The 57,671-nt window shown below is 60.7% G+C and carries 42 protein-coding genes and 4 tRNA genes (2 of these 46 only partly in view); 13 read left to right on the top strand and 33 right to left on the bottom strand.

Going from position 1 to position 57,671, the window contains the following annotated elements:
• On the bottom strand, nt 1-514 hold the 5' portion of the coding sequence (locus tag NVV93_RS07250) for an endonuclease NucS domain-containing protein (RefSeq protein ID WP_258253756.1). 290 nt of this gene lie to the left of the window's left edge; the window shows 514 of its 804 coding nt (coding positions 1-514); the start codon lies at nt 512-514; the stop codon falls past the left edge of the window.
• 746 nt (nt 515-1,260) lie between these two features.
• On the opposite strand from NVV93_RS07250, the gene NVV93_RS07245 reads away from it, so the two are divergent.
• Nucleotides 1,261-3,789, top strand: coding sequence for a S8 family serine peptidase (locus NVV93_RS07245; protein ID WP_258253755.1), 2,529 nt, complete (start codon nt 1,261-1,263; stop codon nt 3,787-3,789).
• A gap of 173 nt (nt 3,790-3,962) precedes the next feature.
• On the opposite strand, the gene NVV93_RS07240 is transcribed toward NVV93_RS07245, so the two are convergent.
• From NVV93_RS07240 to NVV93_RS07230, 3 genes are all read right to left on the bottom strand, one after another.
• Nucleotides 3,963-6,203, bottom strand: coding sequence for a restriction endonuclease (locus NVV93_RS07240; RefSeq protein ID WP_258253754.1), 2,241 nt, complete (start codon nt 6,201-6,203; stop codon nt 3,963-3,965).
• Between the two features lie 432 nt (nt 6,204-6,635).
• Entirely contained in the window at nt 6,636-7,913 is a 1,278-nt protein-coding gene (gene umuC / locus NVV93_RS07235; protein WP_258253753.1) for a translesion error-prone DNA polymerase V subunit UmuC, read from the bottom strand.
• Nucleotides 7,906-8,340: a LexA family transcriptional regulator gene (locus tag NVV93_RS07230; RefSeq protein WP_258253752.1), complete on the bottom strand. Its 435-nt coding sequence runs from the start codon at nt 8,338-8,340 to the stop codon at nt 7,906-7,908. The genes umuC and NVV93_RS07230 overlap by 8 nt, the downstream gene beginning before the upstream one ends.
• A gap of 91 nt (nt 8,341-8,431) precedes the next feature.
• Here NVV93_RS07230 and NVV93_RS07225 point away from each other — a divergent pair, with 91 nt between their 5' ends.
• Nucleotides 8,432-9,130, top strand: coding sequence for an SOS response-associated peptidase family protein (locus tag NVV93_RS07225; RefSeq protein ID WP_258253751.1), 699 nt, complete (start codon nt 8,432-8,434; stop codon nt 9,128-9,130).
• A gap of 331 nt (nt 9,131-9,461) precedes the next feature.
• Here NVV93_RS07225 and NVV93_RS07220 read toward each other — a convergent pair.
• A tRNA-Arg gene (locus NVV93_RS07220) sits at nt 9,462-9,538 on the bottom strand.
• Nucleotides 9,539-10,311: 773 nt separating this feature from the next.
• Here NVV93_RS07220 and NVV93_RS07215 point away from each other — a divergent pair.
• Entirely contained in the window at nt 10,312-10,638 is a 327-nt protein-coding gene (locus tag NVV93_RS07215) for an Arc family DNA-binding protein (protein WP_258253750.1), read from the top strand.
• A 42-nt stretch (nt 10,639-10,680) separates the two neighbouring features.
• Here the strand turns inward: NVV93_RS07215 and mgtE are convergent, their stop codons facing one another.
• Nucleotides 10,681-12,123: a magnesium transporter gene (mgtE, locus tag NVV93_RS07210; RefSeq protein ID WP_258253749.1), complete on the bottom strand. Its 1,443-nt coding sequence runs from the start codon at nt 12,121-12,123 to the stop codon at nt 10,681-10,683.
• Between the two features lie 320 nt (nt 12,124-12,443).
• Between mgtE and NVV93_RS07205 the strand changes: the two genes are divergently transcribed.
• On the top strand, nt 12,444-12,959 hold the full coding sequence (locus tag NVV93_RS07205; RefSeq protein WP_258253748.1) for a DUF4124 domain-containing protein: 516 nt from the start codon (nt 12,444-12,446) through the stop codon (nt 12,957-12,959).
• A 48-nt stretch (nt 12,960-13,007) separates the two neighbouring features.
• Here the strand turns inward: NVV93_RS07205 and NVV93_RS07200 are convergent.
• The 23 genes from NVV93_RS07200 to NVV93_RS07090 all read right to left on the bottom strand — a co-directional run bounded on the left by NVV93_RS07200 (nt 13,008) and on the right by NVV93_RS07090 (nt 44,170).
• Nucleotides 13,008-13,084: transfer RNA gene (locus NVV93_RS07200), tRNA-Arg, on the bottom strand.
• Nucleotides 13,085-13,158: 74 nt separating this feature from the next.
• A tRNA-Arg gene (locus NVV93_RS07195) sits at nt 13,159-13,235 on the bottom strand.
• A gap of 108 nt (nt 13,236-13,343) precedes the next feature.
• Nucleotides 13,344-13,434 (bottom strand) — tRNA-Ser (locus NVV93_RS07190).
• Between the two features lie 62 nt (nt 13,435-13,496).
• Nucleotides 13,497-13,682 carry a carbon storage regulator CsrA gene (gene csrA, locus NVV93_RS07185; RefSeq protein WP_003283978.1) on the bottom strand — a complete coding sequence of 62 codons (186 nt, stop codon included), beginning with the start codon at nt 13,680-13,682 and terminating at the stop codon, nt 13,497-13,499.
• 193 nt (nt 13,683-13,875) lie between these two features.
• Nucleotides 13,876-15,111 carry an aspartate kinase gene (locus NVV93_RS07180; RefSeq protein WP_258253747.1) on the bottom strand — a complete coding sequence of 412 codons (1,236 nt, stop codon included), beginning with the start codon at nt 15,109-15,111 and terminating at the stop codon, nt 13,876-13,878.
• A gap of 99 nt (nt 15,112-15,210) precedes the next feature.
• Nucleotides 15,211-17,850, bottom strand: coding sequence for an alanine--tRNA ligase (gene alaS / locus NVV93_RS07175; RefSeq protein ID WP_258253746.1), 2,640 nt, complete (start codon nt 17,848-17,850; stop codon nt 15,211-15,213).
• 201 nt (nt 17,851-18,051) lie between these two features.
• Nucleotides 18,052-25,449, bottom strand: coding sequence for an autotransporter-associated beta strand repeat-containing protein (locus NVV93_RS07170; RefSeq protein ID WP_258253745.1), 7,398 nt, complete (start codon nt 25,447-25,449; stop codon nt 18,052-18,054).
• A 322-nt stretch (nt 25,450-25,771) separates the two neighbouring features.
• On the bottom strand, nt 25,772-26,773 hold the full coding sequence (gene astE / locus NVV93_RS07165; RefSeq protein WP_258253744.1) for a succinylglutamate desuccinylase: 1,002 nt from the start codon (nt 26,771-26,773) through the stop codon (nt 25,772-25,774).
• 157 nt (nt 26,774-26,930) lie between these two features.
• Nucleotides 26,931-27,221 carry a topoisomerase II gene (locus NVV93_RS07160; RefSeq protein WP_258253743.1) on the bottom strand — a complete coding sequence of 97 codons (291 nt, stop codon included), beginning with the start codon at nt 27,219-27,221 and terminating at the stop codon, nt 26,931-26,933.
• 13 nt (nt 27,222-27,234) lie between these two features.
• On the bottom strand, nt 27,235-28,581 hold the full coding sequence (astB, locus tag NVV93_RS07155) for an N-succinylarginine dihydrolase (RefSeq protein WP_258253742.1): 1,347 nt from the start codon (nt 28,579-28,581) through the stop codon (nt 27,235-27,237).
• On the bottom strand, nt 28,578-30,044 hold the full coding sequence (gene astD / locus NVV93_RS07150) for a succinylglutamate-semialdehyde dehydrogenase (protein ID WP_258253741.1): 1,467 nt from the start codon (nt 30,042-30,044) through the stop codon (nt 28,578-28,580). The genes astB and astD overlap by 4 nt, the downstream gene beginning before the upstream one ends.
• Nucleotides 30,041-31,063 carry an arginine N-succinyltransferase gene (gene astA, locus NVV93_RS07145; RefSeq protein ID WP_258253740.1) on the bottom strand — a complete coding sequence of 341 codons (1,023 nt, stop codon included), beginning with the start codon at nt 31,061-31,063 and terminating at the stop codon, nt 30,041-30,043. Before astA ends, astD begins: the two co-directional genes overlap by 4 nt.
• A 108-nt stretch (nt 31,064-31,171) precedes the next feature.
• Entirely contained in the window at nt 31,172-32,188 is a 1,017-nt protein-coding gene (aruF, locus tag NVV93_RS07140; protein ID WP_258253739.1) for an arginine/ornithine succinyltransferase subunit alpha, read from the bottom strand.
• 121 nt (nt 32,189-32,309) lie between these two features.
• Complete coding sequence (locus NVV93_RS07135) at nt 32,310-33,530, bottom strand: aspartate aminotransferase family protein (RefSeq protein WP_258253738.1); 1,221 nt, start codon at nt 33,528-33,530, stop codon at nt 32,310-32,312.
• 361 nt (nt 33,531-33,891) lie between these two features.
• Nucleotides 33,892-34,872 carry a transcriptional regulator ArgR gene (gene argR, locus NVV93_RS07130; RefSeq protein ID WP_258253737.1) on the bottom strand — a complete coding sequence of 327 codons (981 nt, stop codon included), beginning with the start codon at nt 34,870-34,872 and terminating at the stop codon, nt 33,892-33,894.
• 23 nt (nt 34,873-34,895) lie between these two features.
• A complete protein-coding gene (locus tag NVV93_RS07125; protein WP_258253736.1) occupies nt 34,896-35,660 on the bottom strand; it encodes an ABC transporter ATP-binding protein in 765 nt (254 codons plus the stop codon).
• 15 nt (nt 35,661-35,675) lie between these two features.
• The gene (locus tag NVV93_RS07120; RefSeq protein WP_258253735.1) at nt 35,676-36,374 is read right to left on the bottom strand and encodes an ABC transporter permease; all 699 of its coding nucleotides are present in this window, start codon (nt 36,372-36,374) and stop codon (nt 35,676-35,678) included.
• Between the two features lie 13 nt (nt 36,375-36,387).
• Nucleotides 36,388-37,077, bottom strand: coding sequence for an ABC transporter permease (locus tag NVV93_RS07115; protein ID WP_258253734.1), 690 nt, complete (start codon nt 37,075-37,077; stop codon nt 36,388-36,390).
• A 284-nt stretch (nt 37,078-37,361) separates the two neighbouring features.
• Entirely contained in the window at nt 37,362-38,141 is a 780-nt protein-coding gene (locus tag NVV93_RS07110) for an ABC transporter substrate-binding protein (protein ID WP_258253733.1), read from the bottom strand.
• A gap of 688 nt (nt 38,142-38,829) precedes the next feature.
• Nucleotides 38,830-40,785: an acetate--CoA ligase gene (gene acs, locus NVV93_RS07105; RefSeq protein WP_258253732.1), complete on the bottom strand. Its 1,956-nt coding sequence runs from the start codon at nt 40,783-40,785 to the stop codon at nt 38,830-38,832.
• Between the two features lie 390 nt (nt 40,786-41,175).
• A complete protein-coding gene (locus tag NVV93_RS07100) occupies nt 41,176-42,030 on the bottom strand; it encodes a DUF4824 family protein (RefSeq protein ID WP_258253731.1) in 855 nt (284 codons plus the stop codon).
• Nucleotides 42,027-43,103, bottom strand: coding sequence for a DUF2157 domain-containing protein (locus NVV93_RS07095; RefSeq protein WP_258253730.1), 1,077 nt, complete (start codon nt 43,101-43,103; stop codon nt 42,027-42,029). The genes NVV93_RS07100 and NVV93_RS07095 overlap by 4 nt, the downstream gene beginning before the upstream one ends.
• Before the next feature lie 98 nt (nt 43,104-43,201).
• Complete coding sequence (locus NVV93_RS07090) at nt 43,202-44,170, bottom strand: LysR family transcriptional regulator (protein ID WP_258253729.1); 969 nt, start codon at nt 44,168-44,170, stop codon at nt 43,202-43,204.
• Nucleotides 44,171-44,371: 201 nt separating this feature from the next.
• On the opposite strand from NVV93_RS07090, the gene NVV93_RS07085 reads away from it, so the two are divergent.
• The gene (locus NVV93_RS07085) at nt 44,372-46,531 is read left to right on the top strand and encodes an FUSC family protein (protein WP_258253728.1); all 2,160 of its coding nucleotides are present in this window, start codon (nt 44,372-44,374) and stop codon (nt 46,529-46,531) included.
• Between the two features lie 252 nt (nt 46,532-46,783).
• Complete coding sequence (locus tag NVV93_RS07080; RefSeq protein ID WP_258253727.1) at nt 46,784-47,047, top strand: DUF2790 domain-containing protein; 264 nt, start codon at nt 46,784-46,786, stop codon at nt 47,045-47,047.
• 62 nt (nt 47,048-47,109) lie between these two features.
• Here NVV93_RS07080 and NVV93_RS07075 read toward each other — a convergent pair whose 3' ends face one another.
• A complete protein-coding gene (locus NVV93_RS07075; protein ID WP_258253726.1) occupies nt 47,110-48,672 on the bottom strand; it encodes a sigma-54-dependent transcriptional regulator in 1,563 nt (520 codons plus the stop codon).
• A gap of 362 nt (nt 48,673-49,034) precedes the next feature.
• Here NVV93_RS07075 and phhA point away from each other — a divergent pair, with 362 nt between their 5' ends.
• From phhA to NVV93_RS07060, 3 genes are all read left to right on the top strand, one after another.
• Complete coding sequence (gene phhA, locus NVV93_RS07070; RefSeq protein ID WP_258253725.1) at nt 49,035-49,820, top strand: phenylalanine 4-monooxygenase; 786 nt, start codon at nt 49,035-49,037, stop codon at nt 49,818-49,820.
• A gap of 113 nt (nt 49,821-49,933) precedes the next feature.
• Nucleotides 49,934-50,287 (top strand): 4a-hydroxytetrahydrobiopterin dehydratase, encoded by a 354-nt coding sequence (locus NVV93_RS07065; RefSeq protein ID WP_258253724.1) that lies wholly within the window; start codon nt 49,934-49,936, stop codon nt 50,285-50,287.
• Between the two features lie 127 nt (nt 50,288-50,414).
• Complete coding sequence (locus tag NVV93_RS07060; RefSeq protein WP_258253723.1) at nt 50,415-50,834, top strand: RcnB family protein; 420 nt, start codon at nt 50,415-50,417, stop codon at nt 50,832-50,834.
• Between the two features lie 270 nt (nt 50,835-51,104).
• Here the strand turns inward: NVV93_RS07060 and mnmH are convergent, their stop codons facing one another.
• On the bottom strand, nt 51,105-52,205 hold the full coding sequence (gene mnmH, locus NVV93_RS07055) for a tRNA 2-selenouridine(34) synthase MnmH (protein ID WP_258253722.1): 1,101 nt from the start codon (nt 52,203-52,205) through the stop codon (nt 51,105-51,107).
• Nucleotides 52,205-53,239, bottom strand: coding sequence for a selenide, water dikinase SelD (gene selD, locus NVV93_RS07050; protein ID WP_258253721.1), 1,035 nt, complete (start codon nt 53,237-53,239; stop codon nt 52,205-52,207). Before selD ends, mnmH begins: the two co-directional genes overlap by 1 nt.
• A 130-nt stretch (nt 53,240-53,369) precedes the next feature.
• Here selD and NVV93_RS07045 point away from each other — a divergent pair, with 130 nt between their 5' ends.
• Genes NVV93_RS07045 through phnE form a run of 4 tightly spaced genes read left to right on the top strand, consistent with a single transcriptional unit; the run spans nt 53,370 to nt 56,609 of the window.
• Nucleotides 53,370-54,221, top strand: coding sequence for a putative selenate ABC transporter substrate-binding protein (locus NVV93_RS07045; RefSeq protein WP_258253720.1), 852 nt, complete (start codon nt 53,370-53,372; stop codon nt 54,219-54,221).
• Nucleotides 54,218-55,024 carry a phosphonate ABC transporter ATP-binding protein gene (locus tag NVV93_RS07040; protein ID WP_258253719.1) on the top strand — a complete coding sequence of 269 codons (807 nt, stop codon included), beginning with the start codon at nt 54,218-54,220 and terminating at the stop codon, nt 55,022-55,024. The genes NVV93_RS07045 and NVV93_RS07040 overlap by 4 nt, the downstream gene beginning before the upstream one ends.
• The gene (locus NVV93_RS07035; protein ID WP_258253718.1) at nt 55,018-55,845 is read left to right on the top strand and encodes an ABC transporter permease; all 828 of its coding nucleotides are present in this window, start codon (nt 55,018-55,020) and stop codon (nt 55,843-55,845) included. Before NVV93_RS07040 ends, NVV93_RS07035 begins: the two co-directional genes overlap by 7 nt.
• Nucleotides 55,842-56,609, top strand: a complete 768-nt coding sequence (gene phnE / locus NVV93_RS07030; RefSeq protein WP_258253717.1) for a phosphonate ABC transporter, permease protein PhnE — start codon at nt 55,842-55,844, stop codon at nt 56,607-56,609. Before NVV93_RS07035 ends, phnE begins: the two co-directional genes overlap by 4 nt.
• A gap of 135 nt (nt 56,610-56,744) precedes the next feature.
• Here phnE and NVV93_RS07025 read toward each other — a convergent pair whose 3' ends face one another.
• A protein-coding gene (locus NVV93_RS07025) for an exo-alpha-sialidase (protein ID WP_258253716.1) crosses the window boundary here: on the bottom strand, nt 56,745-57,671 show its 3' portion. 192 nt of this gene lie beyond the right edge of the window; the window shows 927 of its 1,119 coding nt (coding positions 193-1,119); its start codon lies beyond the right edge, outside the window; its stop codon occupies nt 56,745-56,747.

The raw sequence follows: 57,671 nt of genomic DNA, 5'->3' as shown, positions 1-57,671 counted from the left end.
CACCATCACGATCGTCCGTGCGGTATAGGGTAAGCGGCGCATTGTGACCTGGCAGCTTGGGAAGCTTCTTGGCGAGGTAGTCGCGAAGGTGCGCCTCTAGAGCGAACATGTCGTACGCATCATCGGTTGCTTCTACGGCTTCGGCGATCTGCGCTGGATTGTCGCCCACACCGTCTGCGAGGCGGACGATCAATGCGCCGTCGGCAGAATGTGCTATCTCCCATACGCCGTGTTTCTCAGGCTGGTACCAAACAACCCGACCGCGCCCAGTGCTGAACAGGTAGTCGTAGGTTGTGTCGGTGAGCCGTGGTTTTTTGTTCTCGCTGTAATGGATACGCGATGGGTGATTCACCGCCCCCGAGATAATGCTGCATGTCATCGAACTGTCGTTGATCTCATCGCCATACATCGACCGCACTTTTGCTTTAATCGCTTGATACGTACATTCTCCATTCAACTGCTGGGCTGCTTCCCTAACCATTTGCCATACCGGCGGGCGGTTACCGTTGCTCACTATTTGTACCCCTTGTTCGTATTCTAGGTTCATCTAATGGACCGGGCCGTAAAGCGTATAGGATTCACGCATTTGCGGTAGCGCTTCGCTGGCCCCAGCGTAAACGCGCTTATAGATCCGGCCCTTAAACAGTTGCATTTCATCTACCTCCCGCCCCTGTTTGCAGAAGGAAAAGGGGGATAGATTTATTTATAAAGCAGACCGGCCGCTTCTGGCCGTTGGCTGCGGTCGCAGGCGTCCGCCTCCGGCCAAATGTGGACTATTCCGCAGTGGCTTAGCAGTCCTCCGTTGAGGCTTGGAGCCGTCTACGTGATCTGGGGCGATTCACTCACGGAAAACCAATCTTGGGCCTTCGATCGCTACCTAAAAGGCTACCCAGATTTACTCTGCTCAGATACGGCATTTCAAAACAAAACTTAGGACAAACTCAAAGACATGCCATACGAAGCAAAAGCGAGCACTAAATGCTCTTCACAGAGGACTCCTATCAAACACGTTGGCCAGTGCACGCTTACATTCGCTCCTATAGATTCTGACGTTCGAATGTAAATCTCCACTTGATCTAAGCACATAATCCAAACGCGCTAGAGTTATGTATTTAAGAACTATCCAGTTTTGAGGGGCTATTAAAGTTAATGCGAATGGAAGTGGCTTTAAATTTAGGCTGTGTTCCCACTCAAATTATCAAAGCATAAGATTGCGCTTTTTAATTTCCCTAAATCATCTAAGGCTTACGGACCACCAAAATGGAAAGTGGAGATTATTCACTAATCGTAAATGGGTCGCTGATACCTCTCATGCTAATTGAGAACATACGCCTGATCACACCAGTGCGAGGCGAGCACCCAGCCACAGTTGCAGCGCGCCTTGCACGATCAACGAGGTTGGCACTTGACAGGGCCTTTCCACCAGAGTTCCTCGTCGTATGGGGCGATAAGGAGAAGCTGAAGGAAGTCGGTAATTATCGAGATATCCAAAACACTCGATCCGCCTACCAAGACAGCCAAGGCAACCTACTCGTGTTAACAAACGAAATTCTGATCAGCTTCGACGACGAATCCAGCGACGGTGATAGAAAAAAGTTAATCAAGAAATTTGACGGAAAGGTTATTGAAAAGACTGCGACCTTCTGGAAAATCTATGTGACAGAGCCAAACGAGGATGCTCCGCTTGTACTCTCTCGCGAGATTTCAAACGAGAGGATTGTAAAATTTGCCGAACCAAATTTTCTTCAGGCAGCAAAATTTAATCAACTACCACAAGATGAGCCGCGATTTGGGGATCAATGGCACCTTCGAAACACCGGTCAACGATCCGGCACGCCAGGGGCAGACGTAAGTGCACTTGGCGCATGGACTTTAACAACTGGGTCACCCGACATTGGGATCGCTATTATTGATTCTGGCATCGATACTACTCATCCAGACCTTTTCCTCAATATCGCGGCTGGATGGAATTTCGATACCAATGACGACGATCCTTCTAATAAATTTGATGCACATGGAACAGCATGCGCTGGAATTATAGCCGCAGCCATAAATGGCCTGGGAGTGGTAGGGATTGCGCCAAACTGTCAAATTATCCCAATAAAATTAACAGACTTTCGATTAGTCGATACATGGGCATCTGCCTTCGATTGGGCCGCATTGCGCGGACGTATTATCAGTTGTTCTTTTACCATGATACCAAGCAACACTGTTACCGCAGCAATTACTCGAGCCGTCAGCAATGGAGTTTCAGTATTTTGCTCAACTGGCAACTTTCACACTCCATCAATAGGGTATCCTGCAAGCCTGCCAGAAACAATTGCCGTGGGCGCAAGTGACCACCGGGATACCGCTTCCTTTTTTAGTCGATATGGTAACGGACTTGATATTCTTGCGCCGGGCGGTGATCTTACAACTTCAATACTAACAACCGACATACAAGGCGTTAATGGTTTTAGCAAACAAAACTCACCTGAAGGCGACTATTGTAGCTTTAGTGGGACCTCGGCGGCGGCGCCGCTCGCTGCAGGAATAGCTGGACTGATGTTAAGTGTAAACCCCACGCTAACTCCGGAAAACATTCGGACGATTCTGAATGCAACCGCAGAAAAAATCGATCCAGCGAGCGCTCATTATGATGCGAATGGATGGAGTTTCTTTTTTGGGTTCGGGAGAGTCAATGCTAGTAAGGCTGTACATCGGGCAGTACGTTTCAGCTCCTTCCTGTCTGTCTTTCCGACCAATCCGAGTGGTAACAAAAAATCTATCTATACCCTCACGACAACAGGACGACTGATTCAGATTTGGGATACAAACCAATGGAATCTTGACTTTCCAGCGGAACTCGCCGGACACACTAATTTGAGGTTCCGAGGTGGTATTGCAGTATTTCCCACCGGGGCAGACGTACACAAAAAGTCTATCTTCGCCATCACTGTAGATAAAAGATTGGCTCAGATTTGGGACACCGATCAGTGGCACCTTCATTTCCCGGCGGAACTCGCTGGGAATCTCGACTTGAGATTCCAAGGCAGCATTGCGGTATTTCCTACCAACGCAAGCGGGAACAAGAAATCTATCTACGCCATCACATCCGATGGACGACTTGCTCAGATTTGGGACACGAACCAATGGAATCTTGACTTTCCGGCGGAACTCGCTGGGTTCGCCGATTTGAGATTTCAAGGTGGCATCGCTGTCTTTCCTTCCGATGTAAGGGCAAATAAAAAATCTATTTACGCCATCACGACTGATGGACGACTCGCTCAAATTTGGGACACTAACCAGTGGAACCTCGATTTTCCAGCGGAACGTTCCGGGTTCGCGGACTTGAAATTCCAAGGCAGCATTGCGGTTTTTCCTACCGACGCAGGCTCAAACAAGAAATCGATTTACGCCATCACCACAGATGGACAACTCGCTCAAATCTGGGATACCAACCAGTGGAATCTTGACTTTCCGGCGATTCTCGCTAGCCGCGCCGACTTGAGGTTCCAAGGCGGCATTGCTGTCTTCCCAATCATCGCAGGTGCGAACAAGAAATCGATCTTTGTTATCACGACCGATGGACGGCTGGCTCAGCTTTGGGACACGAACCAGTGGAACCTCGATTTTCCGGCGGAACGTTCCGGGTTCGCAGACTTGAAATTTCAAGGTGATGTCGCCGTCTTCCCCATCAACGCAAGCGCAAATGAAAAATCGATCTACGTCGTTACTACTGATGGGCGACTGACCCAGATAGCAGACACTAATCAATGGAGTCTGGACTTCCCGGTAGAGCTTGTCTGACTTGTGGAGTTCTATTTCTAGCATTTGGGCCAGAGCAGAACGGAGACAGATTTTTTGTACGAGAAAAGAAGGCTGATCTATTTTTCAATCTAAATGCCCGCTCCTGGCCGAAATCGGTCGGCTTTGACAGGCAGCTATCCACCGCCACTCAAACTGATATGCATTGGGCGGGCCTAGTGATCTCTCTGAAATAGGTCATCAATGCTGGCGATATCGATAATCTTCTGTGCAGGCCGAGACGGCGGGTAGTAGGAACTCTCCGGTTCAAAGAAATTTTTCATTCTGTCCGACAGTTCATAGGCATCCACCATTTCATCAATGAAGCTTGGCGTGGGAGAAACGTTCCAAGTCGTTAGCTTCTCCTCGATAAGTCGCTCTAACGCTTTTCTCGCTGTAGCAAGATTTTCGCCGTTATAGAAGATGTCCCCTTCGTCAAAAATATCATCCAGGGAGTCAGCCATATGAGCTTGTGCGAGGTCGACGAAAGCGGCGGTGGCCGTGTGGATGTCAGCGAGCTCAAGCGCTGCCACTAATTCTCCGAGCAAGGGAAGCTCGCTGTCATTGGCGCCTACTTCGATCGCGTCTTCGATAAAGGAAAGGATGTTCTGAGGCTCGACAAATCCGCGATGAAGGGCTGCTTGGAGAACTCTTAAGCAGTGCGAGTAATGGGTTGGGAAAGAACCGTTGAGCACGAAAGTTGCCGTTTTCCTGAGCCGCTCGAAGCCTTCGCTGTGTCGTGATAGCTTTGCGATAGCATGACAGAGCTTGGAAACGTATTCTGAATCACTGTCTTGGAAATTCGTTGACTCTTCGTGAGCAAACAAAGACTCCAAAATTTTGCGTGTGGTCGCTTTGTCGATGAATTTGTTCTGGGACATATCCAGCAGCACGTCAATAGCGCCTTGGCTGTGCAAGCACTTCAAAACAATTTCAAGGGCCGCCGGAAGCTTTGCGTACCGATGCAACAGAAAATCACCCAACGACGGATTGAAGAGCTGGTACCGGACGCTGTCCTGAATGATCACACGGGTAAGCAGGGAGTTTGTCAGGTGACGGGTTGCGACATTGAAATCGCGCTTGCCGTTGAAATTGGCGTGTTGCGGCATTGAAATCGCCCGGGCGTACGCTCTAGCCAGATCGCTTTCCTCAATGTTTTGCTTATTAAATGCCACAAGAAGAACGATAAAACGGCCAAAATCATCGAGTTGTGCATCAAATGGGTGCTCCCATATTTTGGACGGATTCTCCAGCAAATCGCTGATATGTTCCCAGTATTCATTAGCGTCGACATCGAGCAAGCGTTGCGAGTCAGTAATAAAATCGATTATGCGCGGGTTGAAATTTCTGTGTTCGATGACCTGCAGGTATCTCTTCTCCGAATACAACTCGTCGACGAAAGAAGGACCGAGATTGGAGTGCCATATGTGGTTGTAGAGAATATGCGCTTTGTCTAGGCTGGAGAGTGATGCCAGTTTGATCTCCATTTCATTGCGGCTGATATGGGCGTTATCGAACGCATCATTTAGGATCCGCCCCTGATTTAAAATGGTCGATCGGGATGTCAGCAAAAAGCGCTTGTGTGATTTTTCGCGAGCAATTCGTTTGATGAAATGTACGATCTGGCTGCCTTCATGACCTGATAATGCCTGGAGGTAGTTTTTGCCGAGGAAATCGTCGAAATAGAAAAGCTGGGGCCGCTCCGGGTCATAGGCTTGCTCTGCCTCCCGTAAGTCGTCGCTGATGCAAAGAAGCTCGAACCTTGCGCTGGCGTAGTGGAGGATGATCTGCTCAGCAAGCGTCGTTTTACCAATGCCGGCCTGGCCCGTAATGATTACCGTACCAAGCCTGTCCAAGGTTTCTAGAGCGGATGTAAAATTACTTGTTTGGACATAGATTTTCGATTTTTCGACAATGTCTCTCATCATCGCGTCACTGCGACCATTGATTGCGTTATTTAAGAGATTGCTCAACACCGAACTGCTGCTAATCCAAAGCTTAAAATGCCGCCGCTCAACGGTGGGATGTTGCGCGAGGAGATCGTTCAGATCTTCTCGGCCATAGATATCAACGCGGCACGACGCGTGAGCGCCAAGAATATCCGTGATTTCAGTCTTGTTGGCTCTGGACAGCTTGTGCGATAGCACCAAGATGTACCGTTCAGGATTAAGTTTCCCGACCTTTGCCGCCTCAGAATCTCTGATGTGGCGTACCAACTGCGAGAAAGAAGTGGAGACCCAGTGCTTGGCCTGAAGAATCCATTCAGCTTTGGTAGACGTGAAGTGTCGTCCATCGACACCTTTGTCCGGACCAGGCTTAAAGCGCTCAAAGGTTACCTTTTCCTTGGCGCCTATGAGGTCATTGCAGAGCACCTCAAATTCTTTGTCGTTCAGGCGTGAAAAATCGTAGTCGTTCACTGGCTTACCCGCTCCTTATGCAGCAGACAAGATAGCATTTTGCCCCACCATCCCAGTGAGTCGGGATATGGCGTGTGCCTGCGTTTAGCGGAGAAGCAGGGAAGCTGTCGCTGTCTTGGGAGACGCGCCCCATTGACGCGCCTGTCCAACTCGCACAATCGCTGCATCGGCTGTCAACAAGTTGAATGTCGGGCTCTGCACAGTCCGCTTTTGGTCGTTCTTTGCCGGTCCCGACAGGCAGCTTCGGGTCGTATGCAGCCGGTCGTCACTGCTGCGTGTATTGGTCAAGCTGCATGCAAACGGTGCTCAGCACGAATGCAATTGGGTGGTCAGTGGCAATGCAATTGGGTGGTCAAGTCAGTGCAATCAAGCAAGGGTCAAGTAGACGCGGAAAAACAGTCGCCATTCAGGCCCCAGTGCGGCATAACCAGATTACCGACACGACACGGTCCACAACTGATCCAACCGAGTCGTGTAGCTCGGACTCTTCATTTCCCGACGCATGCCCCAGTCCGGCGCCGCCGGCACGCTGGCTGGATGCAGGGTTCCCCTTCCCCATCTCGCATTGATTGCATCCAGAACCCTCATCACCTTCTCCGCAGCTTCTGGCTGAGTGGTGGCGAACAGGTCGTCAGTGAACTCGCCATGCTGGCGCAGATCAAGCAGCAGCAACTCGGCCTTACTGAACGCAAAACCCTCCCGGTAGATCAGCTCCAGCCCATCGGCGGCCGCCTTGCTTATCAGGCGGGTATCGTCGGTTGGGTATGGCAGCTCGACCACCACACCCTTGGCGAATTTCGGTTCGTCTGGATTGAACATGCCGGTACGGATGCTGACCCGCACCCGCTTGCACATCGATTGCTGCGCGCGGAGCTTCTCGCAGGCGCGCGCTGCATAGGTGGCCACTGCTTCCCGAATTGGCGGCAGCTCACGCAACCGCTTGCCGAACATCCGGCTACAACAGATCTCCTGCTTAGGCGGCGTTGCCTCTTCCAGTTCAAGACAAGGCGTGCCGCGTAGTTCGCGGGCGGTCTTCTCCACCACCACGCTGAACTTCTGCCGCAGGGTCCAGGCGTCAGCCTGGGCGAGATCCAATGCAGTGCGGATGTTCATCTCGGCCAGGTGCTCGGTCATACGCCGGCCAATGCCCCAGACCTCGCTGACATCGGTGACCTTCAGCACTTTGTCGCGCCGATCCGGATCGCGCAGATCCACCACCCCTCCGGTCTGTCGCTGCCAGCGTTTGGCAGAATGGTTCGCGAGCTTGGCCAAGGTCTTGGTTGTGGCGATGCCAACGCCGACCGGGATGCCCGTCCAGCGCAACACCCGCGCGCGCATTGCACGACCCAACGCCTCCATATCACCAGGCATGCCCGTCAGGTCGGCGAACGCTTCATCGATGCTGTACACCTCGATCGCAGGCACCATACCTTCGAGCGTTGTCATCACGCGCTGGCTCATGTCGCCATAGAGGGCGTAGTTGCTGGAGAACGCCAGAATGCCATGGCGCCGAAGTTTGTCGCGGATCTGGAAATATGGCTCGCCCATCTTGATGCCCAACACCTTGGCCTCGGCCGAACGGGCTATCACGCAGCCGTCGTTGTTCGACAGCACCACGATGGGGGTATGCGTCAGGTCTGGCCGGAACACTCGTTCGCAGCTCGCGTAGAACGAATTGCAGTCGACGAGCGCCAGTACCTGTTCAGCCATGGTGGCGATGGCGCCGGATGCTGTCGGTCACCACTCCCCAGATACGAAGTTCATCACCTTCCAGGATGTAGCGCGGCGGGTACGCGGGATTTTCGGCATGCAGGATGATCTGCTGGCCATGCCGATGGAACCGCTTCACCAGCGGATCGTTATTTAGAGCGGCAATGACGATGTCCCCCGAGACCACCTCAAGCGAACGATCGACCACCAGCCAGTCGCGGTCAAAAATACCGATACCGATCATGCTGTCGCCGACCGCCTGGGCGATGTACATGTGTGGCGCGCGCAGGTTGAGCAATTCATCCAGGGAGATTTCGGCCTCGATGTGGTCAGCCGCTGGCGAGGGAAACCCAGCGGAGACCAATGAGGAGTACAGCGGCAGAGCCTGACCGCCTAGCGCGAGCGGCCCGAGGATGGTGTAGGACATGAGTCACCCGGATTAAACTGTATATAAATACAGTATCCGATAAAATCCACAGCCTACAATAGAGCCAGACAGACGGAATGAGGCGTCAGGCATGTGCGGACGATTTGCCCAGTATCAGGGCATGGCCGACTACCTGCGGGAATTGGACAGCGAGCAGGACGTGATCAGCGGGTACGACAACGTGCCGATCGATCATTACAACGTGCCGCCGACTACGAAGGTTCAGTTGCTGCACGCCGAAGGCTGCGGGCTAACAATCGCCGCTGTGAAGTGGGGATGGGCGCCGCATTGGGCGCAGGGGAGGATGCCGCCACCGATCAACGCTCGGGTCGAAACGGTGGCCAGCGGAAAGTTTTTTAAGCAGATTTGGCCGCACCGCGCGTTGGTCGCTGCAGACGGCTGGTATGAGTGGGTCAAGGATGAGGCGGCCCCGAAGCGCAAACAGCCTTACTTTATTCGGCTGCGAGATGGCGGCGCGATGTTCTTCGCCGCGATCGGCCAGCTCCCGCACGAAGGTGAGCTGCGCGAGGGCGATGGATTCGTGATCATCACCGCCGACAGCCAGGGCGGCATGGTCGACATCCATGATCGACGCCCAGTGGTATTGGAGCCAAGCCTGGCGCGAGAGTGGATCGACCCGGATACCACTCTCGCCCGCGCCGAAGAAATCGTGCTGATCTGCGGCCGACCGACCGAAGACTTCGAATGGTATGCAGTCGATAAAGCGGTAGGAAATGTCCGCAATCAAGGTGACGCGTTGATTCATCCCTTGGGCGATAGCGAATCATAGCTACCTCAAGACATCTGCCGATTTGGCCTAAGCGGTAAAATGGGATGGCTGCAATTGGCCGTTCTCTGCCGATTACGATTGAGGGGCGGTGGTCAGGGCGAGCGCAAGCGCTGGTCAAGACCAACGCAACTGCGTGGTCAAGTCAGATGCAATTTCGCACTACTTTGTCTGGGCAATTGCACAGCAATTACCGCCAAGCCTGGTTATCGAGCCGGGCTTTTTCATATTCGGGTGGTGGGAAAGTAGGGGGGCGTTTTCCGCCTAACGCTAGCCCGGCGCTAGCCCAATGTGAATTTGGAAAGTTAGTGTCGCGCTAAGCAATTGATTTATATGGTGTCCCAGGGCAGGTTCGAACTGCCAACCTTCCCCTTAGGAGGGGGATGCTCTATCCAATTGAGCTACTGGGACATTCTGTTGCGAGGGTTGTTGTGACGACACAACGGGGCGGCATGTTAGCGAGCGCAGCAGCGTTTGTCATGCCGCCAACCGTCATGCCCGCCAACAGTAGACTCGACGGAGTAACGGAGCGTCGTCATGGCCGATTCGAAAGCCGGCGAAACACCTGACGCTGTATTCACTGACTGCAACGTGCGTACTGCAAACGTGCGTACTGCATGCTGCAGCAGCTTGAGCCTGGTGACCCGCTCCCGACATTACCCTGCTGACGTTGCGTTGGCTGCCCCCCCCAGGAATCGTGCTGGCGGCGGAGCGAGATGGCCAATTACTCGGCATCTGTACGCTCAATCTGATCGAACACTGGCCCAGCAAGAGCGTGTCGAAACTCATCGCTTTTATATGCGATGGGTTCCAGCCTCACGGGGTCAGCTCGATTGAGCGGATGACTTCAACATTCCGCTCATCGGAAGGCGCCGCAAGCATCTGCTGACAACCCTATCTCCGCTATCCTCCCAAACCTTATTTGCAATCACGATCAGCAGCCAATTCAGAGCGATCTATGCTGTTCGCAGCAGCATTTGATTGGCAATAGCCACTTTGGATAAATCTTGCTGGCAAAAAGCCTTCAACACGCCCAGAATACGACACGTATTTGACGTCAAATATTCAAACTTGAGACGACAATTGCAATGCTGGCTGAACGGTTAGCGCGACAGGCTGTCGAACCGGTGACAATCATGCAGCTCAGTGCCAGCATCGTTCCCTTGAACTAACCGGTTTAATGTATGCGCCCTATGAAACAGGCTATTTATTCCAGCCGTACAGCTGACAAATTCGTGGTCCGACTCCCTGATGGTATGCGCGAGCGCATTGCCGATGTAGCCCGCGGCCATCATCGCAGCATGAACTCTGAAATCATTGCGCGCCTTGAACAAAGCATGTTGCAGGAGGGCGCCCTGGACGACGATCTAAGCATGCGCCTGGATCGTCCAGAGCTATCTCTGCATGAACGCGAGCTACTGCAACGCTTCCGCCAACTTTCACGTCGCCAACAAAACGCCTTGGTCGCGCTGATTGCTCACGATGTGGAAATGAACGCCGAAGAGGCTTGATTCTTTGGAAATAAAAAAACCGCCTTTTGGCGGTTTTTTTGTTCAGAGCAGAAAGAGCGTGGCTAGACCCAGAAAGATAAAAAAGCCCCCACTATCCGTCATCGCAGTAATCATTACGCTCGAACCCATCGCCGGATCTTTACCCAGCCGAGTAAGACTCATCGGGATAAGAACCCCCATAAGCGCTGCCAGTAGCAGATTGAGGGTCATCGCACTGGTCATCACCACACCAAGCGACCAACTGCCATAGAGCCAATAGGCCACAGCACCGATCACCCCACCCCAAACCAAACCATTGATCAACGAAACGCCCAGCTCCTTGCGAAGCAATCTGGTCGTATTGCCCGTGCCCAGTTGATCCAACGCCATCGCACGGACGATCATCGTAATCGTCTGGTTGCCAGAGTTACCGCCGATGCCCGCCACGATTGGCATCAAGGCCGCCAACGCTACAAGCTTCTCGATCGAGCCCTCGAACAGGCCAATTACCCGCGAGGCAACAAAGGCGGTGATTAGATTCACTGCCAACCAGGCCCAACGGTTGCGCACGGACTTCCACACCGAGGCGAAGATATCTTCCTCCTCGCGTAGACCAGCCATGTTAAGTACTTCACTTTCGCTTTCCTCACGAATGAGGTCGACCATTTCGTCGATGGTCAAACGACCAATTAGCTTGCCGCTCTTGTCCACCACCGGAGCAGAAATAAGGTCATAACGCTCAAACGCTTGCGCTGCATCATAGCCATCCTCATCGGGATGAAAACTGACTGGATCGCTCGCCATCACCTCCGACACATCTTTGTCCGGGTCATTAACCAACAACCGCTTGATAGGCAAAACACCCTTAAGAATTCCGTCATAGTCGACTACGAATAACTTGTCGGTATGGCCCGGAAGCTCTTTCAAACGACGCAGGTAACGCAACACTACTTCGAGGCTGACATCCTCCCGGATGGTGACCATTTCGAAGTCCATCAGTGCTCCGACTTCATCCTCCTCGTAGGACAACGCAGAACGCACCCGCTCGCGCTGCTGCGCATCGAGCGTTTCCATCAACTCATGGACGACATCTCGCGGTAGCTCGGGCGCCAAATCGGCTAATTCGTCGGCATCCATATCCCTGGTTGCCGCCAGAATTTCGTGATCGTCCATGTCGGCGATCAGCGTCTCTCGTACCGAGTCGGAAACTTCGAGCAGGATATCGCCATCGCGCTCGGCTTTGACCATTTGCCATACGGTCAAACGATCATCGAGAGGCAATGCTTCGAGAATATGGGCGATGTCAGCGGAGTGCAGTTCGTCGAGCTTGCGCTGGAGTTCGGCGAGATTCTGACGGTGGACTAAATTTTCCACCCGCTGGTGGTTCTGGCCATCCTGACGATGAGTCAGGTCTTCGACCAGCTTATGCCGATGCAGCAGGTCAACAACCTGAGCCAGGCGTTCTTGCAGACTTTCTTGCGGCTTTTTGGCTTCAACTTCAGTCATGGCGCGCTCCACCCCACCGGCGGCGCACACCATAGGGGATCAATCAGTCAGTACGTGATTGGACAATCGGAAAATTGAGTAACTACTGGGTAAGTCCATGGTGGTGCCCAACAAGCCCCGACGGGGCTGACGGCCAAAATGATACCACCGCTAGCACTGCTGTATGTGACCAAATCTTGGCAAGAACAAGCATTTGCGCATCAAAATTAAACATCACGGAATGCTTACCTGCGACGGCGATCGCATTCCACAGGACACTAATAGCACTGAAAAAAGAGGAACAGCTAAGCTAGCCAACGATCGTCATGGAGGACGTCTTTATGCTTAAGAAAACCTGTGCATCTTTTTCTGCAGCACTGCTTTACACAGCGCTTTCCACCACCATCCAACCCACCCTGGCCGCAACAGTTTTTCGTTGTGAGGACGCCAGCGGCAAGGTGACCTTTACCTCGCAGGGCTGCATCGACACGCAAGCGCAAAGCCTGCAAGACGCCCACAACCCAACACCAGGCAGTGGCAAGCCCGTCGCCATGGCAGCCACCAAGAAAAGCCACTCAAAATCAGCGAAAACAAAAAAGAAGGAAAATGTTGCAGTAATCGCTGAGCGTCAGGATGGATGCGGAAACCAAGTCACCGGAAGTGCGCGACGCCAAGCGATTATCCGCAAAGAGGTTCGCGCAGGCATGACACGCTCGGACATCGAAAGCACACTCGGCAAGCCTGACAAAGTCAGCAGCCAGAACGGCCAAACGCGCTATCAGTACAACGACAAGCAAGGCCACAGCCGGCAGGTCAGCTTTGATGAAAATGGCTGCGTGCGTGGTATGCGAAAATAAAAAGCCGAAATAAAAAAAGGCCTGCATTTCTGCAGGCCTTTCTTTATATGGTGCACTCAGGAGGATTCGAACCTCCGACCGCTCGGTTCGTAGCCGAGTACTCTATCCAGCTGAGCTATGAGTGCAATTTGGTGACTTATATACCAGGTCGCCACTGGTTAAAACCGTTGATTTTCTATCGCTAGAGACCAACTTAAAATGGTGCACTCAGGAGGATTCGAACCTCCGACCGCTCGGTTCGTAGCCGAGTACTCTATCCAGCTGAGCTATGAGTGCACTGAGCGTGCGCATTATAGAGAGCTTTATATGATGTTCAAGCGTTAATCCGATTATTTTCAATAACTTATCGGCCTTACGAACATCACTCTCTGTAACGCTAAATAATGGCGGAGAAGGGGGGATTCGAACCCCCGACACCCTTGTGAGATGTACTCCCTTAGCAGGGGAGCGCCTTCGGCCACTCGGCCACCTCTCCGCAACACGGGGCGCATGATACCCATGTTTTCCCGGTTTGCAAAGTCAAAAATTTGAGAAAAATTAGTGGCTTGGTTCTTGGTCTTTCTCTTTTTGGATGCGTTGGTAAATCTCTTCGCGATGCACGGCCACCTCTTTCGGGGCATTAACTCCGATACGCACCTGATTACCTTTCACACCCAGTACAGTGACGGTGACATCGTCACCTACCATCAGGGTCTCTCCGACCCGGCGAGTCAGAATCAGCATTCCTTTCTCCTCACGGATAAACAGTTCAGGACAACAACAGTCTGCAAAAATAAGATGGTGACGACCGTCACGTTTCTCAAGTGCAACGACCCTCACCCCAGTATTGACTAGTGTGAGCAGAAAGAAAGTTCTGCTCCTACGGCCAAAAAGACGAAAGGCGCGGTCAAAACCGCGCCTTTCCGGGCTACCTGCCTTACTCGCCCTGACGGGCGGGGGCGTCGAGCTCAAAAGCCGTATGCAATGCGCGTACAGCCAACTCGAGATATTTCTCCTCAATCACCACGGATACCTTGATTTCCGAGGTAGAGATCATCTGGATATTGATGCCTTCCTTCGCCAATGCTTCAAACATCCGACTGGCGACGCCCGCGTGGGAGCGCATACCAACACCCACAATGGAAACCTTAGCAATATTGATATCACCGCTGACTTCGCGCGCCGAAATTTCGCGTGCGGTCTGCTCCAGCACCTGCAGCGCACTCTTGTAGTCATTGCGATGCACGGTGAAAGTGAAATCGGTGGTGTTATCGTGCGCGACATTCTGCACGATCATGTCGACTTCGATATTCGTGGCGCTGATCGGCCCGAGGATTTTGAAGGCCACGCCAGGAATATCCGGCACGCCACGGATTGTCAGCTTGGCCTCGTCTCGATTGAAGGCGATGCCGGAAATGATCGGCTGTTCCATGGATTCCTCTTCATCAATGGTAATGAGGGTGCCCGGCCCCTCTTGAAAGCTGTGCAGCACGCGCAGCGGAACGTTGTACTTACCGGCGAACTCGACAGATCGGATCTGCAATACCTTGGAGCCGAGGCTGGCCATTTCCAGCATCTCCTCGAAGGTAATCTTATCCAGTCGCTGAGCCTTGGCCACCACTCGCGGGTCTGTGGTGTAGACGCCATCGACATCGGTGTAGATCTGGCACTCATCAGCTTTCAAAGCCGCCGCAAGGGCTACACCGGTGGTGTCCGAACCACCACGACCAAGCGTGGTGATATTGCCGTGCTCGTCCACGCCCTGGAAACCGGCGACTACCACGACGCGACCTGCCTTGAGGTCGGCGCGCAGCTTCTGGTCATCGATTTGCAGGATTCGTGCTTTGTTGTGCGCGCTATCGGTAAGAATGCGCACCTGATTGCCCGTGTAGGACACCGCCGGTACACCACGCTTGATCAGCGCCATCGCCAATAACGCGATGGTCACCTGCTCACCAGTGGACACCAGCACGTCTAGCTCACGCGGCACTGGCTCATCACCGATTTGCTTAGCCAAGTCGATGAGCCGATTAGTCTCGCCACTCATGGCGGAGACGACGACAACGATATCGTCGCCGCTTTCACGGAATTTCTTCACCTTCTCAGCAACCTGCTCGATTCGCTCGACGGTGCCGACGGAGGTGCCTCCGAATTTCTGTACGATCAAAGCCATTTCAAAGCCGCCTCAGCCCGCGAAGGGCGCCCATTAAACAGTTAACACACCAGACTGCCAAGGGCCGCCGGACTTAGCCGCGACCCAGCTGCACTAGGTTTACAGACCTTGCTCGGCAAACGGTACGGCGAGTGCCAAAGCGGCGTCCACGGCAGCGGCATCGGTGCCGCCACCCTGGGCCATATCGGGGCGACCACCACCCTTTCCGCCGACCGCCGCAGCGGCCTGCTTCATCAATTCACCGGCTTTCAGCTGGCCGGTCAGATCCTGAGTGACGCCTGCGACCAACACGACTTTATCGTCCTGCACGCCGCCGAGCAGAATTACGGCGCTGCCGAGCTTGTTCTTCAATTGGTCGACCAGCGCCATCAGCGCCTTGCCATCCAGGCCATCGAGACGCGCGGCAAGCACCTTCGCACCCTTGACCTCCACCGCCGAACCAGCCAAATCGTTACCAGCAGCGCTGGCGGCCTTGGCCTTCATCTGCTCCAGTTCTTTCTCCAGCTGGCGGTTACGCTCAAGTACTGCGGAGAGCTTGTCCAACAGATTGTCGCGACTGCCCTTGACCAGCGCCGCCGCTTCTTTCAACTGCTCTTCGGCACCGTTCAGATAGGCCAATGCCGAAGCACCAGTGACCGCTTCGATACGCCGTACGCCGGCAGCCACACCGCCTTCGCTGGTGATCTTGAGCAGCGCGATATCGCCGGTACGCGCCACGTGAGTACCGCCGCACAGCTCGACGGAGAAGCTGCCGCCCATGCTCAGTACGCGCACTTCGTCGCCGTATTTCTCGCCGAACAGGGCCATCGCGCCTTTATTCTTGGCGCTCTCGATATCGGTCTCTTCCGTTTCGACGACGCTGTTCTTGCGAATTTCGGCGTTGACGATGTCTTCCAGTTCTTTCAGTTGCTCGGGCTTGATCGCCTCGAAGTGGCTGAAATCGAAACGCAGGCGCTGACTGTCGACCAACGAACCTTTTTGCTGCACGTGCTCGCCGAGTACCTGACGCAAGGCCGCATGTAGCAAGTGCGTGGCGGAATGGTTGAGAGCCGTGGCCTGGCGTACCGAAGCGTCGACCTCAGCTGCCAGCGAAGCGCCAACGCTCAAGCTGCCCTTAACGACTGCGCCATGGTGCAGATAGGCGCCGCCAGCCTTAGTGGTGTCACGCACATCGAAGCGAACGCCGGCGCCTGACCCCGCCTCATCACTAAGAAACCCACAGTCACCGATCTGCCCGCCAGACTCGGCGTAGAACGGCGTCTGATCGAGCACCACTACGCCCTCCTCGCCTTCGCCGAGCACGTCGACGGCTTTGCCATCCTTGAACAGTGCGATGATTTGTCCGGTGCCGCTGGTGCCTTCATAGCCCAGGAAACGGGTGTCGCTGTCGATCTTGACCAGGCTGTTGTAATCCATACCAAACGAGCTGGTGGAACGCGCGCGCTCGCGCTGGGCTTCCATCTCACGCTCGAAACCGGCCTCGTCGAGCGTCAGCTCGCGCTCGCGGGCGATATCACCAGTCAGGTCGACCGGGAAGCCGTAGGTGTCATACAGCTTGAACACCACGTCGCCAGGAATCACCGTACCTTGCAGCTCCGCCAAGTCCTGTTCGAGGATCTTCAGACCCTGCTCAAGGGTTTTGGCGAATTGCTCTTCCTCCATTTTCAGCACGCGTTCGATGTGCGCTTGCTGCTGCTTCAGTTCCGGGAAGGCTTCACCCATTTCGGCAACCAAAGCGGCAACGATCTTGTGGAAGAACGCGCCTTTGGCGCCCAGCTTGTTACCGTGACGGCAAGCGCGGCGGATGATGCGACGCAGAACGTAACCGCGACCTTCGTTGGACGGCGTGACGCCATCGGCGATCAAGAAGCCGCAGGAGCGGATGTGATCCGCCACCACTTTCAACGATGGCGCGCCGTCATTGGCACAACCGATGGCCTTGGCAGATGCCGCCAGCAGGCTTTGGAACAGATCGATCTCATAGTTCGAGTTGACGTGCTGGAGCACCGCACTGACTCGCTCGAGACCCATGCCAGTGTCCACGCTCGGCGCCGGCAGAGGATGCATCACGCCGTCAGCGGTGCGGTTGAACTGCATGAAGACGTTGTTCCAGATCTCGATGTAGCGATCGCCATCTTCTTCCGGCGAGCCAGGTGGGCCGCCCCAGATGTGATCGCCGTGGTCGAAGAAAATCTCGGTGCACGGACCACAGGGACCGGTATCGCCCATCGCCCAGAAGTTGTCGGATGCGTAAGCCGCGCCCTTGTTATCACCGATGCGAATCATCCGTTCGGCTGGGATACCGACTTCCTTGTTCCAGATCTCGTAGGCCTCGTCATCCGTGGCGTAGACGGTGACCCAGAGTTTTTCCTTGGGCAGATTCAGCCATTTGTCCGAGGTCAGAAATTCCCAGGCGAAGGTAATTGCATCGCGCTTGAAATAGTCGCCGAAGCTGAAATTACCCAGCATTTCAAAGAACGTGTGGTGACGTGCGGTGTAACCGACGTTCTCCAGGTCGTTGTGCTTGCCACCGGCTCGAACGCACTTCTGGCTGGTGGTGGCGCGGGTGTAGGCGCGCTTTTCCAGGCCGAGGAAACAGTCCTTGAACTGGTTCATCCCGGCGTTGGTGAACAGCAGAGTCGGGTCGTTCGCCGGGATCAGCGAGCTGGAGGCGACTCGGGTATGCCCCTTCTCTTCGAAGAAGCGGAGGAAGGCTTCACGGATTTCAGCGCTTTTCATAGTGTTTTCCACGGAACTGCGGCCACGAATCGCCGGCAAAGGGCCGCATTATATCGGCCTTGGAGCTCGGGTATAGGGGGTTTCTGCCAGATAACCTGGCGGCCAGCGCCTGTCATCAGCCGACCGGTCGCGGGGCCAAGTCGATTGCAGCGCCAAATTCAACCGGCACGCAGCTCGTCCGCGCTAGATGACCGGCGCGGATTACCAGCTCAGCTGCACACCGACTCGGCCTTCGGTGCTCTGATAATCGGCGCCGCTGAGCTCCTCGCTATGGCTGACCGACGCGAAAACGCCTAGCTGCTCGTTCAACTCCAGCAACATCCCAGCGGACAAGCTCAGCGCTCCGCCGAGATCCAGCCCATCGATACGCTGCTGGTCGTTGCCGGCGCTGAGCTGCACCGTGCCGCTCTCGCCGCTGAGCACGTAGCTCGCGCCGATTTTCGCCCATGGCCGTAGCGTCATGCCAGCAGAGGCGTCGAGCCGGTTGTCCACCCGCAGGCTGGTCTCCAGACGGCTGCGCAAATCGGTATCCAGTTCAACGCGCTTACCACTGGGATCGGTGCCGGAATCCCAATCCTGGTGACTGAGATCCAACTCGACTTGCGGCTCCAGCGACCAGCTGCCACGCATGGGGAAATGCCGACCAAGTTTCGCGCTGGCGCCCCAGGAACGGCCATGCAACGTCTGACTGAAGGCATCCGGCGTTTTAATCTGCGAATCCAGCCACGCCCTGCTCAGGCTCAGGTCCAGATACGTTTGGTTGGCCCACGACAAGCTGCCATAGACCACCGCAGTGGGCGCGGAAACGTCAATTTGCGCGCTGCTCGCCCCAGGAGATCGGGCATCAAAATCCGCATCCTGATAACCGAAGTAGGCGCCCAGCAGCACATCCACCTCGCCCGTCTGGCCCTGGTGCAACTGGTCATAACCGAGATAAGCGGTGCTCACATTGCCGTCCAGCACATCCCCTGAGCTGGCCAGATTCGCGTCGCTGTAGCTGACTTGTGACCAACTGCGGCCGCATGCCTGACTGGAGCGCCCTTCACGCACACCCTGCTGGCAGGCACGGACTTCGGCAAAGCGCTCGTCGGAGCTATGCAGCGCCTGCTCGGCCAACACACTGCCCAATGTCGTAGTGCCGCTGTAGCCGGAGACTTCTGGCAAGCTCTGTCCACTCAGTGGCGTGAGGTACCAGTTCCGATCGGCCTGCTGGGCAAAGTTCCAGGGCGTCAGGCTGCCGTTGAGGCGGACCATGCCGCTATCCAGCGTGGACGGCACGAAACTAGCGGCAGTCGCCAAGTCGTCGTTGGGACTGGAGATGACTAAGATCTCGCCAGGGCTGGTTTGCTGAGAGTTATCACTGCCGAACAGCACCTGCGTGCTGCCCTGCACGTCCCCTGCCACCGCTAAACCACCGGCACTCTGCGTGGCAGGCGATACCAGCACCTCGAGCCGCCCTTGATCGTTGGGTGAACGGTAATTGCCGCTGATCGCTACCCGATTCGCCGCCGCATGGATTACCCCGCCATTGTTCACATTGCCAGCCAGGGCAAAGCTGCCCGGCTGCCAACTGGACCCGGAGCCAATGTCCAGCGTGCCCTGACCGAGATCCAATGCTGCGCGCTGGGTGAGCGCGCTGTTATTCAGCAGCACGCCTTCCCAGTTGATCAAGCTGGGCAGCGAGCCCTGGAATCCATCGAGGCGAACGGTATCGACACCGCTGCCGCCATCCAACGGACCAGTGAAACCGATCAGACTGGCACCGTTGCGCAGCGTCAGTACATCGGCGCCGCTAAGCAAATCGATGTTCCCACTGCCCGTCACCGCGCCGCTCACATCGAAGGTGTCATCGCCCAGCGTGCCCAGGTAATTACCATCCACTTGCAGCGTCGCGCCGCCGGCGACCACGGTAGCCTGCGGATCGACAGTCACCCCGGAGGCCACCAGCAATGTCCCGGCCCTGACCTGCACCCGATCGAACACCGAAGTGACCGGCCCGTAGATACCGAGCGTACCCACGCCCAACTTTTCGAGCGATTCAAAGCCCACTGCCGCGCCCAGGCGCGCGCTACTGGCAATGTCGGCCACCACGATATCGTTACCGGCACCACCCATCAGGGCCGAACTCAGCGCGGATAGATCGGCGCCGTCGGTAACGGCTAGACGGTCATCGCCATCACCTAGATCGATAGTGCCGTTGCCGCTGACCACCCCGCCGACGAGCAGGCTGTCCGCTCCTGCACTGCCGCTGTAGTTACCATCGACCTGCAAGGTGGCGCCACTCGCTACGCGGGTGGTTTGCGCGCCCGTAACGCTGCCGGCCGGACCGATCGCGAGAGTGCCGGCATCGATGGCCACCTCAACGAAGTCAGAAGGCGCCGTACCGTCGATGTGCAGGATGCCGCTGTTGGTTTTGTTCAGCCGCTCGAAATCGCTCACCCCACCCAGCGTGGCGTCACCCGTGAAGTTGGCGATCAGACTGTCGTCGCCAGCCCCGGCACTCAAACCGGCGCTCAGCGCTGACAAATCAGCGCCGTCGTTGAGGGTCAGACTGTCGTCGCCAGCCCCTAGGTCGACGCTGCCGCTGCCGCTGATCGTACCGCTGACGACCAGCCTGTCCGCCCCCGCGCTGCCGCTGTAGCTGCCGTCGACCCGTAAGGTCGCGCCGCTGGCCACGTTAGTGTTCTGTACCCCCGTGACGCTGTCAGCCGCGCCAATAGCGGAGGTGCCTACCGCGATATCCATGGCGGCAATCGTGCTGCTGCCGGTGAAACTCACGGTGCCTACGTTCTGTTTGCTCAAATGTTCGAAGCCGATCAGACCCGCACCAGAAATCGACACGGCCAGCACATTGTCCAGCAGCACCGTATCGTCGCCCGAGCCGCCATCCAGCAGGCCGCTTAAGGAAGCTCCGTCCCTGAGGGTTAGCCAGTCATTGCCGGCACCCATGCTCAGGCCGCCCGTACCGGTATCCAGAGCACCCGCGAGAAGCAGTTGGTCATCACCATCCGCCAAGTCGCCCGCTGCCCGCAACAAGCCGCCAGTGGCGACATTGATGGTGTCCTGGCCGGTGCTGCCGAGCAGATTGGTGGCGGTAGTGGCACTCGCCTGCAAGGTGGCGCCGCTGGCGATATTCAGGGTCGTATCCGCGCCCAAGAAGCTGGTATTGGTGACTGCAACCGAGCCATTAACCCCCAGCATGCCCTGCTGCATCTGCAAGGTGGCGAAGTTGGAACTGCTGCCAGTCAAGTTCCAACTGCCACTGCCAGCTTTAGTTACGGCCAAACCGCCGGAGCCGTTATTCAGCAATGCTCCGGAAAACACATTGCTCGCCGCAGTGCCGGTCAACGTGAGGTTGGCGGCGGTGTTGGCGAAGCTGTAAGCGGGACCACCGCTCCAGGTCAAAGCGCCGCTACCACTGGCATCGAGCGTCGCTCCGCCAGCGCCGATGGTGAAGTTGCGGTTGGTCGCGGTTGCGCCGCCGATATAGCGCAGCGCTCCGCCATCAATCAACAGATTGCTGGCCGCACTGCTGGAGGCGCCGATGGCGCTGGTCGCCCCGCCAGCTGCCAGGGTGCTGATCTGCAGATTACCGCCTCTGATCGAGGTGACACCGATGTAGGTGTTGAGGCCGTTAAGGCTCAGATTGCCGCTGCCTTCTTTTACCAGGCCGCCTGTGGTGGTCGCGATGACGTTGTTGATGGTGGTATTACCCGCCCCGCCGACCGTGAGGGTGCGAGTGGCGCCGCTGAGGGTCGCGCCGTTCAGGGTCAACAGGCCTGCATCCGAATTTATCCGGCTATTGCCGACCAAGGTCACCGTACCGGCATAGCTGTTGTTGCCGGATACGTTGTGCAGCACGCCGGCGCTGCCAATGCCGGTACCGTTCAAGGTCAGCGCTTCGGCACCCACCGCGATGTCGCCCTGCAGTTGCAGTTCAGCGCCGTTGGCCACGGTCGTCGCGCCGCTCGTTGTGCCAAGCGCGTTGCCATTTTGGATGTTCAGCGCTCCGGCGCTGATGGTGGTCAAGCCGCTGTAGGTATTCGCCCCGACCAGGGTCAGCGTGCCGTTGCCGTCTTTGGTTAGACCACCGGTAGTGGTGGCGATGACGTTGTTAATCGTGGTGTTGCCTGCCCCGCCGACCGTCAGGGTGCGAGTAGCACCGCCGAGGGTCGCACCGCTCAACGTCAACAAGCCGGCATCCGAGTTAATTCGGCTGTTGCCGGCCAACGTCACCGCACCGGCGTAGCTGTTATTGCCGGCGACGTTATGCAGCGCACCACGGCTGCTGATCCCCGTACCATTCAGGGTCAGCGCTTCGGCACCCACGACGATGTCGCCCTGCAGTTGCAGTTCGGCACCACTGGCCACGCTGGTCGCGCCGCTGGTGGCACCGAGCGCGTTGCCATGCTGAATGTTCAGCGCCCCGGCGTTGATCGTCGTAGCACCGCTGTAGGTGTTGTTACCCGCGAGAATCTGCGTGCCGACACCAGCCTTGGTCAGACCACCCGTGCCGCTGATGTCGCCGGCGAAGCTGCTGCTGCCGCTGGCTCGGTTGACCGTCAACGTGCCGCCGCCCAAAGCCACCGAACCACCCGTAGCGCCGCCGCCAGCCAACGAGGCCACTTGCTGGTTGAAGCCGTTCAGATTCAACGTGGCGCCGGCCACATCGGCAATGCTCACGGCGGTCGAGGTGGACAGCCGATTGTTGCCAGTGCCCAGCTGCAGCGTCCCGGCATTGATGGTGGTCGCCCCGGTGAACGTACTGGCCCCGTTGAGAATGAGCGTACCGCTGCCATCCTTGGTCAAACCACCGGTAGTTGTGGCGATTACATTATTGATGGTGGTGTTGCCCGCGCCGCCGACCGTGAGGGTGCGGGTAGCGCCGCCAATGGTCGCGCCGTTCAGGGTTAACAGACCGGCATCCGAATTGATCCGACTATTGCCGGCCAAGGTCAGCGCACCGGCATAGCTGTTGTTGCCAGATACGTTATGCAACGCGCCGGCATTGCCGACGCCGGTGCCGTTCAAGGTCAGCGCTTCGGCGCCGACCGTGATACCACCTTGCAGCTGCAGCTCGGCACCGCTGGCCACGCTGGTCGCGCTGGTCGCGCCGCTGGTGGCGCCCAGCGCCGCAGCGTTCTGGATATTGAGAATGCCGGCACTCACCGTCGTGACACCGCTATAAGTATTCGCCCCCATCAACGTCAGCGTACCGCTGCCATCTTTGGTCAGACTGCCCGTGGTGGTGGCGATGACGTTGTTGATCGCGGTATTGCCCGCGCCACCGACCGTCAATGTACGGGTAGCACCGCTGAGCGTCGCGCCGTTCAGGGTCAACAGGCCGGTATCCGAATTGATCCGGCTATTGCCGGCCAGCGTCACCGCACCGGCATAGCTGTTGTCGCCGGCAATATTGTGCAGCGCCCCGCCGTTGCCGATCCCCGTGCCGTTCAAAGTTAGCGCTTCGGCCCCGACACTGATCCCACCCTGCAGTTGCAGTTCGGCGCCCGTGGCGACGGTCGTCGCACCACTGGTGGAGCCGAGAGCAAGGCTATTTTGAATGTTCAGCGCCCCGGCGCTCACCGTGGTGACGCCGCCGTAGGTGCTGGCGCCGGTGAGGGTCAACTTGCCGGTGCCATCCTTGGTCAGTCCGCCGCTGGTGGTCGCTATGCTGTTGTTCAGGAGGGTATTGCCGGCACCACCGACCGTCAGGGTCTGAGTCGTGCCACTGACGGTATCGCCGTTCAGGGTTAACAAGCCGGCGTCCGAATTCATCCGACTGTTGCTACCCAGGGTCACCGCACCGGCATAGCTGTTATTACCGGAGACGTTGTGCAGCGCACCTCGGTTGCCGATCCCCGTACCATTCAGGGTCAGCGCTTCGGCACCCACTGCAATGTTGCCTTGCAGTTGCAGTTCCGCACCGCTGGCCACGGTGGTCGCGCCGCTGGTGGTGCCGAGGGCATTGCTGTTCTGAATATTGAGAATGCCGGCGCTGACCGTGGTCGCGCCGCCATAGGTGTTGGTACCGGAAAGAATCTGCGTGCCGACACCGGTCTTGGTCAACCCGCCCGTGCCGCCGATAGTGCCGGCGAAACTGCTGCTGCCGCTGGCTTTGTTGATGGTCAGGGTACCGCTGCCCAACGCCACTGCGCCGCCAGTAGAGCCACCGCCAGCCAATGAAGCCACTTGCTGATTGAAACCGTTCAGATTCAACGTGGCGCCAGCCACATTGGCGATGGTCACTGCGGTCGCGGTCGACAAGCGGTTGTTGCCAGTACCCAGTTGCAGCGTTCCGGCATTGATCGTGGTCGCCCCGCTATAGGTATTCGCGCCATTCAGGATCAAGGTGCCGCTGCCGTCTTTGGTCAAGCCACCGGTGGTGGTGGCGATGACATTGTTGATCGTGGTGTCGCCCGCGCCGCCAACCGTAAGGCTGCGGGTTGCGCCGCTGATGGTTGCGCCGTTGAGGGTAAGCAGACCGGCATCCGAATTGATCCGGCTGTTGCCGGCCAAGGTCACCGCGCCGGCATAGCTGTTGTTGCCGGACACGCTGTGTAGCGCACCGCCGTTGCCGATCCCCGTACCGTTCAGGGTCAGCGCTTCGGCACCAACTGTGATGCCGCCCTGCAGTTGCAGCTCGGCACCAACGGCGACTGTAGTCGCGCCGCTGGTGGCACCCAGCGCCGTATTGTTCTGAATATTGAGAATGCCGGCGCTCACCGTGGTAAGCCCGCTGTATGTATTGCTGCCAGAGAGAATCTGCGTGCTAGCGCCGGCCTTGGTCAGCCCGCCCGTGCCGCTGATAATCCCGGCAAAGGCACTGCTGCCGCTGGCTTTGTTGATGGTCAGCGTGCCACTGCCCAGCGTCACCGCGCCCCCGGCGGCACCGCCACCGGTTAAGGAAGCAATCTGCTGGTTGCGATTATTGAGATTGAGCGCAACGCCAGCGGCATTGGCGATATTCACATCCGTCGCGGTCGGCAAACGGTTGTTGCCTGCGGCCAACTGCAACACACCGCCGCTGATGGTGGTAGCCCCGGTGTAGGTGCTGACGCCGCCCAAGGTCAGGGTCGCCGCGCCGTCCTTGGTCAGTCCGGCACTGCCCGCGACCACCGAGTTAATCGTGGCGTTGGCGGCGGTGTTGATGGTCGGGGTGCTGCCGCCCAGCGTAAGGGTGCCGCCGGTGAGGATATAAGCGGGGGTATTGAATATCAGGTTATGAGCGGTGAGCGCTCCGCTCAGGGTGACGGTGCCGGCGGTACCGCGAAAGTCTGCATCGTCCAAGGCCGCGTTGTTCCAACTGGCGAAGGGACCATTGACGCCATCCATGCCGCCCCACAGGTTGTTGCTGGCGTTCCAGGCTCCGCTACCACCCAGGCCGGCCGCGGCCGTGTTGCTGTCCCAGTGACGAGTGGCGGCCAACGCCGACGATCCGGCCAGTCCCTCCAGCAACAACAAGCTGAGCAGGCCGACTGTCTTCAGTCGATTGGCGGGGTTGGCACCTGCTGGGCCAGTACCGCGCCGCGCATGCTCGCTGGCGGCGACAACGCCACCCAGCCCAGGCTTCCAGACCAGACTGAAGATGCGGTTCATCCCTGCACCCCGTCTGCATAGTCTGAATACGCCGACAGGCTTTGCACCCCCGTAAGCCCCAGTTGTGATCCCCTCAATATCGAGAGAAATCGGCTATCCCCGCCCTGCCCGCATCGCCCCACGCAACTACTCCTGATCGGTACATCCTGCACGAACGTCCGACTTAGATTTTTGGTGGAGAATGTCACAGTTTTTTGCGGCGAACACGCCCGTTTCGCATGCTTCGTCGGCTAACTTGCACGTTCGGAAGTTTCGGGGGAGTCGGAAAGCCAAGCTAAGGCCTTCCAAAATCTATCTAGGACGCCCAACCCGAACCTGGGCGTCAGGCCGGTAAGCTGCCCGGGACGACCAGAATCGCCGCGCGCAAGCCGTTCTTGACCTTGGGATTGGGAAAAATCAGGCGAGCGCCTTCTTCCTCGACGACCCAGCGCATGCCGGCAATATCTTCGGCAAGCAAATAGCCTTGCGGCAGCTCGCTGAAGTTCTCGATATCGGCCGGGACGTGCAGCTTGAACTCATCGCTACGCTTGATCACCTCGCGCGCCACGGCGAACAGCTGCAAGCCATCGAGACTCTTCGCCACGTCCGGCTCGGTACCGCTGATCAAACTGCGCAGGCGCGCGTCCAGGCGATCGAGGCTGACCACCTGGTTCTGCCCGAACGGCCGCGCTTTGCCCAACTCCAGAGTGAAGGCTTCGGCTCCGAGGCGGGCGTAGGTGTAGGAGCTGAAGGTGATCGAGGCCTTGCTCTGCAGCAGCACCGCCTCGATTCCCGCGGCGTACAGGCGGGCCAGCTCATGAGTGGAGTGCGCGCGCCCTTCGGCCCAGGGATAGAGGGCGAATTGCTCGATTTTCGAGCCGCGGATGGCGGTATGCAGGTCGTAATGCAGGCGGGTGCGTTCCGCCTTGCTGAAGAAATTCGCCGCCAGGCGCTCCAACTCGCCGGCCCGCAGCGCTTCGAAACCGCTGGTTTGCTCGTGCTTGCCGTTGAACAAACGGTTGATGTCCTGCTCGATGTAGCGCTCGCCGCGGCGCATCGCCTCGGGATTGCCGAACAGGAACAGCAGCCGCGCGCGCGGCTTCAAGGCGCCGCGGGCGATATCCTGCAACAAGCGATCGAGCAGCTCGATCGGCGCCGTCTCGTTGCCATGCACACCGGCGGACAACAGCAGGTCGAGGCCGCTGTCGGCATCGGCGGGCGGGGTGACTTCCAGTACGCCCTCGGCCAGCCAGCGCAAGCGTGCGCCCTCACTGGTGAGCTGGACTTTGGCGGCCGGCTCATGTCCGGCCAGAGTCAGGTCAAGCAGCTTGCCGAGGGCTAACATCGCGCTACCTCTTTCAGAAAGCTTTTTTCAAAATAGCCGAGCGCAGCTGAGACAAGGCAAAAATGGCTGAGGACGCGGAATTTACGAGCTGTAAATGAGCAGTTCAAAGTCATTTTTAACGCAGCTTCAGCACGCGCAGGCATTTTGAAGTCAGCTTTCAATGGTCGTGATTACAGTCCGGACCATGCACGTGGTCGTCATCGTCGCCCGCATCGGCCGGCTCCATTTCCAGCTGCAGGCTGACCAGGTTGGTAGCCAGCGGACGCAGCAGCAGGTTGGCGTACTCGGTATCGCCTTCCGCGACATCGACGCCGATGATCAGCTGGCCGCTGCCGTCTTGCTGAAACCACAGTTCCTTGCCCTGCCACATGACGGCAAAGCGGGTGCAGGAGGTTTCCAGCTGAGTGCCGTCGGTATCTTCGAGGATCAGTTGCAGGGCATCGGACATGGTGTAAGTACTCTTAAGTGAGTTGGAAAGGATAAACCGAGCCAAGTTTAAGGATCTGCGTCAGCTCGTCCAATGACGTACGGCATTCATTCAGCAATTGCGGGTCGCCCAGATCGCTTTCGCTCAAGCGGTCGCGGTAATGCTTGTCGACCCACTGATTGAGGGTTTCGTACAGCGACGCCGTCATCACCACGTTCGGATTGACCGCGGCCAGTTCCTGCTCGTTGAGCGCCACGCGCAAGCGCAGGCATGCCGGCCCGCCGCCGTTCTGCATGCTTTGCTTGAGGTCGAACGCCTTGACCTCGCTGATCGGCCCGTCGTCGGCGGTCAGTTGCGCCAGATAGGCCCTGACGCGCTCGTTGTAACGGCACTCCTCCGGCACTACCAGCAGCATAGAACCATCGGCGCGGGTCAACAGTTGGCTGTTGAACAGATAGGAGCCCACCGCATCTTCCACCGAGACCGCATCACGCGGCACGCACAACGCCTGGAAGCGTGCGCCGCGCTGGCTGAGTTTGCCGTGCAGCTCGGCGAGCACGTGTTCGGTATTGAGGAAGGCATCTTCGTGATGGAACAGCACTTCGCCGTTACCGACCGCGATCACGTCGTTGTGGAACACACCCTGATCGATCACCGCCGGGTTCTGTTGCGCGTAGACCACACCCTGCTCGTCCAGCCCGTGCAAACGGGCAACGGCCTGGCAGGCCTCCAGGGTTTGCCGCGCCGGGTAACGCTGCGGTGCGGGGAAGCGGCTGTCGAAAGCGCTACGGCCGAACACGAAGAATTCCACGCCGGCTTCGCCGTAGCTTTTGCAAAAGCGCGTGTGGTTGGCCGCGCCTTCGTCGCCGAACTGCGCCACCGCCGGCAGCGCCGCGTGGTGGGCGAAGTGCGGTTCGCTGGCGAACATGGCCGCCAGCACGCGGCTGGTGGTCGGGTGCTCGATGCTGCGGTGGAACTTGCAGTTGAGGTTGGCGGCGGTGAAATGCACGCGGCCATCGGCGGTGTCGGCGCTGGGGCTGACGGTGCAAGCGTTGGCCGTCCACATACTGGACGCCGAGCTGCACGCGGCAAGCAGCGGAAAGGCCTCTTTGGCGGCTTTTTCGACGACCTGGGCATCGGTCCCGGTAAAGCCGAGACTGCGCAACGCGACCACATCCGGACGTTCTTGCGGGGCCAGCACGCCCTGCTTGAAGCCCATGTCCATCAGCGCCTTCATCTTCGCCAGCCCTTGCTTGGCGGCCTCTTTCGGGTTGGACGAGGCCTGGCTGTTGGACTGCGAGGCGACGTTGCCGTAGGAGAGCCCGCCATAGTTGTGGGTCGGCCCGACCAGGCCATCAAAGTTCACTTCATAGGCTTTCACAGGCTTACTCCCGGAGTCAGAGTGGCGGGCAGACTCAGGCTGTCGCTCTCCAACGAGGCGACCGGGTAGGCGCAGTAGTCCGCCGCGTAGTAGGCGCTGGCGCGATGATTGCCGGACCCGCCGACGCCGCCGAACGGCGCGCTGCTGGCCGCGCCAGTGAGCTGCTTGTTCCAGTTGACGATGCCGGCGCGACTTTCCAGCCAGAACTGCTGATAGCGCTCGCGCGAATCCGACAGCAGGCCGGCAGCCAGGCCATATTGGGTAGCGTTGGCTTCCGCGATGGCGGCGTCGAAATCGACATAGCGGATCACTTGCAGCAGCGGGCCGAAGAACTCTTCATCGGCACGTTCAGCCGCCGCCGTGACATCGAGAATGCCCGGGGTGAGCAACGCCGCGCCGGCCAGGGGCTGAGTCATCTGCAGCAATGGCAGCGCGCCGTGGGTGATCAGATGCAACTGGGCCTTGAGCAAATGTTCGGCCGCGACCAGGGAGATCACCGAGCCCATAAACGGTGCCGGTTGCTCGTCGAACGCGCCGACCCGCAGGCTGGCGCTGACCGCCACCAGGCGCGCCAGCAGCGCATCGCCCCACGCGCCTTGCGGCACCAACAGGCGGCGTGCGCAGGTGCAGCGCTGGCCCGCAGAAATGAACGCCGATTGGATGATGGTGTAGACCGCCGCGTCGACGTCCTGCACCTGATCGACGATCAGCGGGTTATTGCCGCCCATTTCCAGGGCGAGAATCTTGTCCGGACGACCAGCGAATTGATTGTGCAGCAGCGTGCCGGTGCGGCTCGAACCGGTGAAGAACAGGCCATCGATGCCCGGATTGGCGGCCAGCGCCATGCCGGTCTCGCGCGCGCCCTGGACCAGATTGAGCACGCCGGCCGGCAGCCCCGCCTCGATCCAGCACTTGACCGTCAGCTCGGCGACTTTCGGGGTCAGCTCGCTGGGCTTGAAAATCACCGTGTTGCCAGCCAGCAGCGCCGGGACGATGTGTCCATTGGGCAAGTGGCCGGGGAAATTGTATGGGCCGAACACCGCGACCACGCCGTGCGGCTTGTGGCGCAGCACCGCGGTGGCATCGGCCAGCGGACCGCTTTTCTCGCCGGTGCGCTCGCGGTAGCTCTGGATCGAAATCGCCACCTTGTTGACCATGCTGGTCACTTCGGTGGCCGACTCCCAGAGCGGCTTGCCGGTTTCCTCGCCGATCGCCTGGGCCAGTTCGTCGGCGTGCGCCTTGAGGCAGGCGGCGAATTGTTCGAGCACGCCGATACGGTCATCCAAGGAGCGCCGCGCCCAACTCGGAAAGGCCAAGCGCGCCGCGTGCACCGCAGCGGCGACCTGCGCGGCACTGGCGCCGCGGCCACTCCAGACGACTGTTTGGGTGACGGGATTCAGCGATTCCAGGGCTTCGCCCTGACCATCGACCCAGCTGCCATTGAGGTAATGGGTACTCATCACACGCTCTCCCGGGCCGACAAGGCCACTGCCCGCACCTGATCGCCGGCGCGCAATTGCAGGCGTTTGGCGACCTGCGCATCGACCACCAAGGTGCCCGCCGCCAGACGCGCGGGGGCCGCGGTGATCCGGCAGTCTTCGCGCTTGCGGTTATGGATCAAGAAAATCGGCGCATCGTCGCCCGGAGTACCGACCGCCAGAATCAGCGCCTGGCTATCGCGCACCGCGCGGATCTTGTCGGTTTCCACCTCGATGGCCGGGCCGGCGTCGAAGATATCGACATAGCCCTGGTAGCTGAAACCCTCACCCTTGAGCATCGCCAGCGCTGGCTCGGTGTCCGGATGCACGCGGCCGATGACGTTGCGCGCCTCCTCCGAGAGGAAGCAGGTGTAGAGCGGGAACTTCGGCATCAACTCGGCGATGAAGGCCTTGTTGCCAACCCCGGTCAGGTAATCGGCGCGGGAGAATTCCATCTTGAAGAAGTGCCGACCGAGGCTTTCCCAGAACGGCGAACGGCCGTTCTCGTCGGACATGCCGCGCATTTCGGCAATCACCTTGTCGCCGAACAACTGACGGAACTCGGCGATGAACAACATCCGGGCCTTGGACAACAAGCGGCCATTCGAGCCACTGCGATACCCGGCGTGGAGGAACAGCGAGCACAGCTCAGAGTTGCCGGTCAGGTCGTTGGCAAGAAACAGGGTGGGAATTTCGCGGTGGATCTGCAATTCCTGCGAGGCGCTGACGGTGAGGCCGACCCGGTAGTTGTACCAAGGCTCACGCAGGCCGACGGCGCCCGCCACCGCGGAGATGCCGATGACCTGACCGTCGTCGTTTTCCAGCACGAACAGATAATCGGCATCGGCCCGCCCCGCTTCGCCGCGGAAGGTTTTTTCCGCCCAGCCGACTCGATGCGCGAGGCGCTCCTCGTTGGCCGGCAAGGTGGTCAGGCCGGCGCCAGTGCTGCGGGCCAGGTCGATCAGCGCCGGCAAATCGGCACTACGGACGGGACGAACGATCATGTTGCCTCCAGAGACTCTCCCTCTCCCGACGGAGAGCGGACGGCAGCGAGGGCAGCGCCCTCACCCGGCCCAGCGGGCCACCTTCTCGCGGGGAGAAGGCTCAAAAACTCAAACCGCGACCAATCTCACGCTGCCGCCTTCGCCGACTCCGAGCAGTTCAGCCGCTTCAGCACTGAGGCTGACTGGCTTGCCGGGCACCCAGTCGAGCTCGAGGACTACCGCGCGAAAATCCTGCAACTGGCCGTTGGCAACCAGATACGGACGTCCGCCGCGACCGCCCTCTTCCACGCGTACCGGCACCACGCGGCTCTGGGCGATGGAGCGGATGCCCGAGGCGCGCGCGTGCAGGGTCGGGCCGCCGTCGAAGATGTCGATGTAATGGTCGGTCTCGAAGCCTTCACGCATCAGGATGTCGAAGGTGATCTGCGCCCGCGGATGCACCTGGCCCATGGCTTCCTGAGCGGCATCCGGCAACAGCGGCACGTAAATCGGGTAATGCGGCATCAGTTCGGCGAGAAAGGTGCGGCTCTTCAGCCCGGACAGACGCTCGGCCTCGCTGTAACTCATGTCGAAGAAGTTGCGGCCCACGGCATCCCAGAACGCCGAATCGCCCTGTTCGTCGCTGGTGCCGACGATCTCCACCACCACCGCATCGGCGAAGCGCTCGGGATGGCTGGCCATGAACAGCAGCCGAGCGCGCGAGTTGAGCTCGGCGTAGGTGGTGTCCACCAGCGGGCGTTCGACGTAGAAACTGGTCAGCAAGCTGTTGCCGGTGAGGTCATGGCACAGCGAGAGGACGTGGATCTTGTTGTGGATCGACAGCGACCGCGAGGCGTGCACGAAGGTCTCGTTGCGGAAGCTGTAGAACGGTTCGGAATAGCCGGCCGAGGCGACGATTCCCGAGCAGCCGACCAGGCGGCCGTTGCTGCTGTCTTCAAGGACGAAGAAGTAGCTTTCCTCGCCATTGAAGCTGACTTCAGCGGCGAACGAGGCTTCAGAGCTGACAATCTTGTCGCTCAGACGCTCGACGTCATCGGGCAACGAAGTGACACCCACCGGGCTGTCCGCGGCGAGACGCTGTACATCTTGCAGATCTGCCATTTGCGCGGGACGCATCACCAGCATGGTGTACTCCTTGGAAGAAAAGCTCTGGGCCACTCACGTGGAACTGCCCAGAGAAAGCCATGCCTGAGGGGCATGGCACACACAGAACTTGAGTTTTGGCGCGTCCTTGCGCCCCTTGCCGTTACGCCTGAGTCAGTTTGGCGATGGCGCGCTCCAGGCGCGCCAGGCCTTCGTCGATATCCGCATCCGGAATCACCAGACTCGGCGCGAACCGCACCACGTCCGGACCGGCTTGCAGCACCATCAACGCCTCTTTCTCCGCGGCGTTGAGGACATCCTTGGCCTTGCCCAGCCAGGCCTCGGAGAGTTGCGCGCCGATCAGCAGGCCGAGGCCGCGGACTTCGGTGAAGATGCCGTACTTGGCGCCCATTTCCAGCAGACGCGCCTTGAAACGCTCATGCTTGATCTTGATCCCGCTGAGCACTTGCGGGGTGTTGATCACATCCAGCACGGCGCCGGCGACTGCACTGGCCAGCGGATTGCCGCCGTAGGTGGTGCCATGGGTACCGACCGCCAGGTGCTTGGCGACTTCGCTGGTGGTGAGCATCGCGCCAATCGGGAAACCGCCGCCCAAGCTCTTGGCGCTGGTGAGGATGTCCGGCGTCACGCCGTAGTGCATGTAGGCGAACAACTCGCCGGAACGGCCCATGCCGCTCTGCACTTCGTCGAACACCAGCAGGGCCTTGTGCTCGTCGCACAGCGCACGGGCGCCTTCCAGGTAAGCCTGGTCGGCCGGCAACACGCCGCCCTCGCCTTGCACCGGCTCGAGCACCACGGCGCAGGTCTTGTCGGAAATCGCCGCCTTCAGGGCCGCCAGATCGTTGAACGGCACATGAGTGATGCCGGCGATCTTCGGCCCGAAGCCGTCGGAATACTTCGGCTGACCACCGACGCTGACGGTGAACAGCGTGCGGCCGTGGAAACTGTTGCTGGCCGCGATGATTTCGAATTTCTCCGCGCCGTGCACGTCATGGGCATAACGACGGGCCAGCTTGAACGCCGCCTCGTTGGCCTCGGCGCCGGAGTTGGCGAGGAACACGCGCTCGGCGAAGGTCGCTTCGACCAGCTTCTTGGCCAGGCGCAGTGCCGGCTCGTTGGTGAACACGTTGGACACGTGCCAGATCGTATTGGCCTGCTCGGTGAGCGCCTGTACCAGCGCCGGATGTGCGTGGCCGAGGGAGTTGACGGCGATGCCGCCGGCGAAGTCGATCAGCTCTCGACCGCTCTGGTCCCAGACTCGCGAGCCAGCGCCGCGTACCGGAATAAAGGCGGCGGGGGCATAGTTGGGAACCATGTACTGGTCGAAATCGGCGCGTTGCACCGGATCGTGCTGAACGGACATCGAAGCTCTCCTGGAAGAAGCGTACCGCCTTGACTGGCGAGTACTGAAAGGATTGTAGGGATTGATCCCGGGCCGGCATTACCGCGATGCGACAACTTCTTATAGCGCCCACCCGGATTTTCCCGAGGCTTGCATCGATGCGACACAAAACGACGGAAAGGCGCAGTTTAAACGCAGGTGATGCACGTGGCGCGGGACGCAAGAGAAAATTGCACGCATGTCACGGCGAGCCCGTGGCGGACTGTTCGCTGACGCTCCTGAGTCCGCCCTACACGCCTGTTCAAGCGGCCGGCGTTCCGGTCCGCCCTACGCAAGGCCACGTGGTAGGGCGTACTCGCGCAGCAGTACGCCGATGCTGGACTCAGCCGCGCTCGACGACCGCCGGGCTGAGCTCGAAGGGGCTGGCGCTGCGCCGCTGGTTGCGGTCTTCGCGCGGGGTGGCGCCGAAGAAGTTGCGGTAGGCGCTGGAGAAGTGCGGGCCGGAGGAAAAACCGCACGACAGGCCGATCTGGATGATCGACTTGCTGGTTTGCATCAACAGCTGGCGTGCCTTGTTCAGGCGCAGCTCCAGGTAATACTGGCTTGGTACGCGATTCAGGTATTGCTTGAAGATCCGCTCCAGCTGGCGCCGCGACATGCACACGTGCTGGGCAATCTCGTCGGTGGTTAGCGGTTCCTCGATATTCGCTTCCATCAGCAGCACCGCCTGGGTGAGCTTCGGATGGCTGGAACCGAGGCGATTCTGCAACGGAATACGCTGGCGCTCGCCGCCCTCGCGGATGCGCTCAACCACCAGTTCTTCGCTGACCGCGCCGGCCAATTCGGCACCGTGATCACGGGCCAGCACGGCGAGCAGCAGATCGAGTACCGCCAGGCCGCCGCACGAGGTCAGCCGGTCCCGATCCCAATCGAACAGGTGGCTGGTGCAGATGACCTTGGGGAAGCGTTCGCTGAAATCGTCCTGCCAGCGCCAGTGCACGGCGGCGCGATAACCGTCGAGCAGGCCCAGCTGCGCCAGCGGATAGACCCCCGCGGATAGACCACCGACCACGCAACCGGAACGCGCCAGTTGCTTGAGCGCATTGGCCAATGCATTGGCCAACGGCGCCGGCGGTTCATCGGCAACCAGAAAGATTTTCTGATAGCCCTCCAGTTTGCCCGCCCACGCCTCGCCCGGCAGACGCCAGGCGCCCTCCTCGGTCGGCTCAGCCTGCAGGAACGACACCTCGTAGCTGACGTCCGGATGCACGCGCTGGGCAACACGCAGCGCTTCTTCGGCCAGAGCCAGAGTCAGCGGCTTGGTACTGGGCCAGAGTAGGAAGGCAATTCGATGGGCAGTCATGTCGGCAGTCTAGTCGCTCGCATTCACTTCAGGCTGCCAGACAGGAACTGCTTGAGCCGTTCGGACTGCGGATTGGCCAGTACTTCTTTCGGACATCCGCGCTCCTCGACCACGCCCTTGTGCAGGAACAGCAGTTGATTGGACACCTCGCGGGCGAAGCCCATCTCGTGGGTGACCACCACCATGGTGCGGCCTTCGATGGCCAGATCCTGCATAACCTTGAGCACTTCGCCGACCAGCTCCGGATCGAGCGCCGAGGTTGGCTCATCGAACAGCATCACTTCCGGCTCCATCGCCAGGGCGCGGGCAATCGCCACGCGCTGCTGTTCGCCGCCGGACATGTGCGCCGGATAGGCATCCTTGCGGTGCGCCACGCCGACCTTGGCCAGGTAATGCTCGGCCTTTTCCAGCGCCTCTTTCTTCGACATGCCGAGCACGTGCACCGGCGCCTCGATGACGTTTTCCAGCGCGCTCATGTGTGACCACAGGTTGAAGTGCTGGAACACCATCGACAGCCGCGAGCGCATGCGCTGCAGCTGCTTGGGGTTGGCGGCCTTGAGCCCGCCGTCTTTATTGGCGACCAGCTGCAACTCTTCGTTGTTGAGCAGGATTTTGCCGCCGTGCGGTTGCTCGAGCAGGTTGATGCAACGCAGGAAGGTGCTTTTGCCCGAGCCGCTGGAGCCGATGATGCTGATCACGTCGCCGGCCTTGGCCGCCAGCGACACGCCCTTGAGCACTTCGTGATCGCCATAGCGCTTGTACAGGTCTTGAACTTCGAGTTTGTACATGGAATCAGCTCTCGCTCAGTGCTTGCGGGGGGCCAGATAGGCCAGCCAACGGCGCTCGGCCAGCTTGAACAGGCGCACCAGGATAAAAGTCAGGCAGAGGTAAAAGGCCCCGGCGGTGATGAACGCTTCGAACGGCAAATAGAACTGCGAGTTGACCGTGCGCGCCGCGCCAGTGATGTCGATCAGGGTGACGATCGACGCCAGGCTGGTGGTGTGCAGCATCATGATCACTTCGTTGCTGTACTGCGGCAGCGCCCGGCGCAGCGCCGAGGGCAGGAGGATGCGGCGGTACAGCTTGAAGCGCGACATCCCCACCGACTTGGCCGCCTCGATCTCGCCATACGGCGTGGCCTTGATGCTGCCGGCGAGGATTTCCGCGGTGTAGGCGCTGGTGTTGATGGCGAACGCCAGGCACGCGCAGAACGTCGCGTCGGACAGATACGGCCACAGCCAGCTCTCACGCACCGCCGGGAATTGCGCCAGGCCGTAATAGATGAGGAATAGCTGCACCAGCATCGGCGTGCCGCGAATCACATAGGTGTACAGCCAGGCCGGGAAATTGATCGCCGGCCGCTTGGACACCCGCATCAGCGCCAAGGGCAAGGCGGCGAGCAGGCCGATGGCCAGGGAAATCAGCAGCAGTTTGAGGGTCACCAGCACGCCGCCGAAGTACAACGGCAGGCTGTCCCAGATCACGGAGAAATCGAAAATCATGCGGGTTCTCCGGTCAGAATTCGGCGACTTTGATGCCGGCCGAATAGCGCTTCTCGAGCGCGCGCAGGGCGAGCAGCGAGACACTGGTCAGGACCAGATACAGCGCGGCCACGGCAAGAAAGAAGGTGAACGGCTCGTGCGTGGCGTCGGCGGCATTCTTGGCTTTGAACATCATGTCCTGCAGCCCGACCACGGAAATCAGCGCGGTGGCCTTGGTCAGCACCAGCCAGTTATTGGTGAAGCCGGGAATCGCCAGGCGGATCATCTGCGGCACGAGGACGCGGAAGAACACCTGCATGCCACTCATGCCATACGCGGCGCCCGCTTCAGCCTGGCCCTTGGGGATCGCCATGAAGGCACCACGAAAGGTCTCCGAGAGGTACGCACCGAAGATGAAGCCCAAGGTGAATACGCCGGCGGCGAACGGGTTGATGTCGATGTAATCCTCGTAACCGAGCAGCGGCGCCACGCGGTTGAGGATGTCCTGACCGCCGTAAAAGATCAGCAGGATCAGCACCAGATCGGGAATCCCGCGAATCACCGTGGCATAGGTTTCGCCGAGCAGCGCCAGCCATCTGATCGGCGACAACCGAAAGGCCGCGCCGAGCAAGCCGAGCACAATCGCCATAGCCATCGACGACAGAGCCAGCAACAGGGTGAGCCAGGCACCGTCGAGAATGGTCGAGCCGTAGCCGTGAAGCATTAATCAATCCTCGGAAGAGCCTGGTGCCGGGCGGGATTTTGCGCCATCCCCGCCTATGGGAGTGGAGCCGGCGAAGAGGGCTAGCAGGCCGTTGAAAAACTACCTACGTTGCCGATACGGCGTTAAAAACGGCCTCAAAATGCTCATTTACAACACGTAAACTGCGCTTTTTCGGCCGTTTTTGCCTTGTCTCGGCTGCCTCGCCTACATTCTTCAACGGCCTGTTAGCCGGCCGGGCTACCCTCTCTGCCCTCCCCCATGCATGGGAGAGGACGTTGCGCGGCTTACTTGCCGTAGACGTCGAAGCTGAAGTACTTGTCCTGGATCGCCTTGTACTTGCCGTTAGCACGGATCGCCAGGATGGCGGCGCTGATCTTCTCTTGCAGCGCCTTGTCGCCCTTGCGCACGGCGATGCCCTGGCCTTCGCCGAAGTATTTCTCGTCGGTGAAGTCCGGACCGACGAAGACGAAGCCCTTGCCAGCGGCGGTTTTCAGGAAACCGTCGTCGATGTTCACCGAGTCGGCGATGGTGCCGTCGAGGCGACCGGAAGCCAGGTCGAGGAACACTTCGTTCTGCGAGGTGTAGCGCACGATCTCGGCGCCGGCCGGGGCGAAGATGTCGGTGGCGTAACGGTCATACACCGAGGAGCGCTGCACGCCGATCTTCTTGCCTTTCAGGTCGGTGGCCGGGTCGTTCATGGTGCTGCCGGCTTTCATCGCCAGCTTGGCCGGGGTGGCGTAGTACTTGCCGGTGAAATCGACCGAGCGTTTGCGCTCGTCGGTGATCGACATGGAAGACAGGATGGCGTCGAACTTGCGGACTTTCAGCGCCGGGATCAGGCCATCGAACTCCTGCTCGATCCATTTGCACTTGACCTTCATCTCTTCGCACAGCGCGTTGCCGATGTCGTAGTCAAAGCCGACGATGCTGCCGTCCGGCGCCTTGGAAGCGAACGGTGGGTAGGCCGCCTCAATACCGATACGCAGGGGTTTGGCATCGTCCGCGATGGCGAATACCGAGAGGACGGAAAGCGCCACTGCGCCGAGAAGTGCAATCTTCTTCATTTTTCTGACTCCTGCGAATTAGCTAGGGCGTGCGGCCGGCAACCGACGACTTCGCTCGGCCCGTGCATGAATTGTAGAAAGCAGCGGCGGATTTGCAGGATAAGAAGCGGACTGCAAAGGGTTCCGGCTGAGTGAGCGGCATTCTAACGACAGCCCCTGAGCCGAAATTTCCTCAATGCGACAACTAATTACAGAAGCACTGGTGTGCGGGCGCGAGGCCTTGACAGTCCGGCAGGAAAGTGCCGAAACAGGGAAGAATTGCGAACCAATGAGTGAAGCAATATTCGAACCGCATGCCCGCCGGCCCGCTTTAATGGGACCGATCACAGGACGCCGTGCTTTCCAGCACCGATAACGTTCCCGTATGCCCCATTGCTGTGCTTGGGATGGTGTTACCCCGCGCTTCGGCAGCTCCGTAGCTCGGATGGGTTGAGCGAAGCAATACCCATCACCCTCGCCCCTACATGGGTATCGCAAGCTCAGACTACGCGCCCCAACCCATCCTACCGGCTGTACGGCTGCCCGTAGCCCGGATGTAATCCGGGGGACATCCGCCCGGCCTCCCGGATTGCATCCGGGCTACAACGCTTGCTGCGCGGTCCGCCCCATCCTACGCAGATGCTTCGGCCGGAAAGAACAACGCCCCGCCCAGCTTGTGGCCGGACGGGGCGTCGTCAACAGGCGCCGGTCAGGCGGCCTGCATGTCGCGGTGAGTATCGATGAGGTGCTGCACCACACCAGGATCGGCCAGCGTGGAGATGTCGCCGAGTGTGTCGTACTCGGCGGTGGCGATCTTGCGCAGGATGCGGCGCATGATCTTGCCCGAGCGGGTCTTCGGCAGACCCGGCGCCCACTGGATCACGTCCGGTGAGGCGATCGGGCCGATTTCCTTGCGCACCCAGTTCTTCAATTCCAGGCGCAGCTGCTCGGAAGCCTGCTCGCCGGCGTTCAGGGTGACGTAAACGTAGATACCCTGGCCCTTGATGTCGTGCGGCACACCAACCACGGCGGCCTCGGCGACTTTCGGGTGGGCGACCATGGCGCTTTCAATCTCGGCGGTGCCCATGCGGTGGCCAGAGACGTTGAGCACGTCGTCGACCCGACCGGTAATCCACCAGTAGCCATCTTCGTCGCGCCGCGCGCCGTCGCCGGTGAAGTACATGCCGCGGAAGGTCTTGAAGTAGGTGTCGACGAAGCGATCGTGATCGCCGTACAGGGTGCGCGCCTGGCCCGGCCAGGAGTCGATGATCACCAGGTTGCCTTCGGTGGCGCCTTCGAGAATGTTGCCGAGGTTATCGACCAGCGCCGGCTGCACGCCGAAGAACGGTCGCGCCGCGGAGCCCGGCTTGAGACCGTGAGCACCCGGTAGCGGGCTCATCAGGGTGGCGCCGGTTTCGGTCTGCCACCAGGTGTCGACGATCGGGCAACGCGACTGGCCGACGGACTCGTAGTACCACTGCCAGGCCTCCGGGTTGATCGGCTCGCCGACCGAACCGAGCAGGCGCAGGCTGGAGCCGTCGGCACCGACGACCGCGGCCTTGCCCTCAGCCATCATGGCGCGGATCGCGGTCGGCGCGGTGTAGAGGATATTGACCTTGTGCTTGTCGACAATCTTCGACACGCGAGTGACGTCCGGGTAGTTCGGCACGCCCTCGAACATCAGGGTGGTCGCGCCGTTGGCCAGCGGGCCGTAGACCAGGTAGGTGTGGCCGGTGACCCAACCGATGTCGGCGGTGCACCAGAAGACCTCGCCCGGACGGTAATCGAACACCCGCTCGTGGGTCAGCGCGGCGTAGGTCAGATAACCGCCGGTGGTGTGCAGCACGCCCTTGGGCTTACCGGTGCTCCCCGACGTATAGAGGATGAACAGCGGCTCTTCGGCACCCATTTCCTTCGGCGCGCAGACGCTGCCGGCGACCTTCATCAGCTCTTCGTACCAAACGTCGCGATGCTGGTTCCACTTGATGTCAGCGCCGGTGCGCTTGCACACGATGACCTTCTGGATGCTGCTGGTTTCCGGGTTGGTCAGCGCGTCGTCGACGTTGGCTTTCAGCGGCGTCTTCTTGCCGGCGCGCACGCCTTCGTCGGCGGTGATCACCACCTTGGACTTGCAGTCGATGATCCGCCCGGCCAGCGCTTCCGGCGAGAAGCCACCGAACACCACGGAGTGGATCGCGCCAATGCGGGTACAGGCGAGCATCGCCACCACCGCTTCGGGAATCATCGGCATGTAGATAGTCACCACATCGCCGCGGTGCACGTCCTGGCCGCGCAGGGCGTTGGCGAACTTGCAGACTTGCTCGTGCAGTTCGCGGTAGGTGATTTCCCTGTGCTCGGACGGGTCGTCGCCTTCCCAGATGATCGCCAGCTGGTCACCGCGTTCGGCCAGATGGCGGTCCAGACAGTTGGCGGAAACGTTGAGGGTGCCGTCGGCGAACCACTTGATGTCGACGTGGTGGTCGTCGAACGAGGTCTGCTTGACCTTGGTGAACGGTTTGATCCAGTCGATGCGCTTGGCCTGCTCGCGCCAGAATCCGTCGGGGTTGATCACCGACTGTTGATACATGGCCTTGTAGGTGGCCTCGTCGGTCAGCGTAGTGGCGGCGACTTCAGGACGCACGGGATACAGGGAAGCGGCACTCATGGGTTAGACCTCGGTGACAGTTGTTCTTGTGAGTGCGGACATTTGTACCACCCCTGCTTTCACCAACAATTCGACCATCGTCTTACCGCCCTAGGCGACCGGTTTTGTACCGCCCTGCCTGGACTGTGCGTTTTGCAGGAGCGGATTTATCCGCGAAGGCTCGATAAACCGGCCCAATCCTTTCGCGAATGAATTCGCTCCTACATGCCGTGGGGGCTTTTTCGCAGGCAAAAAAAAAAGCGGCCTTGGCGGCCGCCCAAATCATTCCGGAGAGTGGAATGCGATCAACTACTTCAAAACCAACGCAGGAGTTGAATGAGCCATGTTGTACGCCTGGCAGCGCCGGCCGACCATTCAACCAAGGTCGTAGGTGCGTGAAACGCTATTGGCCTAAGGTTGTCGCGCCTGCAACTGGGTAACCCAGGGTTCCAGCCGCCGGCCAAAGGTAATTTCGGCGCTGAACAGCTTGTCGGTACTCGCGTAGTCCAGGCCGGTCTGCTGACCACGCTGCGGCAGGTTAATGCTCTGCACGCCCGGGGTATCTGCCGAGCCGCCGAGCTGCCAGACCCAGCGCTGGCCTTCGGAACGCGAGTCCTCGCCTTCGCCCGGCCACTCCGACAACTGCCGATTGGCATACACCCGTACGCTGCCACGCACGATGGCGTAACGCAGCCGGTCGGGATAACGCGTGCGCAGAGCCTGCCGGTCCAGGCCGACATCGACCACCAGCAAGCGACTGGCAATCTGCTGCTCACGCAGCAGGGCATCGTGCGCGTGCTCGGCGGCATCCTTCGCATTCTGGTTATCCGGGGCCAAGCTGTGCAAACGCTGGGCCTCGGCGTACTCCGCCCGAACCAGCTCCAGCTCGCGTTGATAGGCCGGCCCGTCGAGTTCCAGTACCAGCAGCGCATCGCGGTCCAGTTGATGGCGATAACGGCGCACGCTGTCTTCGTTCACCTCACTGGGCACGCTGAAGCCCAACTCCGCCATCTTCTCGGCACTGATCGGCGGGTAGTAGCCGTTATCCTCGCCGCGACTGGGCCAGCGGTAAGCCAGGCGCAGGGCGACGCTGCTGTTCTCCTTGCGCCAGGAGAAATAGCTGGTGTCCAGTTCGCGCTTGGACAGCTGCAGGCGACTGTCGGCAGGCTCCTGGCGATTCCAGTAAACCCCAGCCAGGGCAATGGCGTTGACCAGACCGATCAGGCCGAGGCCGGCAAGTAGATAATGACTGCGACTCCAGTTCATCGCACACCTCCGGCAAGCAGGCCATGGCGACTGCGCAAACGGCGCAGCACTAGCAGAATCATTACCGCGCTCAACCCCAGCACCAGGAAGAACAAGTATTTGGGCATGTTCTCCCACCACCAGTCGAACATCTTGGTGTAGAGGAAGATCACAAAGAACGTCAGCCCGGTATTCACCACATCCGGCCACTCACGGCGTACGCCGAGCCAAATCACCGCAGCCGCCAACATGAAACCCAGCAACTGATAAGCGCTTTCGATATGGCTGGAGGGGTAATCGAAGTAGCTGCCCTCACCCCAGTGCGCCAACAGCAGCACCGGCAAGAACAACGCCAGCAGCGCGAACACCCGGTAGATCACGCTGAAACCGTCGAAGCGGCGCTGATCGATCAGCAGCGGCACCGCGAAGATCAACAAAGCCGCCGGAATGAAGTTCTCCGGACGCTGACCAAAGCCCAGCCAGTAGATGCCATTCCAAATACCGACACGGGCGGCGATAAACGCCAGCAAGCAGATAATCCCCGCCGCCAGCAGCAACCGCGCCCCGCAGGCATAGGCCAACAACAGCGCGTAAACGGCCCAAGGCAGCAGCGCTTTGTCCGAAGGGGTGATAGTGAAGATCTGCCCGAGCATGACGATATTCAAAACAAAACAGGTGAACGCCACCAGTGCCGCCAGCTTGCTGAAATAGCCCGAGCTGTCGCGGCGCTGCACCCACAGCGTCAGGCCGAACGAGACGAGGCTGGCGCTCAGCAGAATCGCCACCTGACTGAATTCGCCGAACAAGCCCCAGAACTGATAGAACAAAAAGAACACGCTCGCCGCCAGCGCCAACGCGCCGAGGAAAGAGGCGATCCGCATGCCCAGCGAAAGCTGCCGGGCCTGCAGGCTGTGATCGATATCGAAAGCGGCCAGGTAGCTGCTGAGCAACTGCTGCTGATGGCAGCGCAGGCTGGCGTGCTGTGCCGGCGTCAGTTGCAACACCTGCTCCGTCTCGAGACGGGCCAGCTCACGGTTGAACACACCGATATCATCGGCGCGTTGCTGGGCATCACTGCGGTTTAGGGTGGGCATGGCAATCCTTGCTGCGGCTCAATTGCGTGGCGGGAGCGACACTACTAGCGGCGAATACGCAGCGCAACACCTCCCCGCTACTCCTTGCCCAACCCGTGCTAGCGCAATTTATTGGCGATAGCGGTGTGCGACAAGCCGCTGAATTCGGTGATGCAGCGCTCGTCGGCGGCCAGCAAGTCGGGCATCGCTTTGCGTAGGAAGTCGACCCAGGTGCGGATCTTGGCGTCCAGGTATTGCCGCGAGGCATACAGCGCGAACACGGTGAGGTGGTTGAGGCTGTAGCCCGGCAGCACGCGGACCAGGCTGCCATCGCGCAGGCCGCTGGTCGCCGTATAGATCGGCAGCGCGCCGATGCCCATGCCGGCGCGCACGCCCTCGGTCATCGCATCGGCGGTGTTGACCTGAAACGGCGTCTTGCGAATGGTCACCAGCTCTTCGCCCTGCGGCCCGCTGAACAGCCACTTGTCCAGCGACATCGCCGCGTTGACCAGGCGCAGGCAACGATGCTCGTTGAGCTGCGCCGGAGTGCTGGGCGCGCCGTGCTTGAGCAGGTAGTCGGGCGACGCGCAGAGCACGCTGAAGGTCTGACCGAGGGATTTGGAGACGAAGCCGGAGTCCGGCAGCTCGGCGGCGATCACCACGGACACATCGAAGCCCTGGTCGAGGATATCGATGGTGCGATTGGTCAGACTCAAGTCGAAACTGACCTCCGGATAACTCTCCTGATAACTGGCGATGGCCTTGATCAGGTAGTGGTGACCGATGCCGGTCATGGCGTGCACCTTGAGCGTGCCGGTGGGCAGCGCTTGCGCTTCACCTGCCTCGGCTTCGGCCACTTCAATGGAACGCAGGATGTGCTGGCAGCGCTGCAGATAGCGCTCACCAGCCTCGGTCAGCGCCACCCGCCGCGTGGTGCGATGCAGCAAGCGGGTATGCAGGCGCATTTCCAGCTTGGCCACCGTGCGCGATACGTAGGCGGTGGTCAGGTCCATGCGCTGCGCCGCCGCCGTGAAACTGCCAGCCTCGGCGACGCACACGAACGTGCGCATATTGTGCAATAGATCCATCGCGCTCCCCAGGGGCCTCAAAGGCGCGGATTCTCACATATCCGCAACGCTTGATTATTGCCTGTTCAGACAACAATGAATCACTCATTCGTCAGCTTATCTTCCGCCTGAACGCCTCCTAGAATCGCCGCCCCAGCCCCGCCCAATCAGGGACGCCCGCTCGCAGCGTGGCTACCTGCCAGCCGTTAACGGATAACCCCCATGAGCGATGTATCACTGGCTTGGCCAACCACGGCCGAGTTGCGCCGCGCCCTTACCCAATGGGCGCAGAGCGACGGGTTGGTGTGGGCGTTCATCGGCAAGGCGCTGCTCACCGCTTTCGGCGCGCTGTGGCTGGCCTACCGCCTGGAACTGCCGCAGCCGGGGACCGTGCTGGTCAGCGCGTTCATCGTCATGCAGGTGCAGAGCGGCCAGGTCTTGGCGAAGAGCTTCTACCGCCTCATCGGCACCCTGGTCGGCCTGGGCGCGACGCTGGTGATGATCGCGCTGCTGGCCAACGAACCGGTGCTGTTCCTGCTCAGCGTGGCCTTGTGGGTGGGCCTGTGCACCGCCGGCGCCGCACGCTACCGGGATTTTCGCGCCTATGCCTGCCTACTCGCCGGCTACACCACGGCGATCATCGGCATTCCGGCCACCCTGCATCCAGATGGCGCCTTTATGCAGGCGCTTTGGCGGGTGCTGGAAATATGTCTGGGGATTGTCTGCTCCGGCCTGGTGAGTGCTTTGATCCTGCCGCAAACCAGCAGCGCGGCCTTGCGCCGGGTCATCAACAATCGTCTGGGCGAGTTTGCCGGACTGGCGTGCGCCGGTCTGGATGGCAGCCTCACCGCCCCACGCTTCGAACAGCTCAGCGCGCGCTTCGCCGCCGAGGCGGTGGGCCTGGAAAGTCTACGCAGCAGCAGCGCCTTCGAAGACCCGCAGATGCGCCTGCGCAGCGGTCGACTGGGCCGCCTGAACAGCGAATTCATGCTCATGACCACGCGCTTTCACGCCCTCTATCGGTTGCTCGAACGGCTGCGCGAACAGCGGGCCGCGACGCTGCTGGAAACGCTGATGCCTTGCCTGTTGCTGGTCAATGAACTCCTCGCCCCCTGGCAAGGCCGCCCACTCAACGAAACCGATGCCGCACAACTGGCCCGTCAGTTGGAAAGCGGCACGCTGAGCCTGATGCAACGCATCCGGCAAAGCCGCGCGGAGCTGCTCGCCACGCAGCCCCGCAGCGCCGAACAATTGGATTTCGATACCCTCACCGAACTGCTGTTCCGCTTTGCCGGCGACGTGCACAACTATGCGCAAACCCATGCCTCGCTTGCCGCGGATCAGCATGAACGCGAGCAGTGGCCCGAACGCTTCACACCCAAAGCCAACGCCCTGGCCGCCACCGTCGCCGGTTTGCGCTGCGCATTGATGGTGCTGGGCGGCGGCCTGATCTGGATCGAGAGCGCCTGGTCCAGCGGCGCCACCTTCACGCTGACCGGCGTGTTGAGCTGCGCGCTGGCCTCGGTCTCGCCCAATCCGCAGCGGCTAGCCCGGCAATTGACGGTGGGCGCGCTGGCTGGCGCGGCGCTGGGTTTCGCGCTGAACTTCCGCGCTCTGCCGCTGCTCGATGGTTTTCCCTTGCTGTGCTGGGTACTCGCCCCGGTCTTCGCCATCGGCGCCTGGCTGCTCACCCGGCCGCACTGGAATGGCTACGGAATCGGCCTACTGATGTGGTTTTCGCTGACGTCGCTGCCCGCCAACCTGACCCATTACGACGCCTATCTATTCATCAACGAATACCTCGCGCAGCTTCTCGCCATGGGTTTGACCTGCCTCGCCACCCTGCTGATTCTGCCGCCCAACCGGCCATGGCTGTGGCGGCGCCTGGAAGCGCAACTGCGCTTGGGCGTGGTCGATAGCATCCGCAATCCGTTACCGGGTTTGGCCGCCGGTTTCGAGAGCGGCACCCGCGACGTGTTCAATCAGGCTTACGGGCTTGCAGTCGGCCGGGCGGACGCTCAGCGACGGCTCCTTGGCTGGATGTTCACGGTTCAGGAAATCGGCCACGCGATCATCGAACTACGCCGCGAGCAGGCGTGCCTGCCCCATGAGCCTTGCTATGCGGAGCCCATGCCGTGGCGCCGGGCGATCCGTGCCATGGGCCGGGCCCTGATTCGCCTGTTCATCCAACCCGACGCGAGCAATCGGCAGCGCGCGCTGGCTGCGGTGGAACATGCCATTCACAGCGCGCAAAGCACCGATGAACAACGCCCGGCGCATTTCGATATGTCACCGTTGCGCCGGGTACTCAGCTATTTGCATTTCATCCGCACCTCGCTGCTCGATCCGCAGTCGCCGCTGGCCTGCGGTGCTGCGCGATGACGGCCATTGTTGCCCATTCAGTACAGAGTCTTTCAGGCGCCCAGCCATATAAGCGCCGGGGGCCAATCCGTACCATTTCCCTGCGCTGAAAACGCGCGATTAGCCACTCACGAAGCCTGACTCTCCACTCCATCCACCGCCCCTCCACCGCCCCTCTTACCGTACAAACAGATGAAGCCGAAATTCTTCATCCGGGCCCTCGTGCGCCCTGATTTTGGTCATCTGACACGGTGCAGATAAGGAAGCAATGCAATGAAAGCCTTTGTCATCCTCACGCTTGCCAGTCTCTCTTCAGTCGCCTTCGCCGAACAGGCCACCGCCAGCGACCAAGCTCAGGAGCTCGACGTCGTTACCTACAACTACGACATGAAGCTGGATGTCGCCCACGTGGTGTCGATCACCGACACCTCCAAGGAGTGCGGCATCGTGCCGACGCGCATGACCTATGACGATTCGCAGGGCAAGCGTCACATCGTCGAATACATGATCTGGGGCAACGGCTGCCAAGAAGGCTGATCGCACAGCCCTGGCCACGCCCCGCCGACCCCGCAACGGCGGCGGCGTGACTGCCCAAACCTTTACTTGGGCTCGCCCTTGCCCACGCCGTACTGGCGCAATTTATTGGCGATCGTGGTGTGCGACACGCCCAGCCGCTTAGCCAATTGCCGGCTGCTCGGATGCTCTCGATACAAGCGCTCCAGCACCGCCTTCTCGAAACGCCCGGCAATGTCGTCGAGGCTGCCGACCAGCGAGAAATCACCCAGCGGTTGCGGCGCGCCGTAATCCGGCAGACGGATGTGCTCGGCCTTGACCGTTCCGCCGTCGCACAGCGAAACCGCCTGAAATAGCACGTTCTCCAGTTGCCGCACGTTGCCCGGCCAGTGGTAGTGGTTGAGGCGCTCGAACGCCTGCGGCGCCAGCTTGGGCAGCGGGCAGCCGATCTGCCGGCTGGCCGAGTCGAGGAAGTGCTCGGCCAGCGGCGCCAAGCCGTCGAGGCATTCGCGCAGCGGCGGAATGTGCAGGCTGAGCACGTTCAAGCGGTGATAGAGGTCCTGGCGGAATTCGCCGCGCGCGCAGAGTTCGGACAGGTCGACCTGGGTGGCGCAGATCACCCGCACGTCGAGATACACCTCCTCGTCGCTACCGACCCGGCGGAAGCAGCCGTCCTGCAGGAAGCGCAGCAGCTTGGCCTGCAAGCGCGGACTCATCTCGCCGACGCCGTCGAGGAACAGCGTGCCGCCGGCGGTCAGCTCGAGCAGGCCGAGTTTGCCTTCCGGCCGCGCGCCCGCGAAGGCGCCAGGGCCGTAGCCGAACAGTTCGGTCTCGGCCATGGATTCCGGCAGGCCGGCGCAGTTCAGCGCCATGAACGGCGACTGCCCGCGCGGGCTGGCCAGGTGGCAGGCGCGGGCCAGCAGTTCCTTGCCGGTGCCGGTCTCGCCCTCGATCAGCAAGGGCGCATCCAGCGGCGCCATGCGCCGCGCCTCGCGGACCACCGCAGCCATCACTTTCGAGCTCTGGAAGATGCTGTCGAAGCCGCGCAGTTCCTGCTTGCGCACATGGTAGATGCGCTCGCCGACCCGATCGGCGCGGTGCAGGGTGAGCACGGCGCCGGCCAGGGCGTCGCTCTCGTCGTGCTCGGTCTGCAGCGGGGCGATGTCGGCGAGGAAGATGTCACCCTTGACCTTGACCCGCAGGCCGTTGATCCGCGACTTGTTGGCGCGCACCAGCTCGGGCAGGTCGAAATCCTCGGCATAGCGCGCCAGCGGAATCCCTGGCACCTCGTCGACCCGCACGCCGAGCAGCTGCGCGGCGGCGCGGTTGGCAGCAACGATGCTGCCGGCCATATCGATCGACAGCACCGGGAAGTCCAACGCGCCGAGCAAGGCATTCAGCTCCAGATGACGGCGCTCGCTGGGCATCAGGCCCACGCGCTTGACGCCGAATACTCCTGGGATGGTTTCCAGTTTCGGTCGCAGGGCCTGGAACTGCAGGTTGATCAGGTTCGGGCAGTGCAGGTAGATGGCGTTGCCCTGATCGCCGCCAACCTCGCCGCGCAACACGTTGATACCGTACTCGACCAGCAGGTTGAGGATGTCGCGGAGGATGCCGACGCGATTCTGACAGTGAACTTTGATGCGCATGGCGGCCTCGCTGCGGCTTAGTGGCTCCCCTCGCCCGCCCTTCTTTCATGAAGAGAGGGAGAGGGGCCGGGGGAGAGGGCCAGGTCAGCCCACACACCCTCTCCCTAGCCCTCTCCCACGCGTGGGAGAGGGGACGTATACGGTTGATTTTTTGGTTTTACCGCCCGATTTCCGTAAAGAATATGTGCCAACCCCCTTCGCCGCCACGCCGATTTCGCGTGACCCGGCATCACTCGTCAGCCTTTCTTTACGAAATCACCACCGCGCCATCCCCTCAAACCACCCGTCGCGCCGCCCACAGGCCCCGCATTCGCGCTATCTGTGGGTCAAACAACGACAACGCCGGTCTTTGAGGAGTCGCGATGAAGAGCTCGCTGTATGTCGCCCGGGAACCCGATGCCGATGGCTTCATCCATTACCCAGACGCCGAGCATCAGGTCTGGTACACCTTGATCAGTCGTCAGCTCAAGGTGCTCGAAGGCCGCGCCTGTCAGGAATATCTGGACGGCATCGAACAGCTCGCCCTGCCCCACGAACGCATCCCGCAACTCAGCGAACTTAACCGCGTGCTCGAGCGCACCACCGGCTGGAACCTCGCGCGGGTGCCGGCGCTGATTCCGTTCCAGACCTTCTTCGAACTGCTGGCCAGCAAGCGCTTCCCAGTCGCCACCTTTATCCGTCGCCCGGATGAATTGGACTACCTGCAAGAGCCGGACATCTTCCACGAAGTGTTCGGCCACTGCCCGCTGCTCACCAACCCCTGGTTCGCCGAATTCACCCACACCTACGGCAAGCTCGGCCTCACCGCGAGCAAGGAGGAGCGGGTGTACCTGGCACGGCTGTACTGGATGACCATTGAGTTCGGCCTGGTCGACACCGCCCAGGGCCGGCGCATCTACGGCGGCGGCATCCTCTCCTCGCCGAAGGAAACCGTGTACTGCCTGTCCGAGCAGCCCGAGCACCAGCCGTTCAACCCCATGGAGGCAATGCGCACGCCGTACCGCATCGACATCCTGCAGCCGCTATATTTCGTCCTGCCCGAACTCAAGCAGCTGTTCGAGCTGGCCCATCAGGACATCATGGCATTGGTCCACCAGGCCATGCAGCTCGGCCTGCACGCGCCGAAGTTTCCACCGAAAGCCGCTTGAGCGCGTAGGAGCGAATTCATTCGCAATGCGTGTCCACCTGAACCTTGGCGCCGCCGGCCATCGCGGATAAATCCGCTCCTACAATCAAACCACGAACGCCTTGGAGAACGCCCATGTCCCTCGCCCAAGCCCAATGCGAAGCCTGCCGCGCCGGCGCCCCCCACGTGACCGACGAGGAGCTGGCCGAGCTGATCCGTGAGATCCCCGACTGGAACATCGAAGTGCGCGACGGCCACATGGAGCTCGAACGGCTATTCCTGTTCAAGAACTTCCGCCACGCGCTGGCCTTCACCAACGCGGTCGGCGCGATCGCCGAAGCCGAAGGGCATCACCCGGCGCTGCTTACCGAATGGGGCAAGGTCACCGTGACCTGGTGGAGCCACGAAATGAAGGGTCTGCACCGCAACGACTTCATCCTGGCCGCGCGTACCGACGAGCTCGCCGCCACGGCCGAAGGGCGCAAGTGAGCGGCCTGTCGCGGGTTTGAAGCAGGCCTTGATGGCATGCACAAATGCACGCCCCAATACATGACCCGCAAGCTTGAATCGGGCTAGGCTGGCGCCGTTGAAGGACAATCTCCCAAGGAGTCACCGCATGCATGCTCGACTAGCAACCTTCCTCACTCTGGTCTTGGCCGCCGCCATGGGCAGCGCAACGGCCGCGCCCAAGGGTGAGCACGGCAACTCCGGAAACAAGGGCGGCCAGAATTATTCCGACGACAGCGTGCGCATCGACCCGCGCGGGCCGAGCATCGATATTGGCCAGGTACGCATCATCCTCGGCGACAACCGCGACCTGATCGGCCCGGTCAAAGGACTGCCTCCCGGCATCCAGAAAAACCTGGCCCGTGGTAAGCCGCTCCCGCCGGGCATCGCCAAGCGTTTCGACAGCCGCCTGAACGGCAAGCTGCCGCATTACGATGGCTATGAATGGCAGCAGGCCGGCGCGGATGCCGTGTTGGTGACCATCGCCACGGGGATCATCTACGAAGTGCTGCATAACGTGCTCGACTGAGCTACGTCCGCCCGCCAACGAGCCCGGCCCTGCGCCGGGCTCTGTGTTTCTGGGCTTGCGGCCCGTAGCCCGGATGAAATCCGGGGACAGCCAATACCTCGCTCCCCGGATTGCATCCGGGCTACCTATTGGATCATCCCGATGTGCCGTACCAGCCCGTAGGATGGGTCGGGCCGCGCAGGTTGAACGCAGAGCGATACCCATCGCGTTTACCCGCACGGCCGCTTGTTGGGTATCGCTGCGCTCAACGCCAACCTACAAAAGCGTCCTTCAGCGCCGAGTCCGGGTGCGCAGGTACTCCAGCACCTCGGCCTGGGTGCCGCGGAACTCGATACGCTCGCCCTTGCTCTCCATCTGGAAGGCGTACATGGGGTCGTAATACTCGGCCAGCAACCCTTCGATCCAGCCTCGATGTAGCTCCACCGCGCCGCTGCGCTGCTGCTCGTCGAGCGCTTGCTGCATCAGTTCGGCGAGGCGCTGATAGCGCTCTCCGCCCAGGCGTTTGACGATGTTCGCCAGGCTTTGCTGCATGCGTTCGCTGAAGCGCGCGAAGCCCACCTCCTCGCCATGCTCGGCGGTGAATTCGCCGCATAGACCAACCACATAATCCCGCAGGATGCGTTCGACGCGCTCCTCAAAGCTGTCCTCCAGCCACACCAGCGGATAGCTGCGCATGCCCTGGTATAGCTCCAAGGGAATCGAGCAACTGCCGATGCTGCGCCCCTCGTCTTCCAGTACGAACTGCTCGATCCCGGTTGCGCGTTTCTTGAGGGTGTCGATGGCCAGCTGGTTCTCGAAATCGATCTGCGCCGGCTGCGCGGTGGCGCGCTTGCCAAAGCTGGAGCCGCGGTGATTGGCGTGGCCTTCCAGATCCAGTCCGTTGGCCAGCTGCAGGATCACATCGGTCTTACCGCAGCCGGTCAGCCCGCCGACCAGAACGAAATCACACTGCTCGACGGCCTGCTCGATGGTCTCCAGCAGGAAATTGCGCAGCGCCTTGTAGCCGCCGATCACCCGTGGATAGGCGATGCCGGCCTCGTTCATCAGCCACTCCTGCACCAGTTGCGAGCGCAGGCCGCCGCGGAAGCAGTACAGATAACCCTCGGGGTGGCGGCGGGCGAACTCCGCCCAGGTGGCGATGCGCTGTTCCTTGATCTCGCCACAGACCAACCGGTGCCCGAGTTCGATGGCGGCCTGCTGACCGTGCTGCTTGTAGCTGGTGCCAACCTTCTGCCGCTCCAGATCATTCATCAGCGGCAGATTCACGGTATGCGGGAAGGCACCCTTGCCGAATTCCACCGGCGCGCGCACATCCAGCAGCGGCACGTCGCCGAGAAACAGTGCGCGGTAGTCCGCAGTGTTGTCACGCATTACCGTACCTCGACCGCATGGCGCTGGCGTTCGAGCAACTGGCCAATCGGCTCGAGGCTCAGGCCGAGTTCGCTGGCCAGGGCGAGAAACTCAGCCTCGCCGGTGGCGCTGACCGCGACCAGCAGACCACCACTGGTTTGTGGGTCGCACAGCAGCAGTTTCTGCTCGTCGCTCAACGGCCCGAGCTTGTCGCCGTAGCTATCGAAGTTGCGATGGGTGCCGCCGGGCACGCAGCCCGCCTCCAAGTAATGCTCGACGCCAGGCAGACGCGGCACGCGGGCGTAGTCGATGCGCGCGGTCAGGCCGCTGCCCTCGGCCATCTCGATCAGGTGGCCGAGCAGGCCGAAGCCGGTGACGTCGGTCATCGCCGTCACGCCGGCCAGCTTGCCGAAGCGACTGCCGGGCTTGTTCAGGGTGCACATCCAGTCGCGGGCCAGACCCACGTCTTCGGCACGCAACTTGGCCTGTTTCTCGGCGGTGGTGAGGATGCCGATGCCCAGCGGCTTGGTCAGGTACAGGCGGTCGCCGACCTTGGCGGTGTCGTTGCGCTTCAGGTGGCGCTTGTCCACCACCCCGGTGACGGCCAGGCCGAAGATCGGCTCGGGGGCGTCGATCGAATGCCCGCCGGCCAGCGGAATGCCCGCCGCTTCGCACACCGCGCGACCACCGGCGATCACCTCGCGCGCCACTTCCGGGGCCAGCACATTGACCGGCCAGCCGAGAATGGCGATGGCCAGCAACGGCTCGCCGCCCATGGCGTAGATGTCGCTGATGGCGTTGGTGGCGGCGATGCGGCCGAAGTCGTAGGGATCGTCGACGATCGGCATGAAAAAGTCAGTGGTCGACACCACCCCGCGCTCCTCATCCAGCGCGTAGACAGCCGCGTCATCGCGCGAGGCGTTACCAACCCACAACTTGGGATCGAGGGTCTGCGCGCCGCTGCCGGCGAGGATCACATCCAGCACCTTGGGGGAAATCTTGCAGCCACAGCCCGCGCCGTGACTGTATTGAGTCAGGCGGATCGGTTCGCTCATCGGGCAGTCCTCGCAATGGTGTGGCGGCGGATTCTAACAAAGTCGCGACCGGACTCACCTTCCTGCCCATCGGCGCGGGCAAACACCTATAATTCGCGAGCTTTTTCCGCTATTGAACCGGAGAACCCTCATGCTCAAACGATCCTTGGCGCTCGCCGCCGGCTTTGCCCTGTCTCTATCCGCAGTTATCACCCACGCCGCCGACACGCTCAGGGTTAGCGCCATCCCCGACGAGGCGCCCACCGAACTGCTGCGCAAGTTCAAGCCGCTCGGTGCCTACCTGGAACAACAACTCGGCATGAAAGTCGAGTTCGTGCCGGTGGCCGACTATCCGGCAGTGGTCGAAGCGCTGGCTACTGACCGCCTAGACCTCGCCTGGTTGGGCGGTTTCACCTTCGTCCAGGTGCGCCTGAAGACCGGTAACGCCATTCCCCTGGTGCAACGCGAGCAGGACGAGAAGTTCACCAGCAAGTTCATCAGCTCCGACCCGAAGATCAACAGCCTGCAGGACCTGAAGGGCAAGACCTTCGCCTTCGGTTCGGTTTCCTCGACTTCCGGCAGCCTGATGCCGCGCTACTTCATGATGAAAGAAGGCATCAAGCCGGAGGACTACTTCAGCCGAGTCGCCTACTCCGGCGCGCATGACGCCACGGTGGCCTGGGTGCAGGCCGGCAAGGTCGACGGTGGGGTACTGAATGCCTCGGTGTGGCAGAAGCTGGTCGACGCCAAGAAGGTCGATCTCGATAAGGTCCATGTGTTCGCCACCACGCCGACCTATTACGACTACAACTGGACGGTGCGCGGAACCCTCGACCCGGCGCTAACCGAGAAGATCAAGCAGGCCTTCCTCGCCCTCGACCCGGCCAATCCGGAGCACAAGGCGATCCTCGATCTGCAGGCCGCCAGCCGCTTTATCGAGACCAAGCCGGAAAACTACAAGGGCACCGAGGAAGCAGCGCGCGCGGCCGGCTTGTTGAAATGACCCTGCGCTTGACCCAGGCGACGCTCAGCCACGGCACCGATGTGATCGCGCTGGACGGCATCGATTTGCACATCGCCAGCGGTGAACGCGTCGCCATCATCGGCCCCTCGGGCGCCGGCAAGACCAGCCTGCTGCACCTGTTGGCCACCGCCCTGCGCCCCAGCGCCGGCGCGGTGGAGGTGCTCGATGCCCAGCCCTGGCGGCTTTCCGGTCGTCTGCGGCAACGCCTGCGGGCCAACATTGGCCTGATTCACCAGGCACCGCCGCTGCCCGCCCGCCAGCGGGTGGTGACGGCGGTGCTGGCCGGGCGGATAGGACAATGGAGCCTGGCCAAGGCCCTACTGAATCTGTTGCACCCGCTCGATCTGGCCGGCGCGCAGGCGGCACTCGCCAAGCTGGACCTGGGCGACAAGCTGTTCGCCCAATGCCAGCAACTTTCTGGCGGCCAATTGCAGCGCGTCGGCATCGCCCGCGTGCTGTATCAGGCGCCGCAACTGCTGCTGGCCGACGAGCCGGTATCGGCCATGGACCCGGTACTCGCCGGGCACACCCTCGGCATCCTCTGCCGGCATGCCAGCGAACAGCACATCACCCTGGTCGCCAGCCTGCATGCGGTGGAACTGGCGCTGGCCCATTTCCCGCGCATCATCGGCCTGCGCGACGGCCGCATCGCCTTCGATAAACCCTCTGGCGAGGTCGACCAGGCGCTGCTCGATGCGCTGTACGCCAATGAGCAGCTGAACGCGTCGCCGCCCCTTGCACTGTCGGCGGCCCCGGTGAGCGTGCAAATTCCTCGATGCTGAACACCGCAACCCGCGACCCCGCCAGCCTGTCCCGCCTGTTGTTGACGGTTCTAGCTGTGGCCCTGCTGTGGCCGGGGGTGCGCCTCAGCGAACTGGACCTTGGCGTGCTGCTCGACGGCGACAGCGCCGCCAGCATGGCCAACTTCCTATCCGGTTTCTGGCCGCCGGCGCATGACCACGATTTCCTTCTCCTGCTCTGGCAAGCGACCCTGCAAACCCTGGCCATCGCCACTGCCGGTATGGCGCTCGCCCTGCTCCTCGCGGTGCCGGCCGCTCTGCTGGTCAGCCGCGCGCTGTCGCTGTCGGCCCTGCCGCGCGGCGGCCTGCCGGTGTGGTGGACGCGGCTGCTGCGCTGGCCGGTGCGCGCGCTGCTGATCTTCCTGCGTAGCGTGCCGGAGATCGTCTGGGCGCTGCTGTTCGTGCGCGCCGTCGGCCTCGGCCCGACCGCCGGGGTGCTGGCCATCGCCATCACCTACAGCGGCATGCTTGGCAAGGTTTATGCGGAAATCTTCGAGTCGGTGGATCGTCGGCCAGCCCAGGCGCTGATGCTCGCCGGCGGCGGCCGGCTGACGGCTTTCGCCTACGGCATCCTGCCCAATGCGGCGGCGGAAATGCTCTCCTACACCGTCTACCGCTGGGAATGCGCGATCCGCGCCTCGGTAGTGATGGGCTTCGTCGGCGCCGGCGGCCTCGGCCAGCAGATCGATCTGTCGCTGCGCATGTTCGCCGGCGGTGAAGTGGCGAGCATCCTGCTGACCTTCCTGGTGCTGGTGCTGTTCGCCGACCTGCTCAGCCGCCTGTTGCGCGCGAGGCTGACATGAACCTCGCGCTCAATCTGCTGATACTGCTGGCGATCGGTGTGGCGGTGCTCGCCTCCTTTACTTATCTAGCCATCGATCTGGGCAGCGTGTTCGGCGGCGACAGTCTTAGCCAGATGGGCGCCTACGCGCGGCGCTTCCTCAGCCCCGACCTCAGTGCCGGGCACCTGCGCGCCATCGTCCGCGGTGCCCTGGAAACCCTGGCGATGTCCGCGCTTGGCACGCTGCTGGCGGCCGTGCTCGGCTTGCTCGTCGCGCTGCCCGCCGCCGGCCGCTTCGGTTGGCTGGCACAAAGTGTCGCGCGCCTGCTGCTCAACGCCTTGCGCGCCATTCCCGAGCTGGTGTGGGCGGCGCTGATGGTGCTGGCCGCTGGCCTCGGCCCGAATGCCGGCACCCTGGCTTTGGCCCTGCACACCACCGGGGTGCTCGGCCGCTTGTTCGCCGAGGCACTGGAAAACACCCCGCGCGAACCCGGCGAAGCGATCCGCCTTGCCGGCGGCAGCCAGGTTGCCGCCTTCGTCTACGGCAGTCTGCCCAATCTGTGGCCGCAATTACTCGCCTACAGCCTGTATCGCTGGGAGAACAATATCCGCATGGCCAGCGTGCTCGGCTTCGTCGGCGCCGGCGGCCTCGGGCAGATGCTCTACGTCAGCCTCAGCCTGTTTCAGGAAGCCCAGGCCAGCACGGTGATTTTGGCCATGCTGGTGCTGGTGTTCGGCGTCGATGCGCTGAGCAACTGGGCACGGCAGCGCTGGGTGCGGGCGTAGATTTGCTCCCCTCTCCCACTTGTGGGAGAGGGGCCGGGGGAGAGGGTTGTAGGATGCGGTTGAGCGCAGCGATACCCATCGGCGTCCCTGTTGGGTATCGCTGCGCTCAACCCAACCTACAAGAGCAAGGCCAACCTACCCAAAGCGCACGCAATAGATCGGCGGCAGGTGCGCCGACAGGCACTGCCACTGATCGCCGCCGTCTTCAGTTAGCCATAGTCCGCCAGTGGTCGAGCCCATCGCCAGGCGCTCGCCGCTGGCGTCGATGTCCAGGCCGTGGCGGTAGATCAGGTCGTAGCTCGGCGACGCGGGTAGCCCAGCGCTCAGCGCCTCGAAGCTGCGCCCGCCATCGCGGGTGCGGCTGACCAGGAAGCGCGCCTCCACCGGCACCCGGCATTCGTCCTTGACCGCTGGCACGAACCAGGCGGTATCCGGTTCACGCGGATGGACGACCACGGCGAAGCCGAAGCTGGACGGCTGCGCCGGCACCTCCTGCCAATGCTCGGCGCCATCGGTGGAGCGGAAGATGCCGTTGTGATGCTGCACCCACAGCGCATCGGGCTGCGCCGGGCAGCTGACCATGCGGTGCGGATCCTGAACGGTGCCCTCCTCGCGCAGCTCCGGCGGCATGTAGGTGGCGAACATGCCGCTGCTGGTACAGCGCCAACTGGCGCCAGCGTCGTGGCTCTGCCACACGCCGCCACAGGAGATGGCGACGCTCAGGTGCCGACTGTCGCGTGGGTCGACGCAGATCGAATGGATGCCGGGCGCATCGTAACCGCCGCCGAGCCATTGGCTGCGTGAAGGCTGATCCCACAGCGGGCGGTTGAGACTCCAGCTGTCACCGCCGTCGGCCGAGCGGAACAGCCCACCGGGAATGGTGCCAGCCCACAGCACGCCGGGCTGATCGGCGCCGCCGGATTCCAGGGCCCAAATTTGCTGTAGGCTCCAGGGAGCTGGCGGCGGTTGGCCTTCGACAGGGGCAGGTGGCGGCTCGGTGGATTCAGGTTGCGGCGGATAGACCGGTACCGCACAGGCCTGCCAGTCCACTTGCGCCGCCGG

Origin of the sequence: Pseudomonas sp. LS44 (genome assembly GCF_024730785.1) — a bacterium.
Classification (GTDB): Bacteria; Pseudomonadota; Gammaproteobacteria; order Pseudomonadales; family Pseudomonadaceae; genus Aquipseudomonas.
Note: the sequence above shows the minus strand (reverse complement) of the source record. Positions and strands in the feature narration are given on the sequence as shown.

Coding starts and splice junctions, on each gene's coding strand:
- aruF (WP_258253739.1), bottom strand. CDS start 32,188: ATGCTGGTGATGCGTCCCGCGCAAATGGCAGATCTGCAAGATGTACAG.
- NVV93_RS07125 (WP_258253736.1), bottom strand. CDS start 35,660: ATGTACAAACTCGAAGTTCAAGACCTGTACAAGCGCTATGGCGATCAC.
- NVV93_RS07205 (WP_258253748.1), top strand. CDS start 12,444: ATGCTTAAGAAAACCTGTGCATCTTTTTCTGCAGCACTGCTTTACACA.
- NVV93_RS07095 (WP_258253730.1), bottom strand. CDS start 43,103: ATGCCCACCCTAAACCGCAGTGATGCCCAGCAACGCGCCGATGATATC.
- astE (WP_258253744.1), bottom strand. CDS start 26,773: ATGTTAGCCCTCGGCAAGCTGCTTGACCTGACTCTGGCCGGACATGAG.
- NVV93_RS07135 (WP_258253738.1), bottom strand. CDS start 33,530: ATGTCCGTTCAGCACGATCCGGTGCAACGCGCCGATTTCGACCAGTAC.
- NVV93_RS07065 (WP_258253724.1), top strand. CDS start 49,934: ATGTCCCTCGCCCAAGCCCAATGCGAAGCCTGCCGCGCCGGCGCCCCC.
- NVV93_RS07160 (WP_258253743.1), bottom strand. CDS start 27,221: ATGTCCGATGCCCTGCAACTGATCCTCGAAGATACCGACGGCACTCAG.
- NVV93_RS07120 (WP_258253735.1), bottom strand. CDS start 36,374: ATGATTTTCGATTTCTCCGTGATCTGGGACAGCCTGCCGTTGTACTTC.
- selD (WP_258253721.1), bottom strand. CDS start 53,239: ATGAGCGAACCGATCCGCCTGACTCAATACAGTCACGGCGCGGGCTGT.
- NVV93_RS07170 (WP_258253745.1), bottom strand. CDS start 25,449: ATGAACCGCATCTTCAGTCTGGTCTGGAAGCCTGGGCTGGGTGGCGTT.
- umuC (WP_258253753.1), bottom strand. CDS start 7,913: ATGGCTGAACAGGTACTGGCGCTCGTCGACTGCAATTCGTTCTACGCG.
- NVV93_RS07035 (WP_258253718.1), top strand. CDS start 55,018: ATGCTGAACACCGCAACCCGCGACCCCGCCAGCCTGTCCCGCCTGTTG.
- phhA (WP_258253725.1), top strand. CDS start 49,035: ATGAAGAGCTCGCTGTATGTCGCCCGGGAACCCGATGCCGATGGCTTC.
- NVV93_RS07110 (WP_258253733.1), bottom strand. CDS start 38,141: ATGAAGAAGATTGCACTTCTCGGCGCAGTGGCGCTTTCCGTCCTCTCG.
- NVV93_RS07180 (WP_258253747.1), bottom strand. CDS start 15,111: ATGGCTTTGATCGTACAGAAATTCGGAGGCACCTCCGTCGGCACCGTC.
- NVV93_RS07245 (WP_258253755.1), top strand. CDS start 1,261: ATGGAAAGTGGAGATTATTCACTAATCGTAAATGGGTCGCTGATACCT.
- mgtE (WP_258253749.1), bottom strand. CDS start 12,123: ATGACTGAAGTTGAAGCCAAAAAGCCGCAAGAAAGTCTGCAAGAACGC.
- NVV93_RS07215 (WP_258253750.1), top strand. CDS start 10,312: ATGCGCCCTATGAAACAGGCTATTTATTCCAGCCGTACAGCTGACAAA.
- argR (WP_258253737.1), bottom strand. CDS start 34,872: ATGACTGCCCATCGAATTGCCTTCCTACTCTGGCCCAGTACCAAGCCG.
- astA (WP_258253740.1), bottom strand. CDS start 31,063: ATGATCGTTCGTCCCGTCCGTAGTGCCGATTTGCCGGCGCTGATCGAC.
- NVV93_RS07060 (WP_258253723.1), top strand. CDS start 50,415: ATGCATGCTCGACTAGCAACCTTCCTCACTCTGGTCTTGGCCGCCGCC.
- NVV93_RS07045 (WP_258253720.1), top strand. CDS start 53,370: ATGCTCAAACGATCCTTGGCGCTCGCCGCCGGCTTTGCCCTGTCTCTA.
- NVV93_RS07075 (WP_258253726.1), bottom strand. CDS start 48,672: ATGCGCATCAAAGTTCACTGTCAGAATCGCGTCGGCATCCTCCGCGAC.
- NVV93_RS07225 (WP_258253751.1), top strand. CDS start 8,432: ATGTGCGGACGATTTGCCCAGTATCAGGGCATGGCCGACTACCTGCGG.
- acs (WP_258253732.1), bottom strand. CDS start 40,785: ATGAGTGCCGCTTCCCTGTATCCCGTGCGTCCTGAAGTCGCCGCCACT.
- NVV93_RS07080 (WP_258253727.1), top strand. CDS start 46,784: ATGAAAGCCTTTGTCATCCTCACGCTTGCCAGTCTCTCTTCAGTCGCC.
- NVV93_RS07090 (WP_258253729.1), bottom strand. CDS start 44,170: ATGGATCTATTGCACAATATGCGCACGTTCGTGTGCGTCGCCGAGGCT.
- alaS (WP_258253746.1), bottom strand. CDS start 17,850: ATGAAAAGCGCTGAAATCCGTGAAGCCTTCCTCCGCTTCTTCGAAGAG.
- NVV93_RS07085 (WP_258253728.1), top strand. CDS start 44,372: ATGAGCGATGTATCACTGGCTTGGCCAACCACGGCCGAGTTGCGCCGC.
- NVV93_RS07040 (WP_258253719.1), top strand. CDS start 54,218: ATGACCCTGCGCTTGACCCAGGCGACGCTCAGCCACGGCACCGATGTG.
- NVV93_RS07100 (WP_258253731.1), bottom strand. CDS start 42,030: ATGAACTGGAGTCGCAGTCATTATCTACTTGCCGGCCTCGGCCTGATC.
- phnE (WP_258253717.1), top strand. CDS start 55,842: ATGAACCTCGCGCTCAATCTGCTGATACTGCTGGCGATCGGTGTGGCG.
- csrA (WP_003283978.1), bottom strand. CDS start 13,682: ATGCTGATTCTGACTCGCCGGGTCGGAGAGACCCTGATGGTAGGTGAC.
- mnmH (WP_258253722.1), bottom strand. CDS start 52,205: ATGCGTGACAACACTGCGGACTACCGCGCACTGTTTCTCGGCGACGTG.
- NVV93_RS07230 (WP_258253752.1), bottom strand. CDS start 8,340: ATGTCCTACACCATCCTCGGGCCGCTCGCGCTAGGCGGTCAGGCTCTG.
- NVV93_RS07115 (WP_258253734.1), bottom strand. CDS start 37,077: ATGCTTCACGGCTACGGCTCGACCATTCTCGACGGTGCCTGGCTCACC.